This window comes from Streptomyces sp. NPDC005931 (assembly GCF_042871235.1).
Classification (GTDB): Bacteria; Actinomycetota; Actinomycetes; order Streptomycetales; family Streptomycetaceae; genus Streptomyces.
Map to the genome: position 1 here is coordinate 288358 of NZ_JBIAIG010000003.1, position 57671 is coordinate 346028.

The 57671-nt window shown below is 72.2% G+C and carries 49 protein-coding genes (2 of these 49 only partly in view); 23 read left to right on the forward strand and 26 right to left on the reverse strand.

Translation table 11 applies throughout. The features are described from left to right. Both dxs and ACFYOV_RS08860 read left to right on the forward strand, forming a co-directional pair. A protein-coding gene (gene dxs, locus ACFYOV_RS08855) for a 1-deoxy-D-xylulose-5-phosphate synthase (protein WP_389084653.1) crosses the window boundary here: on the forward strand, nt 1–405 show its 3' end. Its footprint begins 1527 nt before the window's first position; 405 of the gene's 1932 nt are visible here — the last part of the coding sequence; its start codon lies beyond the left edge, outside the window; it ends in the stop codon at nt 403–405. A 147-nt stretch (nt 406–552) separates the two neighbouring features. Then, a complete protein-coding gene (locus tag ACFYOV_RS08860) occupies nt 553–2076 on the forward strand; it encodes an amino acid permease (RefSeq protein WP_389084656.1) in 1524 nt (507 codons plus the stop codon). A gap of 31 nt (nt 2077–2107) precedes the next feature. On the opposite strand, the gene ACFYOV_RS08865 is transcribed toward ACFYOV_RS08860, so the two are convergent. Further along, complete coding sequence (locus ACFYOV_RS08865) at nt 2108–2479, reverse strand: NTP pyrophosphohydrolase (RefSeq protein ID WP_389084658.1); 372 nt, start codon at nt 2477–2479, stop codon at nt 2108–2110. 99 nt (nt 2480–2578) lie between these two features. On the opposite strand from ACFYOV_RS08865, the gene ACFYOV_RS08870 reads away from it, so the two are divergent. Further along, nucleotides 2579–3595: a hypothetical protein gene (locus ACFYOV_RS08870; protein WP_389084661.1), complete on the forward strand. Its 1017-nt coding sequence runs from the start codon at nt 2579–2581 to the stop codon at nt 3593–3595. A gap of 46 nt (nt 3596–3641) precedes the next feature. Here the strand turns inward: ACFYOV_RS08870 and ACFYOV_RS08875 are convergent, their stop codons facing one another. Then, nucleotides 3642–4727: an LCP family protein gene (locus tag ACFYOV_RS08875; RefSeq protein WP_389084663.1), complete on the reverse strand. Its 1086-nt coding sequence runs from the start codon at nt 4725–4727 to the stop codon at nt 3642–3644. A gap of 268 nt (nt 4728–4995) precedes the next feature. Between ACFYOV_RS08875 and ACFYOV_RS08880 the strand changes: the two genes are divergently transcribed. After that, the gene (locus ACFYOV_RS08880) at nt 4996–6267 is read left to right on the forward strand and encodes a nucleotide sugar dehydrogenase (RefSeq protein ID WP_389084665.1); all 1272 of its coding nucleotides are present in this window, start codon (nt 4996–4998) and stop codon (nt 6265–6267) included. Continuing rightward, nucleotides 6264–8048: a glycosyltransferase gene (locus ACFYOV_RS08885; RefSeq protein WP_389084667.1), complete on the forward strand. Its 1785-nt coding sequence runs from the start codon at nt 6264–6266 to the stop codon at nt 8046–8048. The genes ACFYOV_RS08880 and ACFYOV_RS08885 overlap by 4 nt, the downstream gene beginning before the upstream one ends. An 84-nt stretch (nt 8049–8132) precedes the next feature. On the opposite strand, the gene ACFYOV_RS08890 is transcribed toward ACFYOV_RS08885, so the two are convergent. From ACFYOV_RS08890 to ACFYOV_RS08920, 7 genes are all read right to left on the reverse strand, one after another. Then, a complete protein-coding gene (locus ACFYOV_RS08890) occupies nt 8133–9560 on the reverse strand; it encodes a polysaccharide deacetylase family protein (protein WP_389084669.1) in 1428 nt (475 codons plus the stop codon). 53 nt (nt 9561–9613) lie between these two features. Then, entirely contained in the window at nt 9614–11053 is a 1440-nt protein-coding gene (locus ACFYOV_RS08895; protein WP_389084670.1) for a cellulose binding domain-containing protein, read from the reverse strand. 143 nt (nt 11054–11196) lie between these two features. Further along, nucleotides 11197–13326 (reverse strand): 3-hydroxyacyl-CoA dehydrogenase NAD-binding domain-containing protein, encoded by a 2130-nt coding sequence (locus ACFYOV_RS08900; protein WP_389084672.1) that lies wholly within the window; start codon nt 13324–13326, stop codon nt 11197–11199. Then, complete coding sequence (locus ACFYOV_RS08905) at nt 13323–14540, reverse strand: thiolase family protein (protein WP_389084675.1); 1218 nt, start codon at nt 14538–14540, stop codon at nt 13323–13325. Before ACFYOV_RS08905 ends, ACFYOV_RS08900 begins: the two co-directional genes overlap by 4 nt. A gap of 383 nt (nt 14541–14923) precedes the next feature. Further along, nucleotides 14924–16216: a ribonuclease D gene (locus ACFYOV_RS08910; protein WP_389084677.1), complete on the reverse strand. Its 1293-nt coding sequence runs from the start codon at nt 16214–16216 to the stop codon at nt 14924–14926. A 176-nt stretch (nt 16217–16392) separates the two neighbouring features. After that, nucleotides 16393–17055: a response regulator transcription factor gene (locus ACFYOV_RS08915; RefSeq protein ID WP_004923664.1), complete on the reverse strand. Its 663-nt coding sequence runs from the start codon at nt 17053–17055 to the stop codon at nt 16393–16395. A 268-nt stretch (nt 17056–17323) separates the two neighbouring features. Continuing rightward, nucleotides 17324–17998, reverse strand: coding sequence for a DUF3000 domain-containing protein (locus tag ACFYOV_RS08920; protein ID WP_389084681.1), 675 nt, complete (start codon nt 17996–17998; stop codon nt 17324–17326). 175 nt (nt 17999–18173) lie between these two features. On the opposite strand from ACFYOV_RS08920, the gene hemE reads away from it, so the two are divergent. Then, nucleotides 18174–19253 carry a uroporphyrinogen decarboxylase gene (hemE, locus tag ACFYOV_RS08925; protein ID WP_389084683.1) on the forward strand — a complete coding sequence of 360 codons (1080 nt, stop codon included), beginning with the start codon at nt 18174–18176 and terminating at the stop codon, nt 19251–19253. Nucleotide 19254: 1 nt separating this feature from the next. On the opposite strand, the gene ACFYOV_RS08930 is transcribed toward hemE, so the two are convergent. Continuing rightward, entirely contained in the window at nt 19255–20082 is an 828-nt protein-coding gene (locus ACFYOV_RS08930; protein WP_389084686.1) for a rhomboid family intramembrane serine protease, read from the reverse strand. A 130-nt stretch (nt 20083–20212) separates the two neighbouring features. Here ACFYOV_RS08930 and ACFYOV_RS08935 point away from each other — a divergent pair, with 130 nt between their 5' ends. Continuing rightward, nucleotides 20213–20536, forward strand: coding sequence for a hypothetical protein (locus ACFYOV_RS08935; protein ID WP_389084689.1), 324 nt, complete (start codon nt 20213–20215; stop codon nt 20534–20536). Between the two features lie 54 nt (nt 20537–20590). On the opposite strand, the gene ACFYOV_RS08940 is transcribed toward ACFYOV_RS08935, so the two are convergent. Beyond that, the gene (locus tag ACFYOV_RS08940; RefSeq protein ID WP_389084691.1) at nt 20591–21988 is read right to left on the reverse strand and encodes an FAD-dependent oxidoreductase; all 1398 of its coding nucleotides are present in this window, start codon (nt 21986–21988) and stop codon (nt 20591–20593) included. Between the two features lie 77 nt (nt 21989–22065). Continuing rightward, nucleotides 22066–23127, reverse strand: coding sequence for a DUF4349 domain-containing protein (locus ACFYOV_RS08945; protein ID WP_389084693.1), 1062 nt, complete (start codon nt 23125–23127; stop codon nt 22066–22068). Between the two features lie 157 nt (nt 23128–23284). On the opposite strand from ACFYOV_RS08945, the gene hemG reads away from it, so the two are divergent. Together hemG and hemQ are read left to right on the forward strand one after the other, a co-directional pair. Continuing rightward, nucleotides 23285–24742 carry a protoporphyrinogen oxidase gene (hemG, locus tag ACFYOV_RS08950; protein ID WP_389084696.1) on the forward strand — a complete coding sequence of 486 codons (1458 nt, stop codon included), beginning with the start codon at nt 23285–23287 and terminating at the stop codon, nt 24740–24742. A gap of 5 nt (nt 24743–24747) precedes the next feature. Beyond that, nucleotides 24748–25479, forward strand: a complete 732-nt coding sequence (hemQ, locus tag ACFYOV_RS08955) for a hydrogen peroxide-dependent heme synthase (protein ID WP_389084698.1) — start codon at nt 24748–24750, stop codon at nt 25477–25479. A gap of 2 nt (nt 25480–25481) precedes the next feature. Here hemQ and ACFYOV_RS08960 read toward each other — a convergent pair whose 3' ends face one another. The 3 genes from ACFYOV_RS08960 to ACFYOV_RS08970 form a co-directional block, all read right to left on the reverse strand. Beyond that, nucleotides 25482–27128 carry an alpha/beta hydrolase gene (locus tag ACFYOV_RS08960; RefSeq protein WP_389084701.1) on the reverse strand — a complete coding sequence of 549 codons (1647 nt, stop codon included), beginning with the start codon at nt 27126–27128 and terminating at the stop codon, nt 25482–25484. A gap of 121 nt (nt 27129–27249) precedes the next feature. Then, complete coding sequence (locus ACFYOV_RS08965) at nt 27250–28074, reverse strand: TIGR04222 domain-containing membrane protein (protein WP_389084703.1); 825 nt, start codon at nt 28072–28074, stop codon at nt 27250–27252. Between the two features lie 117 nt (nt 28075–28191). Then, a complete protein-coding gene (locus ACFYOV_RS08970) occupies nt 28192–29472 on the reverse strand; it encodes a DUF692 domain-containing protein (protein ID WP_389085598.1) in 1281 nt (426 codons plus the stop codon). 657 nt (nt 29473–30129) lie between these two features. On the opposite strand from ACFYOV_RS08970, the gene ACFYOV_RS08975 reads away from it, so the two are divergent. Then, the gene (locus ACFYOV_RS08975) at nt 30130–30261 is read left to right on the forward strand and encodes a hypothetical protein (RefSeq protein ID WP_389084705.1); all 132 of its coding nucleotides are present in this window, start codon (nt 30130–30132) and stop codon (nt 30259–30261) included. A 285-nt stretch (nt 30262–30546) separates the two neighbouring features. Here the strand turns inward: ACFYOV_RS08975 and ACFYOV_RS08980 are convergent, their stop codons facing one another. The 4 genes from ACFYOV_RS08980 to ACFYOV_RS08995 all read right to left on the reverse strand — a co-directional run bounded on the left by ACFYOV_RS08980 (nt 30547) and on the right by ACFYOV_RS08995 (nt 34127). Beyond that, nucleotides 30547–31263 (reverse strand): peptidyl-tRNA hydrolase, encoded by a 717-nt coding sequence (locus tag ACFYOV_RS08980; protein ID WP_389084707.1) that lies wholly within the window; start codon nt 31261–31263, stop codon nt 30547–30549. Between the two features lie 153 nt (nt 31264–31416). Further along, nucleotides 31417–31596, reverse strand: coding sequence for a hypothetical protein (locus ACFYOV_RS08985; protein ID WP_389084710.1), 180 nt, complete (start codon nt 31594–31596; stop codon nt 31417–31419). 33 nt (nt 31597–31629) lie between these two features. Next, nucleotides 31630–32493, reverse strand: a complete 864-nt coding sequence (locus tag ACFYOV_RS08990) for a polysaccharide deacetylase family protein (protein ID WP_389084712.1) — start codon at nt 32491–32493, stop codon at nt 31630–31632. 110 nt (nt 32494–32603) lie between these two features. Then, complete coding sequence (locus ACFYOV_RS08995; RefSeq protein ID WP_389084715.1) at nt 32604–34127, reverse strand: FAD-dependent oxidoreductase; 1524 nt, start codon at nt 34125–34127, stop codon at nt 32604–32606. A gap of 98 nt (nt 34128–34225) precedes the next feature. Between ACFYOV_RS08995 and ACFYOV_RS09000 the strand changes: the two genes are divergently transcribed. Beyond that, nucleotides 34226–34600 (forward strand): ArsR/SmtB family transcription factor, encoded by a 375-nt coding sequence (locus ACFYOV_RS09000; RefSeq protein WP_389084718.1) that lies wholly within the window; start codon nt 34226–34228, stop codon nt 34598–34600. Beyond that, a complete protein-coding gene (locus tag ACFYOV_RS09005) occupies nt 34597–35082 on the forward strand; it encodes an SRPBCC domain-containing protein (RefSeq protein WP_389084720.1) in 486 nt (161 codons plus the stop codon). The genes ACFYOV_RS09000 and ACFYOV_RS09005 overlap by 4 nt, the downstream gene beginning before the upstream one ends. A gap of 67 nt (nt 35083–35149) precedes the next feature. On the opposite strand, the gene ACFYOV_RS09010 is transcribed toward ACFYOV_RS09005, so the two are convergent. The 5 genes from ACFYOV_RS09010 to zapE all read right to left on the reverse strand — a co-directional run bounded on the left by ACFYOV_RS09010 (nt 35150) and on the right by zapE (nt 41352). Beyond that, nucleotides 35150–36583, reverse strand: coding sequence for a PhoX family protein (locus tag ACFYOV_RS09010; protein ID WP_389084722.1), 1434 nt, complete (start codon nt 36581–36583; stop codon nt 35150–35152). A 90-nt stretch (nt 36584–36673) separates the two neighbouring features. Continuing rightward, a complete protein-coding gene (locus ACFYOV_RS09015) occupies nt 36674–37612 on the reverse strand; it encodes a slipin family protein (protein WP_389084725.1) in 939 nt (312 codons plus the stop codon). Between the two features lie 103 nt (nt 37613–37715). Next, entirely contained in the window at nt 37716–39218 is a 1503-nt protein-coding gene (locus ACFYOV_RS09020; protein WP_389084728.1) for a SulP family inorganic anion transporter, read from the reverse strand. A gap of 8 nt (nt 39219–39226) precedes the next feature. Next, complete coding sequence (locus tag ACFYOV_RS09025) at nt 39227–39808, reverse strand: carbonic anhydrase (protein WP_389084730.1); 582 nt, start codon at nt 39806–39808, stop codon at nt 39227–39229. A gap of 404 nt (nt 39809–40212) precedes the next feature. Further along, on the reverse strand, nt 40213–41352 hold the full coding sequence (zapE, locus tag ACFYOV_RS09030; protein ID WP_389084733.1) for a cell division protein ZapE: 1140 nt from the start codon (nt 41350–41352) through the stop codon (nt 40213–40215). On the opposite strand from zapE, the gene ACFYOV_RS09035 reads away from it, so the two are divergent. From ACFYOV_RS09035 to msrB, 4 genes are all read left to right on the forward strand, one after another. Further along, the gene (locus ACFYOV_RS09035; RefSeq protein WP_389084735.1) at nt 41351–42154 is read left to right on the forward strand and encodes a pyrimidine reductase family protein; all 804 of its coding nucleotides are present in this window, start codon (nt 41351–41353) and stop codon (nt 42152–42154) included. The genes zapE and ACFYOV_RS09035 overlap by 2 nt on opposite strands. 285 nt (nt 42155–42439) lie before the next feature. Beyond that, entirely contained in the window at nt 42440–42895 is a 456-nt protein-coding gene (locus tag ACFYOV_RS09040; RefSeq protein ID WP_389085600.1) for an indole-3-glycerol phosphate synthase, read from the forward strand. Between the two features lie 72 nt (nt 42896–42967). Then, complete coding sequence (gene murC, locus ACFYOV_RS09045) at nt 42968–44356, forward strand: UDP-N-acetylmuramate--L-alanine ligase (RefSeq protein ID WP_389084737.1); 1389 nt, start codon at nt 42968–42970, stop codon at nt 44354–44356. 12 nt (nt 44357–44368) lie between these two features. Continuing rightward, nucleotides 44369–44776: a peptide-methionine (R)-S-oxide reductase MsrB gene (msrB, locus tag ACFYOV_RS09050; protein WP_389084739.1), complete on the forward strand. Its 408-nt coding sequence runs from the start codon at nt 44369–44371 to the stop codon at nt 44774–44776. Between the two features lie 94 nt (nt 44777–44870). Here the strand turns inward: msrB and ACFYOV_RS09055 are convergent, their stop codons facing one another. Beyond that, entirely contained in the window at nt 44871–45947 is a 1077-nt protein-coding gene (locus ACFYOV_RS09055) for a LacI family DNA-binding transcriptional regulator (RefSeq protein ID WP_389084742.1), read from the reverse strand. 352 nt (nt 45948–46299) lie between these two features. Here ACFYOV_RS09055 and ACFYOV_RS09060 point away from each other — a divergent pair, with 352 nt between their 5' ends. The 7 genes from ACFYOV_RS09060 to ACFYOV_RS09090 all read left to right on the forward strand — a co-directional run bounded on the left by ACFYOV_RS09060 (nt 46300) and on the right by ACFYOV_RS09090 (nt 54337). After that, nucleotides 46300–47595 (forward strand): ABC transporter substrate-binding protein, encoded by a 1296-nt coding sequence (locus ACFYOV_RS09060; RefSeq protein WP_389084744.1) that lies wholly within the window; start codon nt 46300–46302, stop codon nt 47593–47595. Nucleotides 47596–47603: 8 nt separating this feature from the next. Beyond that, nucleotides 47604–48674, forward strand: a complete 1071-nt coding sequence (locus tag ACFYOV_RS09065; RefSeq protein ID WP_389084746.1) for a carbohydrate ABC transporter permease — start codon at nt 47604–47606, stop codon at nt 48672–48674. Next, nucleotides 48671–49504 (forward strand): carbohydrate ABC transporter permease, encoded by an 834-nt coding sequence (locus ACFYOV_RS09070; RefSeq protein ID WP_389084748.1) that lies wholly within the window; start codon nt 48671–48673, stop codon nt 49502–49504. The genes ACFYOV_RS09065 and ACFYOV_RS09070 overlap by 4 nt, the downstream gene beginning before the upstream one ends. Nucleotides 49505–49557: 53 nt before the next feature. Further along, nucleotides 49558–51198 carry a glycoside hydrolase family 13 protein gene (locus tag ACFYOV_RS09075; protein WP_389084750.1) on the forward strand — a complete coding sequence of 547 codons (1641 nt, stop codon included), beginning with the start codon at nt 49558–49560 and terminating at the stop codon, nt 51196–51198. Between the two features lie 118 nt (nt 51199–51316). Next, nucleotides 51317–52351, forward strand: a complete 1035-nt coding sequence (locus ACFYOV_RS09080; RefSeq protein ID WP_389084753.1) for a zinc-binding dehydrogenase — start codon at nt 51317–51319, stop codon at nt 52349–52351. A 151-nt stretch (nt 52352–52502) separates the two neighbouring features. Further along, nucleotides 52503–53228 carry a response regulator transcription factor gene (locus ACFYOV_RS09085; RefSeq protein WP_389084755.1) on the forward strand — a complete coding sequence of 242 codons (726 nt, stop codon included), beginning with the start codon at nt 52503–52505 and terminating at the stop codon, nt 53226–53228. Next, nucleotides 53225–54337 carry a sensor histidine kinase gene (locus ACFYOV_RS09090; RefSeq protein WP_389084758.1) on the forward strand — a complete coding sequence of 371 codons (1113 nt, stop codon included), beginning with the start codon at nt 53225–53227 and terminating at the stop codon, nt 54335–54337. The genes ACFYOV_RS09085 and ACFYOV_RS09090 overlap by 4 nt, the downstream gene beginning before the upstream one ends. Before the next feature lie 185 nt (nt 54338–54522). Here ACFYOV_RS09090 and ACFYOV_RS09095 read toward each other — a convergent pair whose 3' ends face one another. Then, on the reverse strand, nt 54523–57671 hold the 3' portion of the coding sequence (locus ACFYOV_RS09095) for a S8 family peptidase (RefSeq protein ID WP_389084760.1). The gene runs 124 nt beyond the window's last position; 3149 of the gene's 3273 nt are visible here — the last part of the coding sequence; the start codon falls outside the window, past its right edge; it ends in the stop codon at nt 54523–54525.

Here is a 57671-nt window from a genome sequence, read left to right on the forward strand (position 1 = left end):
GCGCTGGCACCGATGTGCCTGGAGATCGCCGCGCTGCTGGACCGGCAGGGCATCTCCACCACCGTCGTCGACCCGCGCTGGGTCAAGCCCGTCGACGAGGCCATGGCCCCGCTGGCGGACAAGCACCGCGTCGTCGTCACCGTCGAGGACAACTCACGCGTGGGCGGCGTGGGCTCCGCGATCGCCCAGGCCCTGCGCGACGCCGGCGTCGACGTGCCGCTGCGCGACTTCGGCATCCCGCCGCGCTTCCTCGACCACGCCTCCCGGGCCGAGGTCATGGCGGAGATCGGGCTCACCGCGCCCGACATCGCCCGCCAGGTCACCGGCCTGGTGGCCAAGCTCGACGGCAGGTACGAGCGGTCCGCCGCCGACGCGGTCGACTCGGTGGAGCCGGCCCACGACTGAACGGACGCCCACGCGTCGCCCGGACGGGCCGCCCGTGCCACTGTGAGGAGTGGTGCGAGCGGCCCGTTCGCCTGAGCCGCCCGCGCCGGGGCATACGACCTACGCCCCTCTCGATGACGTCGAGGACGACAAGCGTGGGAGGTCTCCGTGAGCAGCAACCTCTTCCGGACGAAGAAGGTCGAGCAGTCCATCCTCGACACCGAGGAACCGGAGCATGCGCTCAGGAAGTCCCTGTCCGCGCTGGACCTGACCGTCTTCGGCGTCGGCGTCATCATCGGCACCGGCATCTTCGTCCTCACCGGCACGGTCGCGAAGAACAACGCCGGTCCCGCGGTGGCCCTGGCCTTCGTGGTGGCCGGTGTCGTCTGCGCGCTGGCCGCGCTGTGCTACGCCGAGTTCGCCTCCACCGTCCCGGTGGCGGGCTCCGCGTACACCTTCTCGTACGCCTCCCTGGGTGAGCTGCCCGCCTGGATCATCGGCTGGGACCTGGTCCTGGAGTTCGCGCTCGGCACGGCGGTGGTGGCCGTCGGCTGGTCCGGCTACATCCAGTCGCTGATGGGCAACGCGGACTGGGAGATGCCCGCCGCGCTGGGCAGCAGGCAGGGCGCCGACGGCTTCGGGTTCGACATCCTCGCCGCCGCCCTCGTGCTGGTGCTCACCGGCATCCTCGTCCTCGGCATGAAGCTGTCCGCCCGGGTCACCTCGGTGGTCGTCGCCATCAAGGTGACCGTCGTCCTCGTCGTGATCATCGCCGGCGCGTTCTTCATCACCGCCGACAACTACGACCCGTTCGTACCGAAGGCGCAGCCGGTGGAGGCGGGGGAGAGCCTCGACGCGCCGCTGATCCAGTTGCTCTTCGGCTGGGCACCGTCCAACTTCGGCGTGATGGGCATCTTCACCGCCGCCTCGGTGGTCTTCTTCGCCTTCATCGGCTTCGACATCGTCGCCACGGCCGCCGAGGAGACCAGGAACCCGCAGCGCGACATGCCCCGCGGCATCCTCGGCTCGCTGTTCATCTGTACCGCCCTGTACGTCGCGGTGTCGATCGTCGTCACCGGGATGCAGAACTACCGTGACCTGAGCGTGGACGCGCCGCTGGCCGACGCGTTCAAGGCGACCGGGCATCCCTGGTACGCGGGCTTCATCAGCTTCGGCGCCGCCGTCGGACTGACGACCGTCTGCATGATCCTCCTCCTCGGTCAGACACGCGTCTTCTTCGCGATGAGCCGCGACGGACTGCTGCCCCGGTTCTTCTCCCGGGTCCACCCCCGGTTCAGGACCCCGCACCGCCCGACCATCCTGCTCGGTGTCCTCATCGCGGTCCTCGCGGGCTTCACCCCACTGGAGGAACTCGCCGCGCTGGTCAACATCGGCACCCTGTTCGCCTTCGTGGTCGTCGCCATCAGCGTGATCATCCTCCGCAGGACCCGGCCCGACCTGCACCGTTCCTTCCGCACCCCGCTGGTGCCGTTCCTGCCCATCCTGTCGGTCGCGGCCTCGCTGTGGCTGATGCTCAACCTGCCCGCCGAGACCTGGGTCCGCTTCGCCATCTGGATGGCGATCGGCATCCTCGTGTACTTCCTCTACGGCAGGGGCCACAGCCGCCTGGGCCGCGGTGCCGAGACGCCCCCGGACGAGGTCATGAGGCCGTCGGGCCCGGGAGGGCGGTAGCGGCGCCGCCCCGGCCGCCCGCGGGCCGTCCTCAGCGCCGTACCGTTCGCGGACCCGCGACGTCCGCGCCCAGGGCCGTCACCCGGTCGCGCAGTTCCCGGTCCGCGGTGACCACCAGGACCGGGCGGGGACGGGCCTCGGTGACCAGGGCGACGACGTGGTCGTCGCCGTCGGCGGGGGCCGCCTCCACCCGGACGCCGGGGACCGGTGCCACGCCGCGGGCGGCACCCTCGACGACCATGACGATCTCCACGGGGCCGGTGTGCCCGGGCAGGCCGTCCGACGCCAGGCGGTCGCGCAGACGGCGAGCGGCGCCCGCGCGGTCCCGCCACCATCCGTCGGGTACCGAGCCGACGACGTTCGCGGCGTCGACGATCACGAGAAGGGCGGCGGTGTCGTTCATGCCGTCAGGGTCCCACGGCGGCCGCCGGGACAGGCCCGCGCCTGTCGCCGTGCCGGGGCCCCGATGCCGTCCGCGCAGGCGCCTGCATAGGGTGGGACGGTGAACGGCGACTGGCTCCTGCGCGGCCGCGACGGCCGCCTCACCGTCTACCTGACCTCGGACGACGCCGTCCTGTGCCGCGCGGAACTCGGTCCCCGCGGCCCCTGGGAACCACCCCGCAGGGTCGGCGGCCAACAGAAGCTGCACCCGGACCCGGCGGTCGGTCAGGGCGCGGACGGCTACGCCCACCTCGTCGCCTGGCGTCCCACCGTGTCCGGCGAATCGGGCCTGGTGCACTCCACCCACTTCCGGCCCCGCCTGGCCCCTCTGGACTGGAACCCCGTGGGCCACCCCGACAAGAAGGGCGAGCGCACCGGCACGCCGGCCGTCGCCGTCGACGCCCAGGGACGCGCGCACATCTTCGTCCGAGGCCGGGACGGCGCGGTGAGCATGCTGGCCCAGAGGGAGAAGGGCGGCTGGGACCCCTGGTGCAGGCTGGAGGGGACCGACGTGCGGGGCGAACTCGCCGCCGTCACAGGGGAGTCTGGCCGGGTCGAGCTGTACGAGGCCGTCCCCGGCGGGATCGCGCACTGGCGCCGCGAGGAGCCGGGCAAGCCGCCCGTGCGCACGGACTGCGTCGATGCGGAGGCCCGGCCGGGCACCCTCCGCGCGCTGGCGACCTCGGCGGGGCACACCACCGTCTACTTCACGGACGGGCGGGGCGAGTTGTGCGCCTGGCGGCCCGGCGACAAGCCGGTGGCCCTGCTCCCCGCGGCCGGCCCCGGCCCGGTGAGCGCGGTGCGCTGCGTCATCGAGGGCCACGACTGCACCGTTCTCGCCCAGCGATCGGCGAGCGGCCGGGTCGCCTTCGCCGCGTACCCCACGCAGGAGGAGTCGACCGGCGCCTGGTGGACCGAGTCCGGACCCCAACTGCCCGCCGACGCACGGGTGTCGCTGGCCCTGGACGAACACGGTCAGGTCGTCGCGGCCACCGTCTCCCCGTCCACCGGCCGGCTCCTCCTCACCCGCCGCAAGGACGAACCGGGCCTGGCACTGACGGCCTGGCAGGAGATCTGACGCTGCGTCGGCTCAGGGGGAGGGGAGCGTTGGCCGATCTCTTGCATCAGGAACTGCCGCCGCGTGCCGGTGACTTACGCGCCTCGTCCGGTATGGCCGTGTCGGTACGGAGCGCCTCCCACAGCCTGGACGCCCGCGGTTCGGCCGGCACCACGCGGTTGGGGTCGGCCCGGTCGTACTCCACCGGAAGCATGATCGTGTCCATCGTCGCCGGGTCGATGCCCTCGAGGCTCTGCCCCAACTCGGCCAGAGCACCGAGCGACGCCAGTTCCGAGTCGGTGGTCAGGGACTCGGTCAGCCGGTCGGCGATGCGGTACAGCTTCGCCGGACTCCCCAGCAGGTCCTGACGCTTGATCTCGGCGAGCAGCGCGCCCAGGAACTTCTGCTGCAGCTCGATGCGGCCCAGATCGCTGCCGTCGCCGTAACCGTGCCGAGTGCGGACGAACTCCAGCGCCTGCTCGCCGTCGAGGCGGTGCTCCCCGGCGTCCAGCCGCAGTCCCGAGGTGATGGGCCGGTCCAGTGCCACGGTCACTCCGCCGATCGCGTCGACGATCCCCTTGAACCCGGCGAAGTCCACCTCCACCAGATGGTCGACCCGGACGTCACTCATCTGTTCCACCGTCTTTACGGTGCACGCCGATCCGGCCCGCGCGTAGACGGAGTTGAACATCACCCGCCGCGCCGCCGGCACCACCGTGCCGTCCGTCCCCATGCACTCGGGACGGTCGACCAGGGTGTCCCGCGGGATGCTCACCGCGACCGCCTCGGTCCGCCCCTTGGCGATGTGCACGAGCAGCGCCGTGTCGGAACGCGCCCCGTCGACCCCGCCGCCGTCCCGTGCCGCGTCGGCCCCCGTCCGGGAGTCCGAGCCGAGCAGCAGCAGATTCAGCGCGTCGCCCGCCGCGGTCTCGCGCCGGGGGCGGTGGTCGTCGTCTCCCAGTGCCTTGCCCAGGTCGACCGCGTCCTCCTTGAGGTTGCCGTCGAGTCCCCGGTACAGCCACCAGGCCGTACCGCCCGCCGCGAGGAGCATCACCAGGAGCGCCGGCAGAACGATCCGGCGGGCCCTTCCGCGGGGGCGGGCGCGCCTGCGGCTGACGGACCGCCGGGCGGCGGGAAGTCGGGTGTGGCTCATGTCGCTCCGCTTCGGAAATGCAGGGGGAATTCCGTCCGCCGGGGAGTGATTCGACCCGGGGCGGATGTCCTCGGGGTGACGGGAGACACCCGAGCGACGCCAGGGGTTGTACCGATGTGTACGTGACAAGACGCACGGTGAGGTGACGTGGTTATAAAGTGATGATCCTGTTAGCCTCCTCCTCACTTGTTCGATTTACTCGGGTGGTCCAGTGCTGCCCGCGTCCCGGCCTACCGAGGGCCGCGCAACGGGGTTGGGGAATGGTGTCGTGAGCAGATCCTCCACGGTGGATCTTGTCGTTGTCGGACTCGGTTACGTGGGGCTGCCGTTGGCCCGCTCCGCCGCGGCCGCCGGATTGAAGGTGGTGGGTCTCGACCGCAGCCGCTCCGTCGTCGAGGGCCTGAACAGCGGCAGTTCGCATGTCGACGACATCACCGACGCAGAGGTCTCGGCGATGCTCGGCCAGGGCTTCACGGCGTCCGACCGTCCCGAGGTCATCGCCGACGCCGCCGCGGTCGTCATCTGCGTGCCCACCCCGCTCACCGAGTACGGCTCCCCGGACCTTGGCGCGGTGCACGCCGCAGTCGAGGACATCGCCGCCCACCTCGCCCCCGGCACCCTGGTGGTGCTCGAGTCCACGACGTACCCCGGGACCACCGAGGAGGTCGTACGGCCCCGACTGGAGGCCGGCGGCCTGAAGGTCGGTCAGGACTTCCACCTGGCGTTCTCGCCCGAGCGCATCGACCCGGGCAACGCCTCCTTCGGACTGGAGAACACCCCCAAGGTGGTCGGTGGCGTGACCGCCGACTGCACCAAGGCCGCCCGCGCCCTGTACGAACGCTTCGTGGCCCGCGTGGTCGAGGCCAAGGGCACCCGCGAGGCCGAGATGGCCAAGCTGCTGGAGAACACCTACCGGCACGTCAACATCGCCCTCGTCAACGAGATGTCGATGTTCTGCCGCGAAATCGGTGTCGACCTCTGGGACGCGATCCGCTGCGCCTCCACCAAGCCGTTCGGTTTCGCGCCGTTCTACCCCGGCCCCGGCGTCGGCGGACACTGCATCCCGATCGACCCCAACTACCTGTCCTACAAGGTGCGTTCACTGGGGATCCCGTTCCGCTTCGTGGAGCTGGCGCAGGAGATCAACCAGCGCATGCCCGTGCACGTGGTCAACCGCGCCGCCGATCTGCTCAATGAGGAGAGCAAGGCCGTGCGCGGCTCCCGCGTCCTGCTGCTCGGCGTCACCTACAAGCCGGACATCTCCGACCAGCGCGAGAGCCCGGCCATGGCGGTCGCCGAGAACCTGCTGGCCCGCGGCGCCGAACTCGTCTACTTCGACCCCCGGGTCGACGGCTGGACCGTCGACGGCTCCGCCGTCGAGCGCGCCGACGACTACCTGGCCGCCGCGGAGGCCGCGGACCTCACCATCCTGCTCCAGCCCCACCGGGAGATAGACCTGGGGCTGCTGGCCGACCGTGCCCGCAAGCTGTTCGACACCCGGGGCAAGTCCGCCGATCATCCCCGGGTGGTCAAGCTGTGACGACGGAGGACACGTACATACCCGGGGCCGTCGACTCCGACGGGCGTCGAGGGCACCGCAAGCGGCGGCACCTGAAGGTCTCGTACTTCTTCTTCATCGCCATCGCCGCGCTGATCGCCACCCGGCTCGACTCCGACTCGCTGCACCTGTATTCCATGGGCGCGATGGGTCTGCTGGCCCTGAAGATGTTCGGCGCCCTGTTCTACCGGCCCGCCAAGGCGGGCCGGGAGGAACTGGAGTACCTCGAGAGCTGCTGGGTCACCGCGGTCATCCCGATCTACAACGAGGACCCGGTGATGTTCGAGCAGGGCATGCGCTCCCTGCTCGCGCAGAGCCGGCTCCCCAACGAGATCCACATCATCGACGACTGCAGCGCCGACGCCGGCGGCATCCGGGCGGCGAAGAAACTGCGACCCGAGTTCGAGGCACGGGGCGTCAAGTACACCGTCAGCGTCCAGCCCGAGAACAAGGGCAAGCGCGAGGCGCTCGCGCTGGGCTTCGAGGCGGCGCCGTACTCGGACATCTTCCTGTGCGTCGACTCCGACACGGTGCTCTCCCGGGACACGGTACGTGAGCTGCTGCTGCCGCTGGCCGACGAGAAGATCATGGCCTCCACCGGCATGGTGCTGGCGCTCAACCACGACAGCAACGTCTTCACCCGCCTCCAGGACCTGCGTTACGGCAACTCCTTCCTCTTCGAGCGGGCCGCCTACTCGCGGCTGAAGTCCGTGCTGTGCTGCTGCGGCGCCCTGTCGGCGTACCGCGGCACGCTGGTGCGCAAGTACCTGCCGGACTTCCTCAACCAGCAGTTCCTGGGCAAGCCCGCCGTGTTCGGCGACGACCGCCGCATGACCAACTACTGCCTGATGGAAGGTCAGGTGGTCTTCCAGGAGACCGCCGTCGGCTACACCGCCGTTCCCGAGAAGCTGCCGCACTTCCTGCGCCAGCAGGTCCGCTGGAACAAGTCCTTCTTCCGCGAATCCCTGTGGGCCTTCCGGCACCAGAAGAAGTACCGGCCGGCCTTCTGGCTCACTTGCATGGAGCTCGGCCTGTGGCTGGTCTTCGGCACGGCGATGTTCTACTCCATGGTCATCCTGCCGATCATGCAGCCGACCCGGTTCCTCGACCACATCGGGGACTACGCGCTGTTCATGGTCCTCATGGGCTATCTCCGCAACGTCCGCTACCTCGACTTCCCGCGCCGCGGCATGGGCTTCGTCAAGCGGTTCGGCATGTTCCTGCTGGCCCCGCTGTACGGCCTGATCCAGCTGTTCCTGCTGACACCGCTGCGCTTCTACGCCCTGCTCACCCTGCACAAGGGCAGCTGGGGAACCCGCCAGGGCGGCGTCGAGGTGTCCGTGGCAGGTGACCACGAGGCCGATGTGACGGAAATCTTCGAGGAAGAGGATCCGTACTCCGACAAGAAGGTCACTGAGACGCTCCAGCTGATGCGCCTGGAGGGGGTCGCGCTGCGCACGCGGCCCCGGATGGCCACCATCCCCAGCCAGCCGCAGCCGCTGCCCGGCTACGACGAGCAGCACCACCAGAACGTGCCCCAGCAGCCCGTGAGCTGGGGCACGCCCGAGCCCGTCCAGGCCCCGGCCGGTCACGGCGGGCAGTGGGAGGGCGGCGGACAGCAGCAGTGGCAGGGCGGCGGCCAGGCCGACCCGTACCACCACCAGCAGCCGTACCCGCCGCAGCAGCAGTACCCGCAGCAGGGCCAGGGCGGCTACCACGACCCCAACTGGCCGCATCAGGGCGGCCAGGGCGGCGGCTGGTAGACGGACGGCGGCGAGAGCCGGAAAGGAAGGGGGGCGGCCGTGAGGCCGCCCCCCTTCCTCGTGCCCTTCCTCGTCGTGCCCGGCCTACTTGTAGTAGGCCATCGCCTCCTCGACGGTCACCACAGGGATGCCCCGGTCGGCGATCTGCTGCATCAGCGTGGTCAGGCCCGCCGTGCCGATCTCCGTGCTCATCGTCGGGGCACCCGGAACGATCTTGTGCAGACACAGGATCAGCCAGTCACCGTTCTGGGCGCAGCGGTCCAGCTTGCCGCCCGGGCCGGTCAGCTTCGTCAGCGCCGTACCACCGATGCCCGTACCGTCGTTGATGCCGGTCAGCGCCTTCAGGCGGTACGGCATCGCCGGGGCGAAGGACTCGATCGTCTCCGAGATGATCGACCGGGCGGTGGTGAAGTGCCGGCTCGCGATCAGGTCCACGGGGACGCCGTCGGACGTCTTCTGGAACGCCCCGTGCGGATAGGCGAAGTGCTCGCTGGTGAAGCCGTTGGAGACCAGCCACTCGCGCAGCTTGCGGAAGTCCTCGTCGGCCTGCTCCGCGGTGAGCTTGGGATAGCTGGCGGTGTGCACGGCGTTCGCGTAGGAGTGGCCGCCCATCTCCCAGCCGGAGAAGTTCTGCATCGAGCGCATCTGCTCGATCGTCAGAAAGCTCCCGGTGCCGATCGCGTCGGCGATGTTGTAGACCGTCCCGGGGAAGCCGAACGAGTCCATGATCGGCCGGGCCAGGTTGTGGACGGAGTTGTGGGAGTCGTCGAAGGTGATGGAGACGACGCCCTTGGGGAACACCTTGGCGGTGTCCGGGATCAGCTCGACGGCCTGGAGGCGGTACGTCACCGGACCGCCCGCGTTGTCGTACACGGCGAACGACATGTCGGTGAAGCCGGTCTTGGTCGACGGGCTGCCCGCGGCCGAGATCGAGTACGTGCCCGCCGCCCCGACGACGTCCGCCCACTGCAGGTGGACCGTCACCCACTCACCGGACTGGACGTAGTTGGCCGCGGTCTTGGAGTGCACGTGGACCGTCCACGTGAAGTAGTTCGCGAGGGAACCGCTGCCCAGGTAGAAGACGATCTTGGACAGGTTGGTGACGTCGTCGACCCGGAAGAGCAGCCGGATCATCTTGCCGCTCAGGTCCATCGCGGTCATCCGCGTCCTGCGCACGTACGACTGCTTGCCGGTGCCGTTGGTGGTCACGCTCACCGACTGCGTGCCGCGTACGAACTGCGTCTTGTCGTTCGGCTCGGACGACGCGGTGCCGGTGCCCCCGGCGGTCCAGCCGTGGGACGCCTGGAACTGCTGGGACCAGGTGGCCCGGCGGTTCTGGGGCCTGCGGCCCGACGGGGCGTAGGGCGGGGGCGTGACCAGCCCACCGATGGCTCCTTCGGCGGCCACCGGAGCCGTCTGCGGCTGTGCGGCAACGGTGCCCAGCCACGCCCCGCCGCCCGCCATGGCGACACCGCCCGCGCCGCCCATGAGCAGCGCTGAGCGCCGGCTCACCACGGGCTTGCCGTTCGAAGCGCCCTGGCCGTGCGCACTGGACCGCCTTTTCCTCACTCGGACCCCCGGACCGTGTCGAAGTAGTTCCTGCCCCTGTCGGTGAAGTCCCGGACCTGGGTCTCGACTTCCTCTGCCGACAGGGTTTCGTTCGCGTTGTAGTAAAGCCAGTCGACCTTCATGTCCCAGGCGCGCTCGCCCTCGAACGGCAGGTCCACGAACCAGTGGTTGAAGTTCACCGACATGTCCGCGCGCGGGACGTACTTCCCGCTGCTCACGAAGAGCTTCTTGCCGTCGAGCCAGTAGGCGACGACGCCGTCCTTCACCCGGATCATCATCGTGTGCCAGTCGTCGAGGCTCTTGTTCGTGGTGATGTAGACGCGGTCGTTCGTCTTGTGGTCGTGCCAGGTGACGGTGTCGAGCTTGGGACCTGGCCGGCCCCAGCCGCCGTTGGGCATGTACTCGTTGTCCAGCTCGCTGTACGTCGAGCCCTTGCCGCCGATGGTGTAGAAGGTCTGGTTGACGTGGTCGCCCTTGTCCCCGGTGGACGGCGCGTCGCTGAAGTGGATGCGGGCGGCGTAGGTCCCCTCGCGGAACTTGCTCGCGGCGGTGCCCAGGCTCGCCTGCTTCGTGCCCGCCTCGGTGCCGTCCGTGCTGGCGCGCAGTTGCAGCACCTGACCGCTGTTCAGCGCCTCCCCGTCGGCGGGGAAGGTGACGCCGTCGGCCGACCAGGTGTTCTCGATGCCGGGGCCGCCCTTGCTGGTGCGGACCAGCCAGCCGTGCTTGAACAGGGCGGGGTCCTTGGCACCGAGGTAGTCGAAGGTGTCGAACAGCACCCCTTCGGGGGCGGCGGGCAGCGGCTCGTGAGAGGCGGAGGTCTTCGCCCGGTCCTTGTCGTCGTGCGGCCCGGTGCCGTCCGGCTCCTCGCCCCAGGCGAGGACGCCCCGCCTGTAGGCGGTGACCTTCTTCGCCTCCTTGTAGCTGGTCATCTCGGCGTCGAAGGAGCGGTCGTCGGACTGCTGCAGCTTCTTGTGGTCGGTGCGGAAGAGCTGGACGTCGATGCCCTTGCTGTTGGCGCCGGGCTCGAGCGTCCCGGCCTTCTCCGTGAAGCGGAGCTCCAGATAGCGGTCGGCCGACTCCGTGGGCTTGTCCAACTCGACGACGCGACCGGCCAGGTTGGAGCAGCCGAAGGCGGCGTTCACGCAGTTGAAGGCGTACGCGGCGTCGTCGCCGGTGAAGTAGTAGCGGAGCGTGACGTCGCTGAGCGGCAGGGGCTTGTCGCTCTGGTTGAAGACCTCCAGCGATGGCTTGGCCACCGCCGTGTCTGCCGGGGTGCTGGTCCGGTACCGCACAAGGAGCTCGGGCGGATCCGGGTTCGCCGCCTTCCAGATGGGGTAGAGCGCCGTCGCACCGGCGCCGATCACGGCCACGAACAGCAGCAGCCTGATCTTGGGCCACACCCGACTGCGGGCAGGGCGGCGGCGGGTGGACGCCACGGGGACTCCTCAGCAGAACAGCAGAACGTTCTTGTACACAAGTGTTGGGATCGTGTGGAGATCCTATCGGGTACGGGTGTGACGAAAGGGGGTGGGTCACACGGATCGTTACCGTGCGACCCACCCCCTTCCGGGAGGGCCGGTTACGCCGGGACGCTCGCCACGCCCGGAGCCAGGAACCTCGTGCCGTTCACCCGCTCGGAGACGCCCTCACGGTCCAGGTACGGCGTGATGCCGCCCAGGTGGAAGGGCCAGCCGGCGCCCGTGATCAGGCACAGGTCGATGTCCTGCGCCTCGGCGACGACGCCCTCCTCGAGCATGAGCCCGATCTCCTGCGCCACCGCGTCCAGCACCCGGGCCCGCACCTGCTCCTCGGTGAGGACGGTGTCGCCCTGCTTGAGCAGCGCGGCGACCTCCGGGTCCAGCTCGGGCTTGCCGCTGTCGTAGACGTAGAAGCCGCGCTTGCCCGCCTCGACGACCGCCTTGAGGTTCGGGGAGACGGTGAAGCGGTCCGGGAACGCACGGTTGAGCGTCTCGGAGACGTGCAGGCCGATCGCCGGACCGACCAGTTCCAGCAGCACCAGCGGCGACATCGGCAGACCGAGCGGCTCGACCGCCTTCTCGGCGACCTCGACCGGGGTGCCCTCGTCGATGACGTTCTGGATCTCGCCCATGAAGCGGGTCAGGATGCGGTTCACGACGAACGCCGGGGCGTCCTTGACCAGGACCGCGGTCTTCTTCAACTTCTTGGCGACGCCGAACGCCGTGGCCAGCGAGGCGTCGTCGGTCTTCTCGCCGCGGACGATCTCCAGCAGCGGCAGCACCGCTACGGGGTTGAAGAAGTGGAAGCCGACGACCCGCTCGGGGTGCTTCAGCTTCGACGCCATCTCCGTCACGGAGAGCGAGGAGGTGTTGGTGGCGAGGATCGCGTGCGCCGGTGCGACCGCCTCGACCTCCGCGAACACCTGCTGCTTGACGCCCATCTCCTCGAAGACCGCTTCGATGACGAAGTCGGCGTCCGCGAAGCCCTCGGCCTTGTCCAGGACACCGGTCACCAGCGCCTTGAGGCGGTTGGCCTTGTCCTGGTTGATGCGGCCCTTGCCGAGCAGCTTGTCGATCTCGGCGTGGACGTAGCCCACGCCCTTGTCGATGCGCTCCTGGTCGATGTCGGTCAGCACGACCGGCACCTCGAGGCGGCGCAGGAACAGCAGCGCCAGCTGCGAGGCCATCAGACCGGCGCCCACGACACCGACCTTGGTGACCGGGCGGGCCAGGTTCTTGTCCGGGGCGCCCGCGGGGCGCTTGCCGCGCTTCTGCACCAGGTTGAACGCGTAGATTCCGGCGCGCAGTTCGCCACCCATGATCAGGTCGGCGAGCGCCTTGTCCTCGGCGTCGTAGCCCTGCTGGAGGTCGCCGTTCTTCGCGGCGGCGATGATGTCCAGGGCACGGTAGGCGGCCGGGGCGGCGCCATGCACCTTGGAGTCGGCGATGAAGCGGCCGCGCTCGACGGCCTGGTCCCAGCCCTCGCCGCGGTCGATGACCGGGCGCTCGATCTCGAGCTCGCCCTTGAGGACGGAGGCCGTCCAGATCAGCGACTGCTCGAGGAAGTCGGCACCCTCGAACAGCGCGTCGGCGATGCCGAGCTCGTAGACCTGCTTGCCCTTGAGCTGCTTGTTCTGGTTGAGGCTGTTCTCGATGATCACCGAGACGGCCTTGTCGGCGCCGATCAGGTTCGGCAGCAGCGTGCAGCCGCCCCAGCCGGGGACCAGGCCGAGGAAGACCTCGGGCAGGGAGAACGCCGGGATGGCCGCGGACACCGTGCGGTAGGTGCAGTGCAGGCCGACCTCGACGCCGCCGCCCATGGCCGCGCCGTTGTAGTAGGCGAACGTCGGGACCGCGAGGCCGGACAGACGCTTGAAGACGTCGTGGCCGCCCTTGCCGATGGCGTAGGCGTGGTCCCACTCCTTGAGGAGCTCGACGCCCTTGAGGTCGGCGCCGACCGCGAAGATGAACGGCTTGCCGGTGACGCCGACACCGACGATCTCGCCGTCCGCGGCCTCCTTCTCCACCTGGTCGATGGCGGCGTTGAGGTTCGCCAGCGACTGAGGGCCGAAGGTGGTCGGCTTGGTGTGGTCGAGCCCGTTGTCCAGGGTGATCAGGGCGAAACGGCCCGCGCCCAGGGGGAGGTCGAAGTGGCGCACGTGCGCCTGCGTGACGACCTCGTCCGGGAACAGCTCGGCCGCGCCCTTCAACAGCTCAGCGGTGGTGCTCACTTGTCCCCCTCGAAGTGCGGGTTCTCCCAGATGACCGTCGCGCCCATGCCGAAGCCGACGCACATGGTGGTCAGGCCGTAGCGGACGTGCGGCTGTTCCTCGAACTGGCGGGCCAGCTGCGTCATCAGGCGGACGCCGGAGGAGGCCAGCGGGTGGCCGAAGGCGATGGCGCCGCCGTACTGGTTGACGCGCTCGTCGTCGTCGGCGATCCCGTAGTGGTCAAGGAAGGCCAGCACCTGGACGGCGAAGGCCTCGTTGATCTCGAACAGGCCGATGTCGGAGATCGACAGACCCGCCTGCGCCAGAGCCTTCTCGGTGGCCGGGATCGGGCCGTACCCCATGACCTCCGGCTCCACACCGGTGAAGGCGTAGGAGACCAGGCGCATCTTGACCGGCAGCCCGTTCTCGCGGGCGAAGTCCTCGGAGGCGATGACCGAGGCGGTGGCGCCGTCGTTCAGACCGGCCGCGTTGCCCGCGGTGACCCGGCCGTGCACGCGGAACGGGGTCTTCAGACCGGCCAGGCTCTCCAGGGTGGTGCCCGGGCGCATCGGCTCGTCGGCGGTGACCAGGCCCCAGCCCGTCTCGCCGCCCTCGGGGTTGGTGCGGCGCACCGAGACCGGCACCAGGTCCTGCTGGATCTTGCCGTTGGCGTACGCCTTGGCGGCCTTCTCCTGCGAGCGCACGGCGTACTCGTCGGCGCGCAGCTTGGTGATCTGCGGGTAGCGGTCGTGCAGGTTCTCCGCGGTCATGCCCATGAACAGGGCGGACTGGTCGACCAGCTTCTCGGAGACGAACCGCGGGTTGGGGTCCACACCCTCGCCCATCGGGTGACGGCCCATGTGCTCGACACCGCCCGCGATGGCGACGTCGTACGCGCCGAAGGCGACGGAGCCGGCGACCGCGGTGACCGCGGTCAGGGCGCCGGCGCACATGCGGTCGATGGAGTAGCCCGGGACCGAGGTCGGCAGGCCCGCGAGGATGCCGGCGGTGCGGCCGATGGTCAGGCCCTGGTCACCGATCTGCGTGGTCGCGGCGATGGCCACCTCGTCGATCTTCTTGGGGTCGAGTCCGGGGTTGCGGCGCAGCAGCTCCCGGATCGCCTTCACGACGAGGTCGTCGGCACGGGTCTCGTGGTAGATGCCCTTGGGGCCCGCCTTGCCGAACGGGGTGCGGACGCCGTCGACGAAGACGACGTCCCTGACGGTACGAGGCACGATGGCTCTCCTCCAGGGTGCGGGATGGCACTGCTGCGGTGCGCTGAGCGCACGCTCAGCGCCCATGCTACTTATGAGTAACGTGGCTGCCCAGTCCCACGGCCGCGAGCGGCGAAGGTCACACCCGTGGCGGAGCCGTCGAGCCGCGCGGAGTCGGATCGGGAGGGGGCGCACCGGATGCGTACCCGCTCCCGCTGCGGACATGACGCGCCGTTCGACGGGCACCGCGCTCGGCCGGCGCGGCGCTCCGCGTGAGCGGCGCCCGGCTGCGTACGCGGACCTCGCGGATCTTGGCGCGATCTCGACGTCCTCGTTCCGCTTCACCGGCCGTACGCGGCGCACCGTCGGACCGTCCGCGGCGGGGGGCGTCCTGGTGCCGGCGATCAGGCGCCCTCTGCCGCGGCCAGCGCCGCGACCAGTACCGGCGTGACCTGCTCCACCTGCCAGGGCCGCGCCCCGAACCCCGTCAGCGCCGCGGCGACGGACTCCTCGTCGGCCGGCTTCGGCGGCTCCCAGCACACCCGGCGGACGGTGTCCGGCGTGATCAGGTTCTCCTGCGGCATGTTCAGCCGCTCGGCCAGTGCCGACACACCGGCCCGGGCGGCGGACAGCCGGGTCGCGGCGGCCGGGTCCTTGTCGGCCCACGCCCGCGGCGGCGGGGGGCCGGTCACCGGCTGCCCGGGCTGGGGCAGCTGGGACTCGCTCAGTGCCCTGGCCCGGTCGACCGCCGCCTGCCACTGCTCCAGCTGGCGGCGGCCCACCCGCTGCCCGAACCCGTTGAGCGCGGCGAGGGCGTGGGTGCCGGTGGGCAGGGCGAGGGCGGCCTCGACGATCGCCGCGTCCGAGAGCACCTTGCCGGGCGAGACGTCCCGGCGCCGGGCGATGCGGTCCCGGGTCTGCCACAGCTCCCGCACGACGGCCAGCTGCCGCCGCCGGCGCACCTTGTGCATGCCGGACGTGCGCCGCCAGGGGTCCTTGCGGGGCTCGGGCGGGGGCGCGGAGGCGATGGCGTCGAACTCCTGCCTGGCCCACTCCAGCTTGCCCTGCCGGTCCAGCTCCTTCTCCAGCGCGTCGCGCAGGTCGACCAGCAGCTCGACGTCGAGGGCGGCGTAGCGCAGCCAGGGCTCGGGCAGCGGGCGGGTGGACCAGTCGACGGCGGAGTGGCCCTTCTCCAGCACGAAGCCGAGGACGTTCTCGACCATCGCGCCGAGACCGACCCGCGGGAACCCGGCGAGGCGTCCGGCCAGCTCGGTGTCGAAGAGGCGGGTGGGCACCATGCCTATCTCGCGCAGACAGGGCAGGTCCTGGGTGGCGGCGTGCAGCACCCACTCCGCGCCGGACAGCGCCTCGCCCAGACCGGACAGGTCGGGACAGGCAACGGGGTCGATCAGCGCGGAGCCCGCTCCCTCGCGGCGCAGCTGGACGAGATAGGCGCTCTGGCCGTAGCGGTAGCCGGAGGCACGCTCGGCGTCCACGGCGACGGGGCCGGTGCCGGTGGCGAAGGCGGCGATCACCTCGGTGAGGGTGGCCTCGTCCGCGATCACGGGCGGAATGCCCTCACGCGGCTCCAGCAAGGGGGTCGGCGCCTCCGTAGCAGAAGATCCGCCGTCGTCCGGAGGAGCGCCTCCGGTGGTTCGCAGTGAACTGTCTGCTGCGGTGTCGTGGGCGTCGGTCACCTGTCAAGGGTATCCATGTCATGAAGGCGCCCGCCGACGGAACGTTCCGCCGACGGGCGCCCAGGGGTCGTAAACCAGTCAGAACGTGAAGGGACGGGGACGCGGGCCTGGAAGGGAGGTGAAGCGGGACCAGCGGTCGGTCCCGTCCACGGGCGGGTCGGTGAAGGAGGCGGGTGTCAGTGGATGATGCCGGTGCGCAGGGCGACGGCCACCATCCCGGCGCGGTCGCCGGTGCCGAGCTTGCGGGCAATGCGGGCGAGGTGGCTCTTGACGGTCAGTGCGGACAGGCCCATCGAGACGCCGATCGCCTTGTTCGACTGGCCCTCCGCCACCAGCCGCAGCACCTCGACCTCACGGCCGGACAGTTCGCGGTAGCCGCCCGGGTGGCTCGGAGCACCCGGGGGGCGGCGGTGGAGGCGCGCGGCGGCGGCACCGATGGGAGCGGCACCGGGACGGGTGGGGAGCCCGAGGTTGGTGCGGGTGCCGGTGACGACGTAGCCCTTGACTCCGCCCGCGAGCGCGTTGCGCACGGCGCCGATGTCGTCGGCCGCCGAAAGGGCGAGGCCGTTCGGCCAGCCCGCGGCGCGGGTCTCGGACAGGAGGGTGAGGCCGGAGCCGTCCGGCAGGTGGACTTCGGCGACGCAGATGTCTCGGGGGTTGCCGATGCGGGGACGAGCCTCCGCGACGGACGAGGCCTCGATCACATCGCGCACACCGAGCGCCCACAGGTGGCGGGTGACGGTGGAGCGGACGCGGGGGTCGGCCACGACCACCATGGCGGTCGGCTTGTTCGGGCGGTAGGCGACCAGGCTTGCGGGCTGCTCGAGGAGAACGGACACCAGGCCTCCTGGGGTGCGGGACGGGGCCGGCTCGTGGGGGTGAAGCCGGGACGAACCGTGCTTTCAAGGTCACAGTCGTCTTCGGCATCAAACCCGGTGTCCTTTAGGAAATGATCACGATCCGGTGAGTAACAATCCGTGCAATTCGGACACGCTGTCGATCATTCGAAGATCGAACGGTTTCGGTCCGCGTCGCAACACTTCCGAAAGTGGTCGTATCGACAAAGAGATCGGCACGGGTGACCGCCGGAGGCCCCACCGGCGAGGCTCAGCGCGACTGCGGTCCCCTGCGCTGCGGCAGCGTCACCACCGACGCGTCCCCCGGCGCGGCCGGCGGCAGCCCCGCGACCTGGGCCAGCAGATCGCACCAGGACATCAGGTGGGCGGCCGTGTCGGGTGCCCCGCCCAGCCCCTCCCGGGGCGTCCAGGAGGCACGGATCTCGATCTGCGAGGCCGACGGCCGCGAGGACAGCCCGCCGAAGTAGTGCGAGCCGGCGCGCGTGACCGTGCCGCTCGGCTCGCCGTAGCTCAGCCCGCGCGCCGCGAGGGCGCCGGTCAGCCAGGACCAGCACACGTCCGGCAGCAGCGGGTCCGCCGCCATCTCCGGCTCCAGCTCCGCCCGCACCAGTGTCACCAGCCGGAACGTGCCCCGCCAGGCGTCGTGCCCGGCCGGGTCGTAGAGCAGCACCAGTCGGCCGTCGGCCAGGTCCTGGTCGCCGTCGACGACGGCCGCCTCCAGCGCGTACGCGTGGGGCGCCAGCCGCTTGGGCGCGGGGGTGGCCTCCACCTCGATCTGCGGCCGCAGCCGCGCCCCCCTCAGCGCGTCGACGGCCGCCCGGAAGGGCAGCGGGGCCGTGCCCCCCTGCCCGAGGTCGTCCCCGGTGTCCTTCGGTTCGTCCATACCGCCAGCGCCGTCCGACAGTCGTCCCTGAGCCGCAGCCATGCGGGGAAGATTAAGGGGAACCGGCCCCCGCCGCAGGGAGGGACACCCGGGCGCCACCCCCTGTCCGGATCACGCCGCCGCGAACGCGCCACCCCGGGCGGCCTCGACGGGTCGCGTCCTGCGGCGGGCGGGTGCCGGTCCGGTGCCAAGGGCGGCGCGTGCGAGACTTGCCGACGTGAGTGCCAACGTGAGCCCAACGGGCAAGCAGCCGACAGCGACGTCCGACGCCGTCAAGGATTCCGCCTTCCTCAAGGCGTGCAGGCGCGAGCCCGTGCCGCACACGCCCGTGTGGTTCATGCGGCAGGCCGGGCGCTCACTGCCGGAGTACCGCAAGGTGCGCGAGGGCATCGGCATGCTCGAGTCCTGCATGCGGCCCGACCTGGTCACCGAGATCACGCTCCAGCCGGTGCGCCGCCACCACGTCGACGCGGCGATCTACTTCAGCGACATCGTCGTCCCGCTCAAGGCCATCGGCGTCGACCTCGACATCAAGCCGGGTGTCGGCCCGGTCGTCGAGCGGCCGATCCGCAGCCGTGCCGACCTCGCGCAGCTGCGCGACCTCAGCCCCGAGGACGTCTCCTACGTCACCGAGGCGATCGGCCTGCTCACCCGCGAGCTGGGCGCCACCCCGCTCATCGGCTTCGCCGGCGCCCCCTTCACCCTCGCCAGCTACCTCGTCGAGGGCGGCCCGTCCCGCACGTACGAGAACGCCAAGGCGATGATGTACGGCGACCCCGAGCTGTGGGCCGACCTGCTCGACCGTCTCGCGGACATCACGGCGGCGTTCCTGAAGGTGCAGATCGAGGCGGGCGCGAGCGCCGTCCAGCTGTTCGACTCCTGGGCCGGTGCCCTGGCCCCCGCCGACTACCGCCGCTCCGTACTGCCCGCCTCGGCGAAGGTCTTCGACGCGGTCGCGGGGTACGGCGTCCCGCGCATCCACTTCGGCGTCGGCACCGGCGAGCTGCTGCAGCTCATGGGCGAGGCCGGCGCGGACGTGGTCGGCGTCGACTGGCGCGTCCCGCTCGACGAGGCCGCCCGCCGCGTCGGCCCCGGCAAGGCGCTCCAGGGCAACCTCGACCCGACCGTGCTGTTCGCCACCCGCGAGGCCGTCGAGGCCAAGACCCGGGAGGTCCTTCGGGCGGCGGCGGGCCTGGAGGGCCATGTCTTCAACCTGGGCCACGGCGTCATGCCCTCCACCGACCCGGACGCGCTGACCCGCCTCGTGGAGTACGTCCACACGCACACCGCCCGCTGACTCACCAGGTGTGCCGGGGCCGAGCCCGCCTGCCGAACAGCAGCCCGCGCGGTTCCGGCGGCGGCGGTGTGCCCCGCCTGAGCGGCCAGGCGATCAGCATGCCGGTGAGGAAGCCCACGATGTGCGCCGCGTACGCCACCGTCCCGGCGTCGGTGACGCCCCCGCCGGACGAGTACACCGCCTGGAGCACGAACCACAGGCCCAGCACGATCCAGGCCGGCAGTCGCAGCGGCAGGAAGATCAGGAACGGCACGAGGACCCACACCCGGGCCTTCGGGTACAGCACCAGATAGGCGCCCAGCACCCCCGCGATCGCCCCCGACGCGCCGATCAGCGGGTCGCCCGAGCCGGCGTTGAGCAGCGCGAAGCCGTACGAGGCCGCGTAGCCGCAGACCAGGTAGAACAGCGCGAACGGCAGATGCCCCATGCGGTCCTCGATGTTGTTGCCGAAGATCCACAGGAAGAGCAGGTTGCCCAGCAGGTGCAGCCAGCCGCCGTGCAGGAACATGGCCGTCAGGACGCTCAGCTCGGGTGACTTGTCGTAGCCCGGCGGGCCGACCAGGCAGCCCGGCCCCTGCGGACCCACCCCGACGTCGCCCGTGGGCACCAGGCGCGGCATCCGGTGGTGGATCAGCTCCTGCGGCACCGCGGCATAGCGCTCCAGGAAGGCCTGGAGGTGGCACACGTCGGCCAGCCCCTCGCGGCCGGTCAGCGAGTCGGCCACGCCCGGGGTGAGGAGGAGGAAGACGACGAAGTTCGCGGCGAGCAGCGCGTACGTCACCCAAGGGGTGCGCCGCGCGGGGTTCACGTCATGGACCGGGATCACCACACCCCCCTTGTGCCCGTGGCGCGGACGGCGAATCCGCGAGGCGCTGAACACCGCCGTCCGGGCGCGCGTATCTCTCCTCAACCGCCCGCGGCGCGGGGAAGGGGTCGCGGGGCCGACGTGAGGACAGGCGATGAACGACCGAGTTGCTCCTGCGCTGCACGCGCTGCCCGACGGCGAGGCCGAGCTCCGGCTCGTGGTGCGCCTCCCCTGGGAGGACGTCGCCCGGCTGGGCCAGGAGGCGGGACGGCTCGCCACCCAGATGCAGCGGCCCGTGACGCTGGACGAGGCGGTGAGCCACCGGCTGCGCTCACCGCGCGCCTCCGCCGCGCACGCCAAGCCGGCCGGGGAGCAGCCGCCCCCGGTGCCGGCCAGCGCCTCCGTGTCCTCGCTGCCGTCGCGTCCCCCGTCCGAGCAGGCGCGTCAGGCCATCGAGAGGATCAACGGGTCCGCGTAGCGGGTCCGCGGGGCGGCCGCGCAGCGGCCGCCGCGGGCCGCGCGGGCGGTCCGCTCACCCGGCGCCGCGGACCTTCGCCGCCGCCTTGCGCGCCGCCACCAGGACCGGGTCCCAGACCGGGGAGAACGGCGGCGCGTACCCCAGGTCCAGGGCCGTCATCTGCTCCACCGTCATCCCGGCGGTCAGGGCGACCGCCGCGATGTCGACACGCTTGCCCGCGCCCTCCCGGCCGACGATCTGCACGCCGAGCAGCCGCCCCGTGCGCCGCTCGGCGAGCATCTTCACGGTCATGGGGGAGGCGTTCGGGTAGTAGCCCGCGCGGCTGGTCGACTCGACGGTGACGGACTCGAAGCGCAGGCCCACGCGGCGGGCGTCCTTCTCGCGCAGGCCGGTGCGCGCGATCTCCAGGTCGCAGACCTTGCTGACCGCCGTACCGACCACACCGGGGAACGTCGCGTAGTCGCCGCCGACGTTGGCGCCGATGACCTGGCCGTGCTTGTTGGCGTGCGTGCCGAGCGCGATGTGCCGCTCCTGCCCGGAGACCAGGTCCAGGACCTCCACGCAGTCGCCGCCCGCCCAGATGTTCTCGTGCCCGCGCACCCGCATCGACCGGTCGGTGAGCAGCCCCCCGTGCTGGCCCAGCGGCAGCCCCGCCGCCCGCGCGAGGGACGTCTCGGGCCGTACCCCGATGCCGAGCACCACGACGTCCGCCGGGAACCGCGCGTCCCGTGCGTCGACCGCCCGCACCCTGCCGTCGTCCCCGGTGAGCAGCCCGGTGACCTCCGTGTCGTTCACCATGGTGATGCCGAGGCCCTCCATGGCCCGGTGCACCAGCCGCCCCATGTCCGGGTCCAGGGTGGCCATGGGTTCCCTGCCGCGGTTGACGACCGTCACCTCGTAACCGCGGTTGATCATTGCCTCGGCCATCTCCACGCCGATGTAACCGGCCCCCACGACCACCGCGCGGCGCCCCCGCGTGCGCACCAGCGTGTCCATCAGCGCCTGGCCGTCGTCCAGGGTCTGCACCCCGTGCACCCCGGGCGCCTCCATGCCGGGCAGCTCCGGGCGGATCGGCCGCGCCCCGGTCGCGATCACGAGCTTGTCGTACGGCGTCCAGTACTCGTCGCCGGAAACGACGTCACGCGCGCGTACCCGCTGCTGGTCCACGTCGATCCCGGTGACCTCGGTGCGCAGCCGCACGTCGATGTCCCGCGCGCGGTGCTCCTCCGGCGTCCGGGCGATCAACTGCTCCCGCTCGGCGACGTCACCGCCCACCCAGTACGGGATGCCGCACGCCGAGTAGGACGTGAAGTGGCCGCGCTCGAACGCGACGATCTCCAGCTCGTCCGGGCTCCTCAGCCGGCGGGCCTGCGACGCCGCGGACATCCCCGCGGCGTCGCCGCCGATCACCACCAGGCGTTCGCCCCTGCCCCGCGCATCGCTCATGTTCATGCGAACACGCTACGGGGGACACCCACGGCCGGTTCCCGTCGCGCCTGCCGGGCCGGGGCCGCCCCGGAGCCACGACGTCACTCCTCGCCGCCCTCCCGGGTGCCGGCGGCGGGCCGCGGTGCCGAACGGGATGCAGAACCGGCCGCGGGCGAGGTCGCGGGCGGGGTCGCCGGGCGGGGGTAGGGCAGTATGCCGGGGGTGGTCACCGCGGGCGTGTGTTCCGCGCGGCGCGCCGTCCGCGGGCGGACGACCTTGAGCCACAGCAGGAGAAGCAGCGCGCCCACCACCGCGAACGGCAGCAGCGCGCCGAACGCCACCGCGAGCCAGCGCAGCATCGTCAGGAACGCCTCCCAGCCGCCCGCGAGCGCGTCCACGAACCCGGGCTCGTCGTCCCCGGTGTCCTTCTTCACCGCCGTCTCGGACAGCGACAGGGTGATGGTGGCCAGGCTCGTGCGGTCCTTCAGGGACGCCTGGCGGGCGAGCAGGGCCTCCAGGTCGGCCTGTCGGGTGCTCAGCTCCCCTTCCAGGGTGACCACGTCGCTGAGCTTGGTGGCGCGGTCCATCAGCTCCCGGATGCGGGCCACACTGGCGCGCTGCGTCGTGATCCGGCTCTCCACGTCGACCACCTGCTCGGTGACGTCCTCCGCCTTGGCATGGCGCTCGAGCAGCTTGCCCGTGCCCTCCAGACCGGCCAGGACCTCCTCGTACGCGGCGACGGGCACGCGCAGCACCACGCGCGTGTGCTCGTCTCCGTCGTCGTCCCGCGTGGTGGTCTCGGTGCCGACGTAGCCGCCCGCGTTCTCGGTGGTGGAGCGGGCCTCGGCCAGGGCCTTCGGCACATCCTCGACCCGCACGGTCAGCGAGGCGGTGCGGATGATGTGGCTCGCGGTGGTCCTGGGCGGCGCGGTGGCCCCGGCACCGTCCGCCGAGCCGCCCGGGGCGCCGTCCCTCGCACCGCCCTTGGCACCCTCCTTCGCGCCCTCCTGTCCGCCGGCCCTCCCGTTCGCCTGCGAGGCGGCCTTGTCGTCGGCGCTTCCGCCGCTGTCGTCCGCGCCGCCGCACCCCGTGACGGCGAGGGCCGTGGCCAGCAGGACCCCGGCCAGGGCGGGGCCGGTCCGTACGGATCGTCGTGTGCGCATGAGGAGTTCCCCCCGGGTGGTGACCATTGACGCTCCTACGACGCCGCGGGTGCGCGGGACGTTTGCCGGAAACGGTCCCGATGCGGTCACGGTAGGGACTCGCCAGGGCCACATGGCCCTGGCGGGACTGTCGGCGGCGTTTGAGAAGGTGGGGAGTATGAGCGGATCACGTACGGATGCCGGGCATGTCGTCGTCATCGGGGCCGGTGTCGCCGGGCTGGCGGCCGCGCACCGGCTGCTGGAGCGCGGGGCGCGGGTGACCGTGCTCGAGGCCTCGGACCGGGTCGGCGGCAAGCTGCTCTCCGGCGAGATCGAGGGCGTGCGCGTCGACCTCGGCGCCGAGTCGCTGCTGGCCCGCCGCCCGGAGGCGGTCACCCTCGCCCGCGAGGTCGGCCTCGCCGACCGGCTCCAGCCCCCGGCCACCACCACCGCCTCGCTGTGGACCCGCGGCGCCCTGCGCCCCATGCCCAAGGGCCATGTCATGGGCGTGCCCGGCAGTGCCGCCGCCCTCGCCGGCGTGCTGTCCGAGGAGGGTCTCGCCCGCATCGGGCGCGACGCCGAGCTGCCCCGCACCGAGGTGGGCGACGACGTGGCGGTCGGGGAGTACGTGGCGGCGCGCCTCGGCCGCGAGGTCGTCGACCGCCTCGTGGAGCCCCTGCTCGGCGGGGTGTACGCGGGCGACGCGTACCGCATCTCGATGCGCGCCGCCGTCCCGCAGCTCTTCCAGATCGCCCGCACGCACACCTCGCTGACCGAGGGCGTGCGCGAGATGCAGGCCCGGGCCGCCGCCGCGCAGCAGACCGGACCGGTCTTCATGGGCATCGAGGGCGGAGTGGGCACCCTCCCGCTCGCGGTCGCCGCATCGGTCCGCTCGCGCGGCGGGGAGGTCCGGACCCACACCCCGGTCACCGAGCTGCGCCGCGATGGCGGGGGCCGCGGGTGGCGCGTGGCCGCCGGGGACCGGCTGCTCGACGCCGACGCGGTCGTCGTCGCCGCCCCCGCCCCCGTCGCGGCGCGGCTGCTGCGCGCGGAGGCCCCCCGCGCCGCCGCCGAACTCGCCGGCGTCGAGTACGCCTCGATGGCGCTGATCACCCTCGCCTACCGCCGCGCGGAGACCGACCTGCCGGAGGGCAGCGGCTTCCTGGTTCCGCCGGTCGACGGCCACACCGTCAAGGCGTCCACCTTCGCCTCCCGCAAGTGGGCCTGGATCGCCGAGGAGAACCCCGACCTGATCGTCCTGCGCACCTCCGTGGGGCGCTACGGCGAGACGGAGATCCTCCGGAGCGACGACGCCGAACTGGTCGAGGTCTCCCGGCGCGACCTGAAGGCCGCCGTCGGGCTGGCCGCCACCCCCGTCGCCACCCGCGTCACCCGCTGGGACGACGGCCTGCCCCAGTACCCGGTCGGCCACCTGGCGCGCGTGGCCCGCGTGCGGGAGCACCTCGCCGGCCTCCCGGGGCTGGCCGTGTGCGGCGCGGCCTACGACGGCGTCGGCATTCCGGCCTGCATCGCCGGGGCGTACGCCGCCGTCGACCACATCCAGGACGACCTCCGCGCCCGGCGGGAGCCCACCACCGACCCGGTGCAGAGCCTCCGCGGCGGAGCGGGAGAATAAGGGACATGAGTGACGACGCCACCACCCCCGCCCCCGACCGGATCCCGAACAAGGGCAAGCTGGCCAAGGACCTCAACGAGGTCATCCGCTACACCCTCTGGTCCGTCTTCAAGCTGAAGGACGTGCTGCCCGAGGACCGCTCCGGGTACGCCGACGAGGTCCAGGAGCTGTTCGACCAGCTCGCCGCCAAGGACGTCACGATCCGCGGCACCTACGACCTGTCCGGTCTGCGCGCCGACGCCGACGTCATGATCTGGTGGCACGCCGAGACCAGCGACCAGCTCCAGGAGGCGTACAACCTCTTCCGCCGCACCAGGCTGGGCCGCGCGCTCGCCCCGGTGTGGTCGAACATGGCGCTGCACCGCCCCGCCGAGTTCAACCGCTCGCACATCCCCGCCTTCCTCGCCGACGAGACGCCCCGCGCGTACGTGAGCGTGTACCCCTTCGTCCGCTCCTACGACTGGTACCTGCTGCCCGACGAGGACCGCCGCCGCATGCTCGCCGACCACGGCAGGATGGCCCGCGGCTTCCCCGACGTGCGCGCCAACACGGTCGCCTCCTTCTCGCTGGGCGACTACGAGTGGATCCTCGCCTTCGAGGCCGACGAACTGCACCGCATCGTCGACCTCATGCGCCACCTGCGCGGGTCGGAGGCCCGGATGCACGTCCGCGAGGAGATCCCGTTCTTCACCGGCCGCCGCAAGGACCTCGCGGAGCTGGTGGCGGGCCTGGCCTGAGCTCAGGGCAGGGCCGGCGCGGCTGCTGCCCGCCCGGACGCCCGCCGCGGGGGCGTGGCCCTCGGCCCCGTTTCCGGGTGCGGCGCGCAGGACGCGCGCCGGCCCGGGACCGTGCCGTGGAGCAGATACGCCTCCACATGACCGTTCACGCAGGCGTTGGGCCCGCCCGCGATGCCGTGGCTGCCGGCGTCCCGCTCGGTCAGCAACGCCGATCCCGCGAGCCGGCGGTGCAGTTCCAGGGCGCCGCCGTACGGGCTCGCCGCGTCCCGCTCGGCCGCCAGGACCAGCGTCGGCGGCAGCTCGCCGAGCCCGGCGCGCACGTCCAGCGGCCGCTGCCGGGGCGCCGGCCAGTAGGCGCACGGCAGGATCGTCCAGGTGTTGTCCCAGGTCGTGAAGGGGGCCCGGCGGGCGAGCCGGGTGTTGTCCCGGTCCCACACCGTCCAGTCCGTCGGCCAGGGCGCGTCGTTGCACTGCACGGCGGTGTCGACCGCCCGCGCGTTCTCCGCCTCCGCCGCCGCCTCGGGCTCCCGGAGCGGTCCCGCCTGCTCGACCAGCGGCCGCGGATCGCCCGCGAGGTAGGCCGACAGGGCGTGCGCGCGGTGCGGCCAGAGGTCGTCGTAGTGAGCGGCGTCCAGCAGCGCCGTCCGCAACTGACCCGGCCCGACCGTCCCGCCCGCCGGTTCCTCCGCCAGCCGCGCCCTCGCCCGCTCGTAACCGCGCTGCACCTCGGCGGCCGTGCGGCCCAGCCCGTACACGGCGTGGTGCCGGGCCACCCACGCCCTGAAGTCCGCCCAGCGGTCCTCGAAGGCGGCCGACCGGTCGAGGTGGTTGCGGTACCAGATCCGCTCCGGATCCGGGTTCACCGCCGAGTCGAACACCATCCGCCGCACCTGCGCCGGGAACATCGTGGCGTACAGGGCCCCGACGTACGTGCCGTACGACGAGCCCAGGAAGGTCAGCCGTGGCTCGCCCAGCGCGGCGCGCAGGACGTCCAGGTCACGGGCGTTGTCGAGTGAGGTGTAGTGCCGCAGCGCGCCGCCGGCCCGCTCGGCGCAGCCGCGCGCGTACGCCTCGGCCCGCGCGATCCGGCGGTGCTTGTACGCCTGCGACGGGTGGACCGGAGCCGGGTCCGGTCCCTCGACGAACCGCCCGGGATCCACGCAGGACAGCGGCGCGGAGCGGCCCACCCCGCGCGGGGCGTAGCCGACGAGGTCGTAGGCCGCCGCGACGCGCTTCCACTCCGGGAGCAGGCCGAGGAGCGGGACGTACATGCCGGAGGCGCCCGGCCCGCCGGGGTGGTGGACCAGGACGCCCTGCCGGGGCACCTCGCGCGTGCCGTCGGCCGGGTCCTTCCCGGTGGCGCGCACCCGGCTGACGGTGAGGGCGATCTGCTCGCCGTGCGGGCGGGTGTAGTCGAGCGGGACCCGGACCGTGCCGCACCGCATGCTGCCGGGGAGGTCACGGGCGTCGGGGCACCTCCCGAACCGGATGCCCTCGGACGCGGCGCGCGCGGCGGCCACCGCGGTGCCGCGCAGCTCCGCCGCGCCGAGGGTGGTGGGGGCGGTCGGGGCGGTGCCGCCGGCCGGAGCGGCGGCCAGGGCGGTCACCAGCAGGGACCCGGCGGCCACGTGGACGGCGGCGGTTCTCATCGCGTATCCCTTCGGTGCACACGGCGGCGACACGAGGGATGTTCCGTTCGGGTGCGGGGGAAGGCAAGCACTGATCACCGGTGTCGGCGTCAGTGCCCCCGCACGCTCCCCGGCGCCCGCCCTACTGCTCGCCGCCGGGGCCGTGACGGTGCTCCTGGGGCTGCTCGCGGTGGTGCTCGCGGTGCGCGAAGGCCGCACGCAGGTCCGGTTCGCCGACGGCATGGACGCCGCGCACGGCCACGGAGGTGAGGTAGGACCGGTCGTCCCCCGTGCCCCCGGCGCCGCGGTGCAGGGCGCCCAGCAGCCGCTGGCCGGCCGGGGAGGCCCAGCGCGAGTACGGGTGGACCTCGATCCGCGCCATGGCCAGGCAGCTCAGCGCCAGGGTGAGCGGCAGCGCGAACCACAGGGCCACCAGGTGGCGCGGCACGTCCGGCGGAGCGGGCAGCAGCAGGGCGGCGGCGGCCAGCCCGACCACGGCGAGCGCGGCGAGCCGCACCTGGCGCACCGCCTCGGCGACCGTCGTGCCGGACGCCTCGTCTGGCACGGCGAGCCCGGCGCTGACCAGCCGGTCGGCTATCCCGCGCACGGCGTCGGCCGTCGCCGCGGCGGCCCGCACCGGAGCGATACGGGACTGGCCCTCGGGCCCGATGGCCCCGATGACCGACCGCTCCATCTCGTCCCGCCCGCGCGGATCGACCACGGTCGCCCAGCCGGTGCGGGCCAGCAGCAGCCGACGCTGGCGGGCCATCGCGACCAGGGTGACGTCGGCGACCCGTGCGGGCCCGCCGGACAGGAACGCGGCCTCGTACAGCGTCAGGTCCCGCCCCCGGCCGACCGCCGTGGGCGCGTCGTCGACGGCCGCGGCGCGGACGGAGGCCAGGCACAGCCGCGTGCACGCGATGCCGGCGACGGCCCAGGCAGGCAGCAGCAGGAGGACCCAGAACATGAGTTGTTTGTAAGTGACACGGTCGCGGGAGCACCATGCCCCGTTCATCATCCGGACCGAGTGTTGTGGGTATGTGACGTTCCGCTTGGCGGCCCGCCGGCCCCGTGCGCGCCCGGCTCAGCGCCGCAGCAGCGCCCGCCGGGTGGCCCGGGCCAGCCGCACGGCCGGTCTTGGCGACCGCGGCTTCGGTCCGGACCGCTCCAGCCACCAGGCCCGCAGCTCCCGCCGGACCCGTGCGTCCTGCGGCCGGCCGGACAGCAGCACCTGCTCGACGAAGTCGAGCGCGTCCCGGCGGTAACCCCCGGTCATCGGATGCGCCTGGGCGTACGCGAGGAAGGCGGGCCGGTATCCGTCGCCCAGCAGCTCCGGCAGCTCGGGCGCGACCTTGCCGACGACGTCCGCCCGCTTGGCGGCGAGCGCCCGTGCCTGCACCCTCATCCGTGCCCGGTCGAACCCCTCGGGCACGGGGGTGCCGGCGACGAGGGCGGACAGGAACGCGGTCTGGGCGAGGGCGAGCCGCTGCCGGGCGGGCCCGGTGGGGCGGGGCCCGGGTGCGGCGGGGCGCGGGTCGAGGGAGGGGACGCCGGATCCCCCCGCGGCGGGCGGCTCCGCCTCGGCCGCCGCCCGTCGCACCGCGCCCTTCTCGACCGCACCCCGGATCGCGCCCAACTCCCGCGCCAGCTCATCCTCTTCCGGGAAGTTCTCGTCGCGCTCCAGCAGCACCCCCGGCGGGCGGACGCGGGACGCGAGGTCGGTGAGGATGCCGAGGACCGGCTCGGGGACGGGGTGGGCGTGGCTGTCGTGCCACACGCCGTCGCGTTCGAAGCCACCGGCCACATGGACGTAGGCGATGGCCTCCAGGGGAAGTTCGGCGAGCGCCTCGGCCGGGTCCTCGCTGCGGTTGACGTGGTTGGTGTGCAGGTTGGCGACGTCGACGAGGAGCCGCACGCCGGTGCGGTCGGCCAGCTCGTACAGGAACTGCCCCTCGGTCATCTCCTCGCCGGGCCAGGAGATCAGCGCGGCGATGTTCTCGACGGCGAGGGGCACGGGCAGCGCGTCCTGGGCGATGCGGACGTTCTCGCACAGCACGTCGAGGGCGTCGCGGGTGCGCGGCACGGGCAGCAGGTGCCCGGCCTCCAGACGCGGGGAGGCGGTCAGCGCGCCGCCCGCGCGGACGAAGGCGATGTGCTCGGTGACCAACGGCGCGCCGAGTGCCGTGGCCCGCTCGGCCAGGGCGGCGAGCCGCCCCTCGTCGGGCCGCTCGGCGCCGCCCAGCCCCAGCGCGACGCCGTGCGGCACGACGGTCACCCCGCGCTCGCGCAGCCGCAGCAGGGACTCGGGGAGATGGCCGGGGCAGACGTTCTCGGCCACGACCTCCACCCAGTCGATCCCCGGCATCCGCTCCACGGCGTCCGCGATCTCCGGCCGCCATCCGATTCCCGTTCCCAGTCGCACCGTCGTCCCCTCCTCCACCCGGTCCTCGGCCCACCCGGCCCCCACCGGACGCCCCCTCGGACGTGACGGGGATATGACCCCGCGCCCGCCGCCCGAACCCCGGGCCGGGCTCCTTCAGAGCAACATTTGAGGTTCGGCGGGCCGGGGCGGTCCCGTGACCGGCCGCCCGGCCGTGTGCCCGGACGTACGTGCGCGGCGGCCCCGGCGTTCACCTGCGGCCCGGAGCCGCTTACGATCCGTCCGATCGGCGGGACACCGGGGACTCCGGATGGGCGCCGGCCGGCATCTGGGTGGGGGAATGGGAATCTTGCTCGGAGTTCTGCCGGCGGTCGGGTGCGCCGCGGCGGCGCTGGTGTGCCTGTGGATGACGTGGACGCTGCTCGGAAAGGGCGGGGATCCTCCTCGAAGCCCGGCGTGACATCGCGGGCAGCGCAACGGCGAGGGGTACGTGCGTCGCGGTCGGCGCGACGCGCCACACCTACCGTTTCGTGACACCGGACGGCACGACTCGCATCGCGTACATGGCACGCACCGGCAGTACCTGACGCGCCGAAGGCCGGATCCAACGCGCTCCTGCGCTACCGCAAGGACGATCCGAAGGTGGCCGCCACCTACCTCACGACCATGGTCGTGGTGCCGCTCGGCGGACTCATGACCCTCCTGCCGGCCGTCATGGGGGCCTGTGCCGCGGCGGTGGTCGCCTTCGTGCCCTACGCCGTGCCAGCGGGGTGAGGTGGTCCGGGTGGGGATGCGCGACGTCCGGGCGCCCGCGCCCGAGGTCCGGTGTGCAGGGCGCATCCGTGGACCACGCCGGCCGCTCGCGGTGGGGCGGGCGGGAATTCGCGTGCCCCGGGCGTCGGCCTGCCGCTACGGTGGGGGCGTCCAGGTGCGCAGGTTGCGGCTACTTCTCCTCTCAAGAGGGTGACGCGGGTTCGAATCCCGCCGCCGGCTCCGGCCGGTGTCGTCCAGTGGCCCAGGACACCACACGTCGCCGCCGCCGACTCTTTCTCTGGACACCTATCGCAGTGCCGGATGCTCCGCGACCACCGTGCAGGAGCCCGGGGCGATCTCCGTGAAGCCCGCGTCGCGGACGAGGGGGAGGCCGCTGGTGACGAGGGCTTCCCAGCGTGGCGGGGCCGCTGTGCGGACGGCGAGGGGGAAGCCTGCGTTCCGCCAGGCGTCGCGGTCGGTCTCCGACAGGGCCCACCAGGCGAGCTGGGCGGCGTGGCCCGCTTGGGCCATGGTCTTGCCTGCCGACATGCCCAGGTCGGGGTTGAGCCACAGCACCGGGGCCGCCGGCTCCGCAGGCGACGGCGGTTCGGGATCGTCGAGGTCCGTGCCGGAGACCTGGAGGCGGGCCAGGTCCTTGGGCCAGCCGTCCAGGGGGACCGGCGGGTAGACCCGCACCTGCGCCGACGCGCCGACGACCGTGATGCCGGGCAGGGCCTCGGCGCGGCGCCACTCCGCACCGCGTGCCCGGCGCACCACCTTGCGGATCCGCGCGTCCTGCCACTCCCGCATCGCCCGTGCCCACTCGCCCTCGCCCACCGACCGCTCGTCGGCCAGCATCAGCAGCACCGCACGTGCCGCCGTCTCCAGCGCGTCCGTGCGGGCGGGGGGCGCCGCCTTCTCGATGCGGACGACCAGGGGCAGCACGAATTGCGGTACCGCGTCGCGGGCGCTCGGGTGCGGGCGGAAGGGGTGGTCGGCGGTCGGCGTCTGCTCAGGAGTCACGGGAACAGTGTGCCAACCCGTCGTTCACCGCCGATCCGAAGCCGTCCAGCTCCGGCGGCCCCGAGCCGTTCAGCTCCCGGCCGGCCCCGACCGCCCAGCTCCCTGCCGGTCCCCCGCCTGTCCGGCGCCCTGCCCGGGCCGCCGACCGCGCCGTCAGCCCGAGCAGGCCGTGCGCTGGGCCTCCTGCCACTCGCAGGCGGGGCACAGGGTGATGCCCTTGTACGACTCCGGGTACTCCGTCGGCTCCCGGCACAGCACGCACTCCGCGTACGGCGGGCCGTCCGCCCCGGGCGGCCTGGTCGCGTCGATCAGGCAGTAGTCGTCCTCGCTCATGTGTCCAGCGTAGGACGGGCGGCGGCGCCGCGTTCAGCTCCGGCCGCCCGCCCTCGCGATCAGTTCCGAGACCTTGACGAACCGGTAGCCCTCGCGACGCAGCTCCGGCACGATCCGCCGCACCGCCCGCTCCGTCGCCGGGGCCGCGCTGCGCGTGCAGTGCAGGACGACCACGGAACCCGGCCGCACCCCGTCCAGCACCTGCCGGGCCACCGCGTCGGCGTCCGTGGCGAACGCGTCGCCGCCGACCACGTCCCACTGCACGGCCGTGACACCCGTCGGCGTCAGCGCCTTCAGCGCCCTGCGGTCGTAGCAGCCGCCGGGGAAGCGGAAGTACGGTTTGGCGTCCGGTACCCCGGCCCTGCGGAAGGCTGCGTACGCCCGTTCCACGTCCGCCCGCATCCGGTGGCCGGGCAGGGTCGGCAGGCCGTAGCAGCCGTCGGTGAACGCGTAGTGGCTGTAGGAGTGGTTGGCCACCTCGAAGAGCGGGTCCCGGCCGATGGAGCGGGCCTGGTCCGGGTACTCCTCGGCCCACCTCCCGGTCATGAAGACCGTGGCCGGCACCCTCAGCCTCCGCAGGGTGCCGATCAGGCGCGGATGGTCGAAGCGCTCGCCCGCCGCCGCCCGAGGGCCCTGGTCGGCGGTCATGTCGGCGTCGAAGGTCAGCGCGACGGTCCGGTCCGCGGCGGTGCGGGGGGCGCTCTCGAAGACGGGGGTCAGACCGGCCGGACCGGGAGCCAGCGTGGGCGGGCGCGACGCCGGAGCGGTGCGGGTGGGGGAGGGGGCTCCCGGGTGGGCGTGCTCGCCCGGGGGCCGGGCGGGCTGCGCGGTGGCGCAGGCGGTGAGGGCGGCGCCCAGGGCGCAGGCGGCGACTACTCGGCATACTGATGCGATCACCGCATGAAGGTATGGTGCGACAAGGGCCGTTTCGTCGCGCTTCGCGGGGGTGGGCGCTGCCCGTCACCCTCCCGGGCGGACCCGGCCCCGCACCCTCGCCTCCCGGTGTCTCAGATGTCCCGCTGCTCCAGCGGCCGTGTGGCCGGACCCTGGATCACCTTGCCGTCCGTGTCGAAGCGGGAGCCGTGGCAGGGGCACTCCCAGGCGCGCTCCGCCGCGTTGAAGTCGACCAGGCAGCCCAGGTGGGTGCAGCGCGCCGAGACCGCGTGCAGGGTGCCGTCGTCGTCCCGGTAGACCGCGAGCCGGCCGCCCCCGGCGCGGACCACGGCGCCCTCGCCGGGGGGCAGGGCCTCCACCGGCGGCGAGGGGCGCAGCCGGTCGCCGACGAAGTGCTTGGCGACCTTCGCCTGCGTGGCGAGGAACGACGGCGCCTCGCGCACGGCGGGACGCAGCCGGCGCGGGTCGTACAGCCCGCTCCACTCGCACTCCTCGCCGGTGATCTGCGCGGTGAGCAGCCGGCCGGCCATCATGCCGCCGCTCATGCCCCAGCCGGCGAAGCCGGTGGCGACGTACGCGTGCCGGGCGCCCTGGTGCAGGGGGCCCACCAGCGGCACGGTGTCCGTGGGGTCGTTGTCCTGGGTGGCCCAGGAGTGGGTGAGGTCCACCTCGGGGAAGTGCTCCCGGGCCCAGGCGGACAGGCGCTCGAAACGGGACCGGGTGTCCCCGGTGCCCGGCGTGAAGTGCTCCCCGGTGATCACCAGCAGACGCCGGGTGCCGTCCTCGCCGTAGGGCGCGGTGCGCACGGAGCGGGTGTTCTCGTCCGGGGTGATGTACATGCCGCCCGGGTCGCGGTCGGCGGGGATCGGCCCGGCGACGACAAGCTCCCGGCGCGGGGAGAGGCGGGTGAAGAGCAGGGCCCGGTCGAAGATGGGGTAGTGGGTCGCCACGACGACGTCCCGGGCGGTCACGGTGGCGCCGGTCGCCGTCGCCACACGACAGGGCTCGCCCTCGTCCAGGCCGAGGACAGTGGTGTCCTCGAAGACGCGTCCGCCGCGCGCGATCAGGTCGCGGGTCAGGGCCAGCAGGTACTTGCGGGGGTGGAACTGCGCCTGGCCGGTCACCTCCACCGCACCGGCCACCGGGAAGGGCAGGCCGGTCTCCGTCACGAACGAGGCCGGCAGACCGGCCTCGCGCGCGGCCTCCGCCTCGGCGCGCAGTTCGTCCACCCGGCTCGTGTCGCGCACGAACGTGTAGGCGCTGCGGCGTTCCCAGTCGCAGTCGATGCCGAGCTCGGCCACGACCTCGGCGGTGTGCTCGATCGCCTCGGACTGCGAACGGGCGTACAGGCGTGCGCCCTCACTGCCGCGGGTGCGGCGCAGCTTGTCGTAGATCAGCGTGTGCAGGGCGGTGATCTTCGCGGTGGTGTGGCCGGTGACGCCCGCCGCGATCCGGCCGGCCTCCAGTACCGCCACGCTCCTCCCGGCTCGCGTCAGCTCCCACGCCGTGCACAGGCCGGCGATCCCGCCGCCGATCACGGCCACGTCGGCCTCGATGTCCTCGGTCAGGGGGGCGTGCCGGCCGTCCGGAGCCGTCTCGAGCCAGTACGAGCCGCTGACCTGCTGCTTCTCCGTCATGGCAGCCGGGTACCCCGGTGCGCCGGCTTCAGTGACGGGACACCCGGACGGCCCTGTCCTGTTGCGCACGGGCACGGGCAGGGATAACGTACAACCAAATGGTTGTAGATGGATCGACCGACGAGACCGTCGACCGGCTGTTCCACGCCCTGGCCGACACGACGCGCCGCGACATACTCCGCCGTTGCGTACGGGGCGAGTTGTCCGTGTCGCGGCTGGCCGAGGCGTATCCGATGAGCTTCGCCGCGGTGCAGAAGCACGTCACGGTGCTGGAGCGGGCCGGTCTGGTCACCAAGCGGCGACGCGGACGGGAGCAGCTCGTGCGTACCGACCCCGATGCGGTGGGCCGCGCGCGGCAGGCCCTCGACGAACTGGAGACGGCCTGGCGGGCGCGGGTGGACCGGATGTCCGGTCTGCTCGCCGGCGACGCCGGAGCCGAGGAGAACGACCCGACGAAAGGACCGGACGAATGACTGTCACCCGTGTGGACAAGGACGTCGACAACCTCACGCTCACCCTGATCGCCGACTTCACCGCCCCGGTGGAACGGGTGTGGCAGCTGTGGGCCGACCCGCGGAAGCTGGAGCGCTGGTGGGGGCCGCCGAGCTACCCGGCGACCTTCGAGGAGCACGACCTGACGCCCGGTGGCGAGGTCAGGTACTTCATGACCGGCCCCGAGGGCGAGAAGTTCGGCGGGTGGTGGCGGGTCACCTCGGTCGCGCCGCCGACCTCGCTGGAGTTCACCGACGGCTTCTCGGACCAGGACGGCAAGCCGAACGCCGAGATGCCGACCACGGCGGTACGGATGACCCTCACCCGGCACGACGGCGGCACCCGGATGGAACTGCGCTCGGTCTTCGACACCCGGGAGCAGATGGACCAGCTCGCGGAGATGGGCATGGTCGAGGGGCTCAGCGCGGCGGTCGGCCAGATGGACGCCCTGCTGGCGGGCTGACCCCGCGGCGACGCGCGGCCGGGGACGGCGGGTGCCGCATCCGCCGTCCCCGGCCGCTGCCGTGCGGTTACCTGCGCCAGGGGCCCGTCACCGCGAACGTCGTCCCGGGCGTGTAGCAGTTGACGTACATCGTGCGGCCGTCCGGCGAGAAGGTGACCCCGGCGAACTCGCCCCACTCCGGCTGCTCGTCGGTGCCGATGTTCTGACGATTGCGGGCCAGGGCGTACACGTCGCCGTGCCGGGTCACGCCGTAGACGTGCTGGGCGCCGTCACCGTCCTCGCAGACCATCAGGCCGCCGCTCGGCGCCAGGCAGATGTTGTCCGGGGACTCGCCGGGCAGCCGGACGTCCGTGTCCGGGCCGAAGACGACCACCAGGGTGAGCCGTCGGCGGTCCGGGTCGTACCGCCAGATCTGCCCGTAGTGGTCGCCCGCCGACCCCTCCGCGCTGCGGGCGAAGGACGAGACGAAGTACACGGAGCGCCCACCCCAGTAGCAGCCCTCCAGCTTCTGCGCGTGCGTGATGCCCCGGGGGCCGAAGTCCTGGAGCCGGATCGGGGTCCCGACGGCCAGCGGGTCCGGAACGTCCACCCATTCGATGCCGTCGAAGCGGGCCCCCGTCTCCTGGATCGAGGACAGGTCCGGCACCCCCGGCACCCGCATCGCCTGGAGCCGGCCGCCCGCGCGCAGCGAACCGGTGCCGCCCAGCGGCTTGTCGGGCAGGAACCGGTAGAACAGGCCGAAGGGCCGCTGGAAGGCGTCCTCGGTCTCGTAGACCACCCCCCGCCTCGGGTCGACGGCGATCGCCTCGTGCTGGAAGCGGCCCATCGCGGTCAGCGGTACGGCGCCGGTGCGGCGCGGGTCGGCGCCGTCGACCTCGAAGATGAAGCCGTGGTCCTTGGCGTAGCCGGCGGTGCCCGCCTTGTCCTCAGTCTCCTCGCAGGTCAGCCAGGTGCCCCACGGGGTGGGCCCACCCGCGCAGTTGACGGCCGTACCGGCGATCGCGACCCGCTCCGCAAGCACCCGGCCGCGGGCGTCCAGGGTCAGCGCGGTGCAGCCGCCCTTGCCGGCCGGGTCGTAGGTCAGGCCCTCGACCGCGGGCACCGGGATCCTGCCGGTGGCGCGGTTCTCGTGGTTGCGGACGAGGTGGACCCGGCCGTGTCGGCCGGCGAAGGCGGCCATGCCGTCGTGGTTGGAGGGGACGGGGCCCTCGCCGGAGCTCATCGGCTCGCCCTCGCGGGAGAGCACCCGGTAGCGGAAACCCCGCGGCAGGTCGAGCAGGCCGTCGGGGTCGGGGATCAGAGGGCCGTAGCCGCCGTGCCCGAGGGCCTCGGTTGCGGCGGCGGTGCCGGTGAAGAGTTCGGACAGGGCGCCGCTGAACGCGATGCCGACGCCGAGGGCGCCGGACCGGGCGAGCAGCTGACGCCGTGTCGTCGAGGCGGCGGACGGGAAGCCGGCGGCGGAGCCAGAGGGAGACGGGGTCGTCGAGCCGGTTTCTGACATGGGGAAACCTTCCTGCTGGCGGACAGGAACCGTGACCCCGCTGTGTCTATCACCTGCCGTCGGCCGCGGGAACCACGCGCGTAGCACGTGTCACGCGACGGGTGCGGGCCCAGTGGCTTCCTGGCGGTCCTCCGGGAGCGCCGGCTCCTCGCGTGCCCGGTGGTCCTCCGATGGAGCCCGACCTTCGCCTACCTGGCGGTCCTCCGCGGGAGCCGCCTCCCGCCCTCGGGGCCTGTCCTCCACCGCCGGTGCCGGCTGCTGCGCCGGCTGCTGTGCGGCGCGTTCCAGGAACCGCAGCAGCTCCACCGGGAAGGGCAGCACGAGCGTGGAGTTCTTCTCGGCGGCGACCGCCACCACCGTCTGGAGCAGCCGCAGTTGCAGCGCCGACGGCGTGTCCGCCATCTGCTGGGCCGCCTCGGCCAGCTTCCTGGACGCCTGGAGTTCGGCGTCGGCGTTGATGACCCGGGCCCGGCGCTCACGGTCCGCCTCGGCCTGGCGGGCCATCGACCGCTTCATCGTGTCGGGCAGGGACACGTCCTTGATCTCGACACGGTCGATCTGCACGCCCCAGCCGATCGCCGGACTGTCGATCATCAGCTCCAGGCCCTGGTTGAGCTTCTCCCGGTTGGAGAGCAGGTCGTCGAGGTCGCTCTTGCCGATGATCGAGCGCAGTGAGGTCTGCGCCATCTGCGAGACCGCGAAGCGGTAGTCCTCGACGTTGACGATCGCCGCGGAGGCGTCCACGACCTTGAAGTAGACGACGGCGTCGACCCGCACCGTCACGTTGTCCCGGGTGATGCCCTCCTGGGCCGGCACCGGCATCGTGACGATCTGCAGGTTGACCTTCCGTATCCGGTCCACGAACGGCACGATCAGCGTGAACCCGGGCCTGCGCACGTCGCCGTGCAGCCGGCCGAGCCGGAAGACCACCCCGCGCTCGTACTGCTTGACGATCCGCGCCGCCGCGGCGAGGTAGGCGGTTACCGCGGCACCGGTCGCGACGGCCGCCGTGAGCAGCTCCTCGACCATGACGACCTCCCGTCCAGAGGTCTGTTCCGGACCCTTCCACCCGCTCCTGCAACGATATGCCCGGCGTCCGGTCCGGGGCCATGCCCCGGACCGGACGCGGCGGCTACGGGGTGGACGTGACCGGCCGCTCGGGATCCGGTGCCCCGGGTCCCGAGCCGTGGGTGACCCGCACCGGTGGTGTGCCCGCGGCACCGTGGCGCTCGGCCCAGGTCTCCAGGGCCGTGCGGCAGGCGTGGTCGAGGTGGTGGACGCCGGACAGGTCCAGCTCGACCGGGCGGTCCTCGGGCAGGGACTCCAGGGTGTCGAGGATCCGCGGCAGCCGAAGGAAGGTCGCGTTGCCCGACAGGTACACCTGGATGGGGCCCGCGCCCTTGTCTATGACCTCCAGCTTTGCGTGCGAGGCCTCCCAGGCGGTCTTGACCACCGACAGGGCGAGCCCGATCAGGACGCCCTCGAACATGTTCACCGCGACGATCGACACGGCGGTGATCACGAGAATCAGCGCCTCGCCCCGGTGCGCCCGCCACAGCCCCGCGATCCCGCGGAAGGGGATCAGCTTCCAGCCCGCGTGGACCAGGATGCCGGCCAGCGCGGGCAGCGGGACCAGCGCCAGCGCGGAGGGCAGCAGCGCCGCGAACAGCAGCAGCCAGACCCCGTGCAGGACCCGGGACGCCTTGGTGCGGGCCCCCGCGCGCACGTTGGCCGAGCTGCGCACGATGACGGCGGTCATCGGCAGCGCGCCGAGCACCCCGCAGACCGTGTTGCCCGCGCCCTGCGCCATCAGCTCCCTGTCGTACCGGGTGCGCGGGCCGTCGTGCAGCCGGTCCACGGCGGCGGCGCTGAACAGACTCTCCGCGGAGGCGATCAGGGTGAAGGCGAGGATTGTGCCGATGAGCCCGACGTCCGCCAGGGTGCCGAAGGCGTCGGCGCCGGGCGGCTGGATCGCGCCCGTCAGGCCCCGCACCTCCACCGTGGCGACGGGCAGGGCGAAGGCGAGCGTGACGGCGGTCGAGAGCAGCACCGCCGCGAGCGCACCGGGCACGGCCCGTGCCGCCGAGGGCATCCACCGCCACAGCACCAGCACCGCCACGGTGCCCGCGCCCACGGCGAGCGAGACGAGGGCCTCGGTGCTGCTCAGCGCGTCCACCACCGCCCCGGGCAGCCCGAGGATCTTGTCGAGGCCGGAGGCGGGCGCCTCGAGACCGGCCGCCGCGTACAGCTGGCCCGCGATGATCACCAGACCGATACCGGCCAGCATGCCCTCGACCACCGAGACCGATATGGCGCGGAACCAGCGCCCGAGCCGCAGCGCGCCCAGGACCAGCTGGAGCACGCCGGTGCCCAGCACGATCACGCCGAGCGCCGGCAGCCCGTACGCCGAGACCGCCTCGAAGACCAGTACGGTCATGCCGGCGGCCGGGCCGGACACCTGGAGGCTGCTGCCCGGCAGCAGTCCGGTCACCAGGCCGCCCACGATGCCGGTGACCAGGCCGAGTTCGGCCGGGACGCCGGAGGCGACGGCGACGCCCACGCACAGCGGCACCGCGACGAGGAACACGACCAGGGAGGCGGCGACGTCCTGCCGCAGATGGGGGAACCTGCGCACGGCCGCGCTCACAGCGCCTCGAACGTGTCGGTCTGCACGCGGTGTTCGCGCACGGCCCCGGTGTGCACCTCGTAGTACCAGCCGCGCAGCCGCAGCCGGCCGGAGTCCAGCCGGCTCCCGACGCACGGGTAGGAGCGCAGCCGCAGCAACTGGGCCAGGACGTGGTGCTGCACGGCCTGCGCGCACGTGGGGTCCGTCGCGTCGGCCGTGGCCGGCTCACCGGCCGCGTGCGCCAGCCAGTCGCGTACGGCGGGCACGGCGTCGAGGTCGTCGCCGCGCACCAGCGCGCCGATGGCCCCGCAGTGGGAGTGGCCGCAGACCACGATGTCCCGCACGCCGAGGACCTCCACGGCATACTCGACGGTGGCCGCCTCCGCGCTGGGGCGCCCGGGGTCGTGGGGCGGGACGATGTTGCCCGCGGTGCGCAGCTCGAAGAGCTCGCCGGGCCGGGCGCCCGTGATCAGGGTCGGCACGACCCGGGAGTCGGAGCAGGTGATGAACAGGACGTCGGGGGACTGGCCCTCGGCGAGGCGGGCGAACTCCTCAGGGCGCCGGCCGAAGCCGCGGGCGTTGTCGATGAGGGGTTGCATGGGCTGTTTCCTCCTGGCGCGCCGTGGGGAGCGCGTCGGACGGGCATGGCAGACGGGGGGAGCGCGGATTCCGCGTCGAGCCCTGGCCCTTGCCTGACGCGTCGTATACGCGGTTGCGAAGACGCGCCGGGTGCGAACAGTTGAAGAATCGGTAAAGCGGCGGCAAGGGCGGAGCGAGGGACCGGGATCGCCGGACCTTGGAACACGCGTTCCCCACCGGGTGGTTCGCACCTGTGGGTATGTCAATGGTTGGTCAACGGTTGGTCAAGAAACACGTTAACCCTGCAAAGGGCTTTGCAGGGTCAACTTCGCGTCTCGGGGCGCAGGACGCCTGAAAAGCGGAGGTGGTGTGGCGTGAACCGGCCGCTGGGCGTGCGGTATTCGGTCGGGTGTCCGAAACCCCGTCAGCTAGTCCCGGTGAGCCTGCCCGCGTCCCGGGCCAGGGCGGTGAGCCGCGAGATCGCCCGGAAGTACTTCTTCCGGTAGCCGCCGTTGAGCATCTCCTCGCTGAACAGTCGGTCGAACGGCTCGCCCGAGGCGAACACGGGCACCTCGCGGTCGTAGAGCCGGTCGGCGAGGACGACGAGCCGCAGGGCCGTCGACTGGTCCGGCACCGGCCGCACCCCGGTCAGGCACACCGCGCGGATCCCGTCGGTCAGGGCGCCGTAGCGGCTGGGGTGCACCTTGGCGAGGTGGTCGAGCAGGTCGGGGAACGCGTCGAGCGAGGCGCCCTCGGTGCTGTGCGCCGTCTTGGTCACCAGCTCGTCGGGGTGCGGCGGCGGCGCCTCGGGCAGACCCCGGTGGCGGTAGTCCTCGCCGTCGATGCGCAGGGCGCGGAAGTGGGCCGACAGGCCCTGGATCTCGCGCAGGAAGTCGGCGGCGGCGAACCGGCCCTCGCCGAGCCTGCCCGGCAGCGTGTTGGAGGTGGCGGCGAGCGCGACACCGGCCTCGACCAGCTTGCCGAGCAGGGTGGAGACCAGCACGGTGTCGCCCGGATCGTCCAGCTCGAACTCGTCGATGCACAGCAGACGGTGGCCCGAGAGGGTCTTCACCGTCTGCTGGAAGCCGAGAGCGCCCACCAGGTTGGTGAGCTCCACGAAGGTGCCGAACGCCTTGAGCTCCGGCTCGGCCGGGGTGGCGTGCCACAGCGACGCCAGCAGGTGGGTCTTGCCGACGCCGTAACCGCCGTCGAGGTAGACGCCGCGCGGGCCCGACGGGGCCTTCTTCGGCGCCTTGCCGAGGCCGAACAGCCGGCGCCTGCCCGAGCCGCCGTCCGGTGCGCCGCCCAGGCCCGCCGCGAAGCCCTCGAGGACGCGCACGGCCTCGGTCTGGCTCGGTCGGCCGGGGTCCGGTATGTAGGTGTCGAAGCGCACCGCGTCGAACCGCGGCGGCGGCACCATCTCCGCGACCAGGTGGTCCGCGGGGACGTGCGGCTCGCGGGCGCACAGGGACAGCGGGGCCGCGTCGGCTGTGGGGCCGCGGTGGGCGGTGGAGGAGGACGACACGCTTACCCATGCTACGGGGCGTGGAACACTGCTCGGCATGCGACGCCTGTTCCCTGTGACCCACGAAACAGCAGATCCCGCCGGTGAGGCGCCCGGTTCCACCGGGGACGGACGGGAGTGGAGCCTGGCCGAGCTGGCCGCCGCCTACGCCTATCCGGAGCCGGGCCCCGGGGGCCGCGAGCCGTGGCTGCGGGCCAACATGGTGTCCACCCTCGACGGCGCCGCCCAGCACGAGGGCCGCTCCCAGCCCATCTCCTGCCCCGCCGACATGCGGATCTTCGGCACACTGCGGGCGCTGGCGGACGTCGTGGTCGTGGGCGCGCAGACGGTGCGTCAGGAGGGCTACCGCCCGGCACGCGCGCGTGCCGAGTTCGCGGCGGCCCGGGAGGCCGCCGGGCAGGGCCCGGCGCCCGCGATCGCGGTGGTCTCCGCGAGCCTGGACCTGGATTTCTCCTTGCCGCTGTTCACCTCCCCCCCGGTGCCCACCCTCGTCCTGACGGGCGCGACGGCCGATCGCGGGCGGATCGCCGCCGCCGAGCGGGCGGGCGCCCGCGTGGTGACCGCCGGGGAAGGGGCCGGCGTGGACCCCGCGCGCGCGGTGCGGGCCCTCGCGGAGCTGGGGCACACCCGGCTGCTCACGGAGGGCGGACCACGGCTGCTCGGGCAGATGATCGCCGCCGGGGTGCTCGACGAGATCTGCCTGACCGTCTCGCCGATGCTCACCGCCGGTGACGCCCAGCGCATCGCCGATGGACCCTCAGTGACAATTCCGCGCCGTTTTTCGCTGATGTCGATGTTGGAGGAGAACGGCTTCCTCTTCACGCGGTACCGGCGGTCCTGACCCGATCGCCCGGCGCCGACCGTCCGGCCCGGTCTGTCCGGCCGGAGGGACCGGCCCGTTCGGCCCGTACGGGAGCATCCGGAAACGGGTTCGATGGTTACCGCTGGTCCGGTAATCGGCGGAATCTTCGGTTCCGCTTAGCCCGCCGAAGGGCACACTGGATCCGGCAGTGCCCGTGCGAACACGGGGCAGGATGGTTTCCGCAGGGCTCGGCTCGGCCTGCGGAGGAGAGAGGGCCCGAGGGCCCTCGAAGAGAAGGGGCGCCTGGTGTTCACAAGCGTACTGATGATCGAGAAGGCACTGACGTCCGCCGACGTGGAGTTCCTCACCACGTTGCACGGCGACGAGCCGGTCTCCTTCCACGTGCTGCTCCAGCCGCGCGGCGAACAGGCGGACCGGCTGCTGCGGGCCATCGACGACGTCGCCCTCGGCGAGCTCGACGAGGCCGTCCGCGAGGGCGAGACCCCCGAGGGCGAGGAGGCCAGGAGCGTGGGCGAACAGGCCCTGGACGTCTCCCTCCGGGCCCTGCGCGCCTCCGGCGACGAGGCCGAGGGCCGACTCGTCGAGGACCACCCGCTGGACGCGCTCCGGGCCATGGTCGAGGAGGTCGACGCGGACGAGGTCATCGTGCTGACCGACCCCCACTACGTGGAGGAGTTCTTCCACCGGGACTGGGCCTCCCGGGCCCGGCACAAGGTGGGAGTGCCGGTGCTGAAACTGTTCTCGCACAGCAAGGCATAGGCTGGGGCGGCGCCTTCCCGCGAGGGCGCGAAGACCGTCGTCCCGATCGCCGCACCACTGGGAGAAACACGTATGGCACCCGGCCTTCCCCCCGCCATGGACCGACCGCACTTCCTCGGCATCGGCGGCGCCGGAATGTCGGGCATCGCCAAGATCCTCGCCCAGCGCGGGGCGAAGGTGGCCGGCAGCGACGCCAAGGACTCCGCGACCGCCGAGGCGCTGCGGGCGCTGGGCGCCACCGTGCACATCGGCCACGCGGCCGGGCACCTCGCCGAGGACGCCAGCTGCGTGGTCGTCTCCTCCGCGATCCGCCAGGACAACCCCGAGCTGGTCCGCGCCGCCGAGCTGGGCGTCCCGGTGGTCCACCGCTCCGACGCCCTCGCCGCCCTGATGGACGGCCTGCGGCCCATCGCGGTGGCCGGCACCCACGGCAAGACCACCACGACCTCCATGCTCGCCGTCGCCCTCACCGAGCTGGGCCGCGAGCCGTCGTACGCCATCGGCGGCGACCTGGACGCCCCCGGCTCCAACGCCCGGCACGGCGAGGGCGAGATCTTCGTCGCCGAGGCGGACGAGTCCGACCGCAGCTTCCACAAGTACGCGCCCGAGGTGGCGATCGTCCTCAACGTGGAGCTGGACCACCACGCCAACTACGCGTCGATCGAGGAGATCCACGAGTCCTTCGAGACGTTCGTCGGCCGGATCGTGCCCGGCGGCACCCTGGTGATCTCCGCCGACCAGGACGGCGCGCGGGAGCTGACCCGGCGCCTGCCCGGCACGGTGCGTACCGTGACCTACGGCGAGTCGGCGGACGCCGACGTGCGCGTGCTGTCGGTCGTCCCGCAGGGGCTCAGAAGCGAGGTGACCGTCGAACTGGACGGCTCCCCGCTCACCTTCACCGTGTCCGTCCCCGGCCGCCACTACGCGCACAACGCGGTGGCCGCACTGGCCGCGGGCGTCGCGCTGGGCGTCCCGGCCGCCGAACTGGCCCCGGCACTGGCCGCGTACACCGGGGTGAAGCGGCGCCTCCAGCTCAAGGGCGAGGCGGCGGGCGTCCAGGTGATCGACTCCTACGCCCACCACCCGACCGAGATGACGGCCGACCTCGAGGCGATGCGCGCCGCCGCCGGCGACGCCCGCATCCTCGTGGTCTTCCAGCCGCACCTGTTCTCCCGCACCCGGGAACTGGGCAAGGAGATGGGCCAGTCCCTCGCCCTGGCCGACGCCTCCGTCGTGCTCGACATCTACCCGGCCCGCGAGGACCCGATCCCCGGCGTGACCAGCGAGCTGATCATCGAGGCGGCCCGGGCGGCCGGCGCGGACGTGACGGCGGTGCACGACGCGGCGGACGTCCCCGAGGTGATCGCGGGAATGGCGGAACCCGGCGATCTCGTTCTCACCATGGGAGCGGGCGACGTCACCGACCTCGGCCCGCGCGTCCTGGACCGTCTGTCGAAGTAAGGGGCCCAGCTCATGCCGTACGACGTGGAGAAGCCGGACGAGCAGTGGCGCGCGGAGCTGTCGCCGTCCGAGTACGCCGTCCTGCGCCGGGCGGCCACGGAACCCGCCTTCACCGGCGAGTACACCGACACCAAGACCGAGGGCGTCTACTCCTGCCGCGCCTGCGGCGCCGAACTGTTCACCTCCGAGACCAAGTTCGAGTCGCACTGCGGCTGGCCGTCCTTCTACGACCCGAGGGACTCCGACGCGGTCGAACGGGTGGAGGACCGCTCCCACGGCATGGTCCGCACCGAGGTGCGCTGCGCCCGCTGCGGTTCCCACCTCGGGCACGTCTTCGAGGGCGAGGGCTACCCGACGCCCACCGACCAGCGCTACTGCATCAACAGCATCGCGCTGCGGCTGCGGCCCGCGCAGGGGTGAGGCGCGGGTCCGCACCGCTGAGCCGAACCGCCGACGGGCGCGCCCGTGCCCGTCGGCGGGACACCGAACGGCAACGGAAGCGGAGCGGCACCCACTAGCCTGCCGGGACCTGCGGCGAACCCGCCTGCTCCGGCCCCTGATGCCGGGGCCCGGGGAGGGGGGCCGTGGTCGCCCGGGGTATGACGTGGCTGGGGAGAATCACGTGCTGCCCGTGGTCCGTGGACGGGTCGTCGATGAGTTTCAGGACCAGTTCGCCGGCCTCGCGGCCGATGTCCCAGGGTGACTGCGCCACCGTGGACAGGTCGAACAGGTCGGCCACCGGGTGGTCGTCGAATCCCAGGACCGACATCTGCTCGGGCACGTCCATCCGGGTCGTGCGCAGGGCCCGGATGGCGGTGACGGCGACTTCGTCCTGTTGCGCGAAGACGGCGGTGGGCGGCTCGCGCAGGCTGAGCAGTTCGCCGAGTGCCTTGGCGGTGCCGCCCTTGTCGGCACAGGGTGTGGCGACGACGAGGTCGTCGTCGAGGGGCAGACCCGCTTCGGTGAGTGCCTGCCGGTAACCCAGCAGCCGCTCACTGGAGCTGAAGCAGAATCCGCTGGCGCCCGTGGCCCGGATGAAGGCGATCCTGCGGTGACCGAGGTTGAGCAGGTGCCGTGTGCCGTTGAGCGCCCCCGCCACATCGTCCACGTACACGCTGGGACGCCCGTCGACGTGCTGGCTGACGTAGATGACCGGCATCCCCAGGTCGTCGAGCCGTGCGCTCTCCTCGTCGGTGAGGTCGAAGGAGAACACCAGCAGTGCGTCGGCGTTGCGGCGGGCCGGGAGGCGCTCGAAGAAGGAAGCGCGCTCGGCCAGGTCGGGAATGACGTACAGGTTCAGTTCCAGCCCCGCCGCGCGCAGCAGGGGGCCGAGGGCTGACAGGGCCGAGCCCATGAACCACGAGTTCAGGGTGCAGACGAGCACCGCCACGGTCCCCGTCTTCCCGGTGACCAGGCTCGCCGCCTGCCGGGAGACCGCGAAGTCGAGTTCCCTGGCGGCCCGTTCGACCCGGGCACGGACTTCGGGGGACACCGTGGACAACCCGCGCAGGGTGCGCGAAACCGTGGACGTGGAGACCCCGGCCCGTTCGGCGACGTCAGCCATGGTGGGGTGTCGCTGAGCTGGTGGCATGGGCCGGACGGTAGCACAGGGGCCGACCGCGGCGCGTCATCGGTGACAGCGCTGTCAGCAGCGGCAATCCCATGCGAAAGCCCGGGATCCGGGCAGTGACTTCTGCGGATCTCCGGCATTACCGGCGCGTAACGCATTGACGTCCAGCAACGGCGCTTCTAGCGTGCAAGCGTTGTCCTGAGCGGTTCAAGTGCCCCCTCTTGCTTCTTCGAGAGCACCTTTGACCTGCACTTTCTTTCCAAGATGCGCTGTGACAACGCGGTCTTGGGCAGTAGAGCCATCCGGCGCCGACGCGGAAGGTCCCCTCCCGGGATCCGCGACGCCTCCGGTCCCGCACGACCAGGAGAGACAGTTGAAGACCAGGATCACCAGAACGTTCCAGTGCTCGGCCGTGCTCACCGCCGCCGGGCTCGTACTCGCGGCCTGCGGATCGTCCGGCGACAGTGGCCGGGAGCAGGCCGGAGCGGGCTCCTTCGAGGGCCGCGGACCCATCACGTACGCGGCGGGCAAGGACACCACGGGAACCCTGCAGCCGGTGCTCGACCGCTGGAACGAGCTCCACCCCGAGGAGAAGGTGACCCTCGTTCAGTTGCCGACCGACGCGGACGCCCAGCGGCAGCAGATGATCCAGAACGCGGAGACGAAGTCCGACGCCTACACGGTGCTGTCGCTGGACGTCGTGTGGACGTCGGAGTTCGCCGCCCACCAGTGGATCGACCGACTGCCGGAACAGCACTTCCCGCTGGGGAAGATGCTCAAGCCCGTGGTGGAGACCGCGAAGTACCGCGGAGGCCTCTACGCGGTCCCGGCCAGCTCCGACGGCGGAATGCTGTACTACCGCACCGACCTGCTGAAGAAGGCCGGCATAGCGGGTCCGCCGAAGACGTGGGCGCAGATGAAGGACGCCTGCGCCGAGGTGAGGAAGCTGCCCGAGGGCAAGGGCATGTCGTGCTACGCCGGGCAGTTCCAGAAGTACGAGGGCCTCACCGTGAACTTCGCCGAGGCCGTGAACTCCGCGGGCGGTGTGGTCACCGACGCCGACGGCACGCCCGACGTCGACACCCCCGCCGCCCGCAAGGGCCTGGACTTCCTCGCCGGATCCTTCAAGGACGGCACGATCGCCAGGGAAGGCATCACCTACCAGGAGGAGGACAGCCGTCAGGCGTTCCAGTCCGGCAAGCTGCTCTTCCTGCGGAACTGGCCGTACGTGTACTCCCTGGCGCAGAAGAGCAAGGTGGCCGGAAAGTTCGCGGTCGCCCCACTGCCCGGCCTGAACGGACCCGGTGCCTCCAGCCTGGGCGGCCACAACCTCGCCCTGTCGTCCTTCGCGAAGAACAAGGCGACGGCACTGGACTTCATGAAGTTCTTCAGCAGCGAGCAGACGACCCGGGCCTTCCTCGAGGACGCCTCTCTGGCGCCGCCGTACGCCGGTCTGTACGACGAGCCGGCGCTCGTGAAGCAGTACCCGTACCTGCCCGTCCTGAAGGAGTCCGTCCTGCGGGCCGTGCCGCGTCCTCGTGTCGTGCAGTACGGCGACGTCACGTCGGCGATGCAGCAGGAGGCATACGCCGCCCTGAACGGCACCAAGAGCACCGAACAGGCGCTGACGGACCTGCAGAAGGCCCTGAAGAACGCCATGGGGCAGTGAGGCGGGCCATGTCCGACACGAGGACACCGACCGGTACCGCGACTCGTCCACCCGGCGGCAGCACCGGCCGCCGGGCCGGGCGGACCACCGCACCGGCGGTCCGCCGCGCCGGGGCGGACCGCGCCACCGCCGGCTCCGGCCGCATGGCGGCGATACTCGTCTCTCCGACACTGCTGGTGCTGACGGTCGTCGTGCTCTACCCGACGATCATGGCACTGACCGAATCGCTGTACGGGCCCAAGGGGCTGGATCCCAGCACCGGCTTCATCCGCAGCACCGAGCCGTTCGTGGGGCTCGAGAACTACGCGGACATCCTGGGGGAGGCCGGCGGCCGGTTCTGGAACGCCTTCTGGAACACCACCTTCTTCACCGTCGTGACCGTCGCCCTGGAGACGGTGATCGGCGTGGGGATGGCACTGATCATGCACAAGGCGTTCAGGGGGCGGGCCGTGGTGCGGGCCGCCATCCTCATCCCCTGGGCGGTCCCCACCGCCATCTCCGGTCTGTTGTGGCGCTGGATCTTCAACAGCAACGGCATCGCCAACGGGCTGCTCGGCCACCAGATCCTGTGGACCACGGAGGGCTTCCAGGCCAAGGTCGCGGTCATTGTCGCCGAGGTGTGGAAGACCGCCCCGTTCGTCGGACTGCTGGTCCTGGCAGGTCTCCAGGTGATCGGCAAGGAGGTGTACGAGGCCGCCCGGCTCGACGGCGCCGGCCCGCAGCGTCAGTTCTGGCACGTCACCCTGCCGCTGGTGAAGCCGGCGCTGCTGGTGGCGATCCTGTTCCGCTGCATGGACGCCCTGCGCATGTTCGACCTGCCGTACATCCTCGTCGGCGCACAGAAGCACTCGGTGGAGACCCTGTCCATGCTCGCGCAGAACGAGGCGTCCAACGTCCGCTTCGGTCCCGCGTCCGCCTACGCGGTGCTCCTCTTCCTCTACGTCTTCCTGGTCGCGTTGGCCTTCGTCCGGCTGCTCGGCACCGATCTCGTCGGCGCCGGCGGGTCCCGGGACCGGCGCAGGGGACGAGGCGGGCTCCGCAGGGCCCTGTTCCCCGGTCGCCGGGAGGTGACGGCATGACCGTGTCGGCGAAGTGGCGCGGCCGGCTGCTGTACGCGGGCGTTGCCGCAGTGGTGGCCTACTGCCTGGCCCCCTTCTACTGGATGCTGGTCTCCAGCCTCCGGCCCGCTTCCGACCTCTTCGACATCTCGCTCGTCCCGTCCCGCGTCTCGTTCGGCAACTACCGGGCGGTGTTCGACCCCTCGCAGGGCTTCGCCCGTGCGTTGCTCAACAGCCTGATCGTCGCGGGCGTCACCACCGTGCTGGCACTGGTGCTGGCCACGTTCACCGCCTACGCGATGGCCCGTCTGGACTTCCGCTTCAAGCGGCTGATCCTCACCCTGATCATCGCCACGTCGATGTTCCCCGTCGTGTCGATCGTGGTTCCGCTGCTGAAGCTGTTCACTGACCTGGGATGGATCAACACCTACCAGGCCATGATCGTGCCGAGCATGTCCTTCGCGCTGCCCCTCGCGGTGTGGAACCTGACCGCCTTCTTCCGGCAGATGCCGGACGAACTGGAACACGCTGCCATGGTCGACGGCTGCACCCGTGGCCAGGCGTTCCGGAAGGTCATCGTCCCGCTCGCGGCGCCGGGCATCTTCACCACCGCGATCATCACCTTCATCGCCGCATGGAACGAGTTCCTCATCGCCCTGTCGATGACCAACAAGCCCGCCATGCAGACGGCACCGGTCGCCATCTCCAAGTTCACCGGGGCGACCACCTACGAGGTCCCCTTCGGCAGCCAGATGGCGGCCGGAGTCCTCGTGACCGTGCCCCTGGTGGTGATGGTGCTGCTCTTCCAGCGCCGTATCGTCGCCGGACTCACCGCCGGCGCAGCCAAATGAACCGGGCGGCCCTGCCGCCCCCCGCCCCTCCGCCGAAGGAGTACAGCATCAGCATGTCCGGTACCGCACCGTGGTGGCGCAGCGCCGTCATCTACCAGGTCTACATCCGCAGTTTCGCCGACGGGAACGGTGACGGCGTCGGCGACATCGCCGGCATCCGCTCGCGCCTGCCCTACCTGAAGGAACTCGGCGTCGACGCCATCTGGATCAACCCGTGGTACAAGTCGCCCATGGCGGACCACGGGTACGACGTGGCGGACTACCGGGAGATCGACCCCCTCTTCGGCACCCTGTCCGACGCCGAGCAACTGATCGAGGAGGCCCACCGGCACGGCATCCGTGTCATCCCGGACATCGTGCCCAACCACACCTCCGACCAGCACGCGTGGTTCCGGGCCGCGGTGGCGGCCGGCCCCGGCAGCCCGGAGCGGGAGCGCTACATCTTCCGCGCCGGCCGCGGGGCCGACGGGGACGAGCCGCCCAACGACTGGGTCTCCTGCTTCGGAGGGCCGGCCTGGACCCGGCTTCCCGACGGCGAGTGGTACCTGCACCTGTTCGCGCCGGAGCAGCCCGACCTCAACTGGGAGCATCCCGAGGTCCGGGCGGAGTTCGAGTCGGTTCTGCGGTTCTGGTTCGCGCGCGGTGTGGACGGCTTCCGCATCGACGTCGCACACGGACTCGTCAAGCACCCCGATCTGCCCGACCTGCCGCCCCTCCAGGGCCGCCCGAACGGGGGAGCGGGGCAGCGTGTGGAGCATCCGCACTGGGACCGCGACGAGGTCCACGACATCTACCGTGCCTGGCGCAAGGTGGCCGACGAGTTCCCCGGGGACCGGTCATTCGTCGCCGAGGCATGGGCCGACAGCCCGGAGCGGCTGGCCGCCTACGTTCGCGCCGGCGGCCTGCACACGGCCTTCAACTTCGACTTCCTGATGGCGAGCTGGGACGCGAAGGACCTGCGGTCGGTCATCGACGACTCCCTCGCCATGCTCGGCGGCGTCGGCGCACCGGCCACCTGGGTGCTCTCCAACCACGACGTCATGCGCCACCCCAGCCGCTACGGCCGCAGGACCGTCAAGCGGTGGGTGGCCAACGAACGCTACCGGCCGGAAGGAGCCGCCGACCTCGAACTGGGCACCCGGCGCGCCCGCGCCGCCGCCCTGCTGATGCTCGCCCTCCCCGGCGGTGCCTACATCTACCAGGGCGAGGAACTGGGCCTGCCGGAGGTCGAGGACCTCCCGGAGTCCGTGCTCCAGGACCCGGTCTGGGAACGCTCCGGGCACACCGACCGCGGCCGCGACGGATGCCGTGTGCCGATCCCCTGGTCCGGCCGATCCGCGCCGTACGGCTTCAGCCCCGAGGGCGCCACTGCCGCGCCCTGGCTGCCCCAGCCGGCCGACTGGGGCCGGCTCGGCGTGGAGGCGCAGACCGGCGTCGACAACTCCATGCTGGAGCTCTACCGGGCCGCCCTGCGGCTGCGCCGTGAGCACCCGGCACTCGGCGACGGCCCGCTGATCTGGCTGAACGCCCCCGATCGGGTCCTGTCCTTCCGCCGCGAGCCCGGCTTCGTCTGCGTGGTCAACCTCTCGGTCGAGCCGTGTCCGCTCCCCGAGCACACCTCGGTGCTGCTGGCCAGCGGACTCCTGCAGGACGGGGTCCTCGCTCCCGACCAGGCGGTCTGGCTCGCCGAGTAGCCACTCACCACGCACGAAGGCCGGCCCCGTCCGGTGCCGGGACCGGACGGGGCCCGCACCGCAGGGGCCGGACCGGCAAGCCGGACACGGCTCCCCAACCGAACGGACACCCCTGCCCATGCCCCAGCAGATCCGCCGCGTTCTCGTCCGGTCCCTCGACGACATCGTCATCGAGCACGTGCCCCCTCCGTCCCCCGGGGACGGCGAACTCCTGGTGCGCAGCAGCGTCGTCGGCGTGTGCGGCTCCGACATCCACGCCGCGGCCGGGCACCACCCCTTCATCGACCTGCCCTACCGCCCGGGCCACGAGGCGGTGGGAGTCGTGACTGCCACGGGGGGCGGAGTCGAGGGCTTCGCTCCCGGCGACCGGGTCGTCGTCGAGCCCAACCTCCACTGCGGCCGATGCGCCCCCTGCCGTTCCGGCCGTTACAACATCTGCCAGGACCTGAAGGTCTTCGGCTGCCAGACCCCCGGCGCGATGGCCGACCTGTTCACCCTTCCCGCCGACCGTGTCCACCGCGTGCCCGACGGCCTGACCGATCTGCAGGCCGCCCTCGTCGAACCGCTGGCCACGCCCATGCACGCCGTGGCCAAGGCCGGTGACCTCACCGGCCGCACCGTCGCCGTTCTCGGCGCCGGTCCCATCGGACTGCTCACTCTCGCTGCCGCCCGGCACGCGGGGGCGGCCCGGATCGTCGTGACCGACCTGCTGGAAGGCAAGCGGCACAGGGCGCTGCGCCTCGGCGCGGACGCGGCTCCACCTGCCGACGCCCCTGACCTCACCGCCCTGGCCCATGCGGCGCTCGGTGGTCCGGCCGACGTCGTCTTCGACTGTGTGGCCCGGGAGCAGTCCATGGCCCAGGGCACCGATCTGGTCGCCAAGGGCGGCCACATCGTCGTGGTCGGCGTGGGCACCGCAGGCACCACCCCGGTGCGTCTGGACCTGATCCAGGACCGGGAGATCCGCGTCGAGGGAAGCCTGATGTACACCACCGAGGACTACCGCGGCGCCATGGCGCTGATCGCGTCCGGCGCCGTGCGTGCCACGGACGTCGTCACGGCCACCTACCCGCTGGAAGAGGCCGCGAGGGCGTTCAGGGCGTCCCTCGACCCGGAGCAGGTCAAGGTGCTGGTCACCGTGGACGGTCCGTAGACACCGCCCCGGCGGGGACGCTCGAGTGCCTCGAGTGCCTTGAGACCCGCGAACGCGACGGCCCTCTCACCGGACACCGGCGCCTTACGAAACGAGGACGTCGGCGGCCCCGCCGTGCCACATGCGCGCCCGGGGGTGCGAGGCTGGCCGTATGGAGCAGCAACAGCCGCGGGCAGGGAGCGGGGCCAGGGTCCTCGTCGTCGACGACGACCCCACCGTCGCCGAGATCGTCACGGGTTACCTCGACCGGGCCGGATACGTCGTCGACCGGGCCGGTGACGGCCCCGACGCGCTCGCCCGGGCGGCGGCACACTGGCCCGACCTCGTCGTCCTCGACCTGATGCTGCCCGGCATGGACGGCCTGGAGGTGTGCCGCCGGATGCGCGGCCACGGACCCGTGCCGGTGATCATGCTCACCGCGCGGGGCGACGAGGACGACCGCATCCTCGGACTCGAGGTCGGCGCCGACGACTACGTCACCAAGCCCTTCAGCCCGCGTGAACTGGTGCTGCGCGTCGAGTCGGTACTGCGCCGCGCCCGGCCCCCCGCGACCGCGTCGGGCACCCTGCGGGCGGGCGGCCTCTCGGTCGACCCGGCGGCCCGCAGGGCCACCAAGAACGGTGCCGAACTCGCCCTGACCATTCGTGAGTTCGACCTCCTGGCGTTCCTGCTGAAGAACCCGGGGAGGGCCTATGCCCGGGAGGAGCTGATGCGCGAGGTGTGGGGCTGGGACTTCGGTGACCTGTCGACCGTCACCGTGCACGTCCGGCGTCTGCGCGGCAAGGTGGAGGACGACCCGGCGCGGCCCCGGCTCATCCAGACCGTGTGGGGCGTCGGCTACCGCTTCGACCCCTCCGCCGGTGAGGAGCGGCCATGAGCGACACCGTCCTCATCGCCCTGTTCGCCTTCGTCGGCGCCGCCGCGGCCGGGCTGCTCGGCGCGCTGGTGCTCATGCTGATCCGGCGGTGGTCCTTGACCGCGCACCTCGCGGTGGTCGCCGGCGTCGCCGTGACGGCGATGCTCGCGGGCACCCTGGCGGTGGCCGAGGCGATGTTCCTCTCGGCGCACGACCTGACCGTGGTGACGACGGTCGTCGCGATGGCCGCCGTCGTCTCCATGGCCACGGCGCTGCTGCTGGGCCGCTGGGTCGTCGCCCGCAGCCGGGACCTCACGCTCGCCGCGCGCTCCTTCGGCGACGGCGGGGACTTCGCCGCGCCGCACCTCCCGGCCACGGCGGAACTGGCGGCGCTGAGCCGCGAGTTGGAAGCCACCAGCGCCAAGCTTGCCGAGTCCCGGGACCGGGAGCGCGCCCTGGAGTCGTCCCGGCGTGAGCTCGTCGCCTGGATCTCCCACGATCTGCGCACCCCGCTCGCCGGCCTGCGGGCGATGGCGGAGGCGCTGGAGGACGGGGTGGCGACCGACCCCGACCGGTATCTCCAGCAGATCCGCACCGAGGTCGAGCGCCTCAACGACATGGTCGGCGACCTCTTCGAGCTCTCCCGTATCCACGCGGGCGCACTCACCCTGTCCCCGTCCCGCATGTCCCTGTACGACCTGGTCGGCGACGCCCTCGCGGGCGCCGACCCGCTGGCCCGTGAACACGGCGTACGGCTGGTCGGGGACCGGGTCGAGCCGGTGCCGGTGGAGGTGGACGGGCGGGAGATGAGCCGGGTGCTGGGCAACCTGCTGGTCAACGCCATCCGCCGGACCCCGGCCGACGGCACGGTCGCCGTCGCCGCGGAACGCTCTGACGAAGGCGTGGTGCTGTCCGTGACGGACGGCTGCGGCGGCATCCCCGAGGAGGACCTGCCCCGCGTCTTCGACACCGGCTGGCGCGGCACCCACGCCCGCACCCCACCGGCCGGCGCGGGCCTGGGCCTGGCCATCGTCCGCGGCATCGTGGAGGCCCACCGGGGCAGCGCCACGGTCCGCAACGTCACCGGCGGCTGCCGCTTCGAGGTGCGCCTGCCCACGGCGGGGAAGTGAGGGCACACCCTGCCGGAGCCCCGCGTCGCGAACCGGTCGGGCGCCTGAGGCGATGGGGCCGCGTGGATCCACGGTGCCTCGGGCGTCGCCGTACCGCGGCCCGGTGAGTGCGCCGGCGGCGCACCCTCGGGTCCGGTTCCCTCCGCGGGGAGGAAGCCGGACCCGGGTGCCGTGATGGACACTCCTCACGTGACCAGGTAGGCCCGGTGGACGGTCTGGGTCAGTGCTCCTCCCTTGGTGTCGGTGAGCAGAACCCGGAGGGAGACCGCGCCTGCTTTGGCAGGGCTCCTGACGGTCACGTACCGGCCGCTCTTCGTCGTGGTCACCTTCAGGGACTTCCAGGTCCGGCCGCTGTCGGACGACGCCTGGACAGTGATCTTCTTCAGACCCTTCCCGGCCGCCGCGCCCTGAACGGTGAACGGCACCTTCACGGACGTGCCCTTCTTCGCGGTGCTCGTCAGACCGAGGTCCGGTGCGAACCGCACGACCGAGGCGTTCACCCGGTGGTCACGCTGATCCGCCGGCCGCTCGGAGGTGAACGTCCACACGGCGGTCACCCGGGTGCTGGTCGCCGCCGTTCCCAGAGCGCGGTGGACGTCGGTGGTCAGCCGGTAGCCGGCCTTGGACGCGGGGACGGGGACCGCTTCACCGTACGGCGCGGACCTGGACTCCCAGATCTTCTTCCCGTCGCGGTACAGCGCCGTCCTCGCGGTGCCCTGGACCACGTCGCCCTGGTGATCCCGGCCGTCAGCGAACAGCGGGATCTGCGGGGTCAGGATGTCGCCGTTGCGCCAGATTCCGGTGTACGCCGCCCGCAGGGACGGCCCCGTGACCGCCGTGTCGAACCGCTCGCTGTAGCTCTTGCCCGGGGTGTACGCACGGGCCGGGGAGTAGTACGTCGCCTCGTGGCGCTGCTCGTGCACGTAGGAGCCGAAGTGCAGACTCCACCGCGCCCCGCTTCCGCCCAGGTACTCCACCGAGGTGCCCGGCAGCGACTGGGCGAAGGCCACCGATCCGAGGTACAGGCTGCCGACCGGGTCGGCCATCACGGTCAGTGTTCCGGTGCGACCGGTGACCGAAGTGCCCAGCCCGACGGTGACCTTGGCCAGTTGACGGGTCGTCACCTTCTGGCTCAGCCCGGTGTACATCGAGCCGGCGCGGCTCCACACCAGGCGGTAGTTGGTGAGCGTGGTGCCCTTCCTGGGGGCCTGCCACACCGCCGTGGCGCCGGCCGTCAGCACACTGTCGGGCAGCTTGGCACCCACGTGTGCCGTGCGGAAGCCCTTGAAGGAGGTCAGCCAGTGGCTCTGCTCGAACCACATGCCGTCCTTCTGGACCATGTAGCCCATGACCGCCGACTTCTGCGCGGCCCGTGCGTCGGGCACGGTGACGTCGACCGGCTTGGCCTTCCGTGCGTCGAGGGCGACCGTGGTGTCACGGTCGAGGTGCAACAGGGGCTGAGCCAGCCAGTCCAGACCGCTGATCTGCGCGCCGTCGGTCGTGGTGATCACGGTGTTCAGGGTGTAGTCGCCCTCCGGAAGGCGCAGCGTGACGGTGCCGTCCGACTCGTACGGCCACTCCCAGACACCCGTGCGGTGGGAGACGAGCGTGGTCGCGTAGTCGGCGGTGGCCTTGCCGCTGCGTGAGGTGTGCCTGAGCGTCAGGTCGTACATGTCGACCTCGCGGAGCACCGTGCCCGTGACCCGGACCGTTTGGCCGTCGTCCGCGGCGGCGGTGATCACGGAGGTCAGCGTGCCGTTGTCGGCCGGCCTGCTGGTGTCGGCGGTGACCGACGCCTCGGCCGTGCCGCCCGCGGGAACGGCCAACGTGGCCGGGCTGACGGAGAAGGTGCCGTGGGAGTCCGGGCTGCCGTCGAAGGTGTACTCCCTCACCGACAGGCGCAGGCTCACCGGCCGGTCGCCGTCATTGCGGTACGTGACCGTCCGGGTCACCGGCAGGTCGTCTTCGTGCGGTGCGGCCTGCGTGCCGAAATCGAGGGTGCCGGGAGAGGCGGTCAGCGTCTGCCGGACCGACTGCGCCGCGTCGACCCGTCCCGTGCCCTCTGCGGTCGGAGCCAGACCGGCGCCCTCCCTGGTGGACGCAGTGAGAACGGACTTGAGGTGGTCGGCCTGCCAGTCGGGGTGCTTCTGCGCCAGGAGCGCCGCCGCGCCCGCGACGTGCGGAGTGGCCATCGACGTGCCGCTGAGGGACGCATAGCCGTCCGGGCCGGGGTCGCCGATGACGCCGTGCGCAGCCCTGGCGGCGACGATGTCGACGCCCGGTGCTGTCAGGTCCGGCTTCAGCAGGCCGTCGGCGGTCGGTCCGCGGCTGGAGAAGCCGGCGAGCGCGTCGCTCTTGTCCACCGCGCCCACGGTCAGAGCGGAGGCGGCGCTGCCGGGGGTGCGGACGGTCCCGGAGGTCGGACCCTCGTTGCCGGCGGCGACCACGAACAGCACTCCCCTGTCGGCCGTCAGGGTGTTGACGGCCTGCTCCAGCGGGTCGATGCCCTGGGCGTCGAAGCCGCCGAGGCTCATGTTGATCACCTTTGCGCCTTCGTCGGCGGCCCACTGCATGCCCGCGACGATGCCGGACTCGGTGCCGTAGCCCTCGTCGTCGAGCACCTTGCCGTCGAGGATCCGGGCTCCCGGAGCCACACCCTTGTACCTGCCGTCCGCCTTCTCACCGGATCCGACGATGGTGGACGCGACGTGCGTACCGTGGCCGTGCCGGTCGACGGCATCCGCCGACGCACTGAAGTTCCGCTCGGCCACCTGCCGTCCGGCCAGGTCCGGGTGCGTGTCGTCGACTCCCGTGTCCAGCACGGCCACCTTCACACCGGTGCCGTCGTATCCGGCCTTCCACACGTCCGGCGCCCCGATCTGCGGCACGCTCCGGTCGAGCGCGGTGCGCACCGCACCATCGAGCCAGATCCTCCGTACGCCGGGGGCGGCCCGCAGCCGGCCGTCGCCGGTCTCCTCCGTGAGGGCCTGCCACACGTCCACCGCGTCACGCCGCGGCTGGGCGACCGTGTCGGCGCCGATGCCCGGCAGCTTCCTGCCGAACCTGCCGTCTGCCGCTCTCACTTCGTCCTTCGTGCCGGTCGCGGCTCCCTTGAAGGCGACGATCAGGGGAAGGGCGGCGCGGTGCGCGTCGTCGTACCCGTCCTCGAGCAGACGGGTGACATTGAGCAGGCGCCGGTCGAGTATCCCCGTGCGCAGGAGCGGGACGGCATCCTGCGGTACGACGTAGGTGTCTTCGCCGGTCCGTTGGACGGCGATCGGGACGTCGCGGCCCTTCCCCGGGCGCACGGTCGTCACTCGTCCCTCGGAGTCCA

Excerpts from the sequence above, each read along its gene's own strand:
- hemG (WP_389084696.1), top strand. The coding sequence starts at position 23,285 with ATGAGCGGATCACGTACGGATGCCGGGCATGTCGTCGTCATCGGGGCC.
- ACFYOV_RS09040 (WP_389085600.1), top strand. The coding sequence starts at position 42,440 with ATGATCGAGAAGGCACTGACGTCCGCCGACGTGGAGTTCCTCACCACG.
- ACFYOV_RS08995 (WP_389084715.1), bottom strand. The coding sequence starts at position 34,127 with ATGACGGAGAAGCAGCAGGTCAGCGGCTCGTACTGGCTCGAGACGGCT.
- ACFYOV_RS09090 (WP_389084758.1), top strand. The coding sequence starts at position 53,225 with ATGAGCGACACCGTCCTCATCGCCCTGTTCGCCTTCGTCGGCGCCGCC.
- ACFYOV_RS08875 (WP_389084663.1), bottom strand. The coding sequence starts at position 4,727 with ATGAGCCACACCCGACTTCCCGCCGCCCGGCGGTCCGTCAGCCGCAGG.
- ACFYOV_RS08965 (WP_389084703.1), bottom strand. The coding sequence starts at position 28,074 with ATGTTCTGGGTCCTCCTGCTGCTGCCTGCCTGGGCCGTCGCCGGCATC.
- ACFYOV_RS08865 (WP_389084658.1), bottom strand. The coding sequence starts at position 2,479 with ATGAACGACACCGCCGCCCTTCTCGTGATCGTCGACGCCGCGAACGTC.
- ACFYOV_RS08920 (WP_389084681.1), bottom strand. The coding sequence starts at position 17,998 with ATGGCTGCGGCTCAGGGACGACTGTCGGACGGCGCTGGCGGTATGGAC.
- ACFYOV_RS09000 (WP_389084718.1), top strand. The coding sequence starts at position 34,226 with ATGGTTGTAGATGGATCGACCGACGAGACCGTCGACCGGCTGTTCCAC.
- ACFYOV_RS09065 (WP_389084746.1), top strand. The coding sequence starts at position 47,604 with ATGTCCGACACGAGGACACCGACCGGTACCGCGACTCGTCCACCCGGC.
- ACFYOV_RS09055 (WP_389084742.1), bottom strand. The coding sequence starts at position 45,947 with ATGCCACCAGCTCAGCGACACCCCACCATGGCTGACGTCGCCGAACGG.
- ACFYOV_RS09070 (WP_389084748.1), top strand. The coding sequence starts at position 48,671 with ATGACCGTGTCGGCGAAGTGGCGCGGCCGGCTGCTGTACGCGGGCGTT.
- ACFYOV_RS08970 (WP_389085598.1), bottom strand. The coding sequence starts at position 29,472 with ATGCCGGGGATCGACTGGGTGGAGGTCGTGGCCGAGAACGTCTGCCCC.
- ACFYOV_RS08985 (WP_389084710.1), bottom strand. The coding sequence starts at position 31,596 with ATGAGCGAGGACGACTACTGCCTGATCGACGCGACCAGGCCGCCCGGG.
- ACFYOV_RS09085 (WP_389084755.1), top strand. The coding sequence starts at position 52,503 with ATGGAGCAGCAACAGCCGCGGGCAGGGAGCGGGGCCAGGGTCCTCGTC.
- ACFYOV_RS08945 (WP_389084693.1), bottom strand. The coding sequence starts at position 23,127 with ATGCGCACACGACGATCCGTACGGACCGGCCCCGCCCTGGCCGGGGTC.
- ACFYOV_RS09015 (WP_389084725.1), bottom strand. The coding sequence starts at position 37,612 with ATGGTCGAGGAGCTGCTCACGGCGGCCGTCGCGACCGGTGCCGCGGTA.
- msrB (WP_389084739.1), top strand. The coding sequence starts at position 44,369 with ATGCCGTACGACGTGGAGAAGCCGGACGAGCAGTGGCGCGCGGAGCTG.
- zapE (WP_389084733.1), bottom strand. The coding sequence starts at position 41,352 with ATGCCGAGCAGTGTTCCACGCCCCGTAGCATGGGTAAGCGTGTCGTCC.
- ACFYOV_RS09080 (WP_389084753.1), top strand. The coding sequence starts at position 51,317 with ATGCCCCAGCAGATCCGCCGCGTTCTCGTCCGGTCCCTCGACGACATC.
- ACFYOV_RS09075 (WP_389084750.1), top strand. The coding sequence starts at position 49,558 with ATGTCCGGTACCGCACCGTGGTGGCGCAGCGCCGTCATCTACCAGGTC.
- ACFYOV_RS08935 (WP_389084689.1), top strand. The coding sequence starts at position 20,213 with ATGAACGACCGAGTTGCTCCTGCGCTGCACGCGCTGCCCGACGGCGAG.
- ACFYOV_RS09005 (WP_389084720.1), top strand. The coding sequence starts at position 34,597 with ATGACTGTCACCCGTGTGGACAAGGACGTCGACAACCTCACGCTCACC.
- ACFYOV_RS08940 (WP_389084691.1), bottom strand. The coding sequence starts at position 21,988 with ATGAACATGAGCGATGCGCGGGGCAGGGGCGAACGCCTGGTGGTGATC.
- ACFYOV_RS09025 (WP_389084730.1), bottom strand. The coding sequence starts at position 39,808 with ATGCAACCCCTCATCGACAACGCCCGCGGCTTCGGCCGGCGCCCTGAG.
- ACFYOV_RS09035 (WP_389084735.1), top strand. The coding sequence starts at position 41,351 with ATGCGACGCCTGTTCCCTGTGACCCACGAAACAGCAGATCCCGCCGGT.
- murC (WP_389084737.1), top strand. The coding sequence starts at position 42,968 with ATGGCACCCGGCCTTCCCCCCGCCATGGACCGACCGCACTTCCTCGGC.
- hemQ (WP_389084698.1), top strand. The coding sequence starts at position 24,748 with ATGAGTGACGACGCCACCACCCCCGCCCCCGACCGGATCCCGAACAAG.
- ACFYOV_RS09010 (WP_389084722.1), bottom strand. The coding sequence starts at position 36,583 with ATGTCAGAAACCGGCTCGACGACCCCGTCTCCCTCTGGCTCCGCCGCC.
- ACFYOV_RS08960 (WP_389084701.1), bottom strand. The coding sequence starts at position 27,128 with ATGAGAACCGCCGCCGTCCACGTGGCCGCCGGGTCCCTGCTGGTGACC.